This is a genomic window from Nostoc sp. JL34, from assembly GCF_017114945.1.
In the GTDB taxonomy this organism is placed as follows: Bacteria; Cyanobacteriota; Cyanobacteriia; order Cyanobacteriales; family Nostocaceae; genus Nostoc.
The window spans coordinates 57,672-115,342 of record NZ_JABXKQ010000076.1; the positions used below are offsets into that span (position 1 = coordinate 57,672).

The 57,671-nt window shown below is 42.5% G+C and carries 46 protein-coding genes and 1 pseudogene (1 of these 47 only partly in view); 19 read left to right on the forward strand and 28 right to left on the reverse strand.

Annotated features, from left to right (window positions below; all coding sequences use genetic code 11):
- Positions 1 to 582, reverse strand: the beginning of a protein-coding gene (locus HWQ44_RS15325) for a filamentous hemagglutinin N-terminal domain-containing protein (protein WP_292719940.1). The gene continues 1,770 nt to the left of window position 1, outside the view; 582 of the gene's 2,352 nt are visible here — the first part of the coding sequence; the start codon lies at positions 580 to 582; the stop codon falls past the left edge of the window.
- Positions 583 to 694: 112 nt separating this feature from the next.
- Positions 695 to 991 (reverse strand): hypothetical protein, encoded by a 297-nt coding sequence (locus tag HWQ44_RS15330; protein ID WP_292719942.1) that lies wholly within the window; start codon positions 989 to 991, stop codon positions 695 to 697.
- Between the two features lie 425 nt (positions 992 to 1,416).
- Between HWQ44_RS15330 and HWQ44_RS15335 the strand changes: the two genes are divergently transcribed.
- Positions 1,417 to 1,626 (forward strand): hypothetical protein, encoded by a 210-nt coding sequence (locus HWQ44_RS15335; protein WP_292719944.1) that lies wholly within the window; start codon positions 1,417 to 1,419, stop codon positions 1,624 to 1,626.
- Here the strand turns inward: HWQ44_RS15335 and HWQ44_RS15340 are convergent.
- Positions 1,602 to 3,365 carry a hypothetical protein gene (locus tag HWQ44_RS15340; protein ID WP_292719946.1) on the reverse strand — a complete coding sequence of 588 codons (1,764 nt, stop codon included), beginning with the start codon at positions 3,363 to 3,365 and terminating at the stop codon, positions 1,602 to 1,604. The two genes, HWQ44_RS15335 and HWQ44_RS15340, sit on opposite strands and share 25 nt — an antisense overlap.
- A 646-nt stretch (positions 3,366 to 4,011) precedes the next feature.
- Here HWQ44_RS15340 and HWQ44_RS15345 point away from each other — a divergent pair.
- The gene (locus HWQ44_RS15345) at positions 4,012 to 5,238 is read left to right on the forward strand and encodes a succinate--CoA ligase subunit beta (RefSeq protein ID WP_292719948.1); all 1,227 of its coding nucleotides are present in this window, start codon (positions 4,012 to 4,014) and stop codon (positions 5,236 to 5,238) included.
- Between the two features lie 324 nt (positions 5,239 to 5,562).
- A complete protein-coding gene (locus HWQ44_RS15350) occupies positions 5,563 to 6,444 on the forward strand; it encodes a CoA-binding protein (RefSeq protein WP_292719950.1) in 882 nt (293 codons plus the stop codon).
- Between the two features lie 536 nt (positions 6,445 to 6,980).
- Here HWQ44_RS15350 and HWQ44_RS15355 read toward each other — a convergent pair.
- Positions 6,981 to 7,421 (reverse strand): annotated as a pseudogene (locus HWQ44_RS15355) (rhodanese-like domain-containing protein); the annotation flags it as partial.
- A 440-nt stretch (positions 7,422 to 7,861) separates the two neighbouring features.
- Positions 7,862 to 10,222, reverse strand: a complete 2,361-nt coding sequence (locus HWQ44_RS15360; protein ID WP_292719952.1) for an NACHT domain-containing NTPase — start codon at positions 10,220 to 10,222, stop codon at positions 7,862 to 7,864.
- 540 nt (positions 10,223 to 10,762) lie between these two features.
- On the opposite strand from HWQ44_RS15360, the gene HWQ44_RS15365 reads away from it, so the two are divergent.
- Positions 10,763 to 11,482, forward strand: coding sequence for a response regulator transcription factor (locus HWQ44_RS15365; RefSeq protein ID WP_292720029.1), 720 nt, complete (start codon positions 10,763 to 10,765; stop codon positions 11,480 to 11,482).
- Positions 11,483 to 11,854: 372 nt separating this feature from the next.
- Here HWQ44_RS15365 and pdxA read toward each other — a convergent pair whose 3' ends face one another.
- Positions 11,855 to 12,946, reverse strand: coding sequence for a 4-hydroxythreonine-4-phosphate dehydrogenase PdxA (gene pdxA, locus HWQ44_RS15370; RefSeq protein WP_292719954.1), 1,092 nt, complete (start codon positions 12,944 to 12,946; stop codon positions 11,855 to 11,857).
- Between the two features lie 207 nt (positions 12,947 to 13,153).
- Between pdxA and HWQ44_RS15375 the strand changes: the two genes are divergently transcribed.
- The 6 genes from HWQ44_RS15375 to HWQ44_RS15400 all read left to right on the forward strand — a co-directional run bounded on the left by HWQ44_RS15375 (position 13,154) and on the right by HWQ44_RS15400 (position 17,966).
- Entirely contained in the window at positions 13,154 to 13,258 is a 105-nt protein-coding gene (locus tag HWQ44_RS15375; RefSeq protein ID WP_094344256.1) for a PetM family cytochrome b6-f complex subunit 7, read from the forward strand.
- Between the two features lie 267 nt (positions 13,259 to 13,525).
- A complete protein-coding gene (locus tag HWQ44_RS15380) occupies positions 13,526 to 14,524 on the forward strand; it encodes an SDR family oxidoreductase (RefSeq protein WP_292719957.1) in 999 nt (332 codons plus the stop codon).
- Between the two features lie 130 nt (positions 14,525 to 14,654).
- On the forward strand, positions 14,655 to 15,572 hold the full coding sequence (locus tag HWQ44_RS15385; protein WP_292719959.1) for an NAD(+) kinase: 918 nt from the start codon (positions 14,655 to 14,657) through the stop codon (positions 15,570 to 15,572).
- A 298-nt stretch (positions 15,573 to 15,870) separates the two neighbouring features.
- The gene (gene nblR / locus HWQ44_RS15390) at positions 15,871 to 16,557 is read left to right on the forward strand and encodes a response regulator transcription factor NblR (protein WP_099103317.1); all 687 of its coding nucleotides are present in this window, start codon (positions 15,871 to 15,873) and stop codon (positions 16,555 to 16,557) included.
- Positions 16,558 to 16,708: 151 nt separating this feature from the next.
- Positions 16,709 to 17,218 carry a DUF192 domain-containing protein gene (locus HWQ44_RS15395; protein ID WP_292719962.1) on the forward strand — a complete coding sequence of 170 codons (510 nt, stop codon included), beginning with the start codon at positions 16,709 to 16,711 and terminating at the stop codon, positions 17,216 to 17,218.
- Between the two features lie 520 nt (positions 17,219 to 17,738).
- Positions 17,739 to 17,966 carry a DUF2949 domain-containing protein gene (locus HWQ44_RS15400; RefSeq protein WP_292719964.1) on the forward strand — a complete coding sequence of 76 codons (228 nt, stop codon included), beginning with the start codon at positions 17,739 to 17,741 and terminating at the stop codon, positions 17,964 to 17,966.
- A gap of 341 nt (positions 17,967 to 18,307) precedes the next feature.
- Here the strand turns inward: HWQ44_RS15400 and HWQ44_RS15405 are convergent, their stop codons facing one another.
- The 3 genes from HWQ44_RS15405 to leuS all read right to left on the reverse strand — a co-directional run bounded on the left by HWQ44_RS15405 (position 18,308) and on the right by leuS (position 23,745).
- The gene (locus HWQ44_RS15405) at positions 18,308 to 19,462 is read right to left on the reverse strand and encodes an alanine--glyoxylate aminotransferase family protein (protein ID WP_292719966.1); all 1,155 of its coding nucleotides are present in this window, start codon (positions 19,460 to 19,462) and stop codon (positions 18,308 to 18,310) included.
- 1,227 nt (positions 19,463 to 20,689) lie between these two features.
- Positions 20,690 to 20,890: a DUF5615 family PIN-like protein gene (locus tag HWQ44_RS15410; RefSeq protein WP_366931385.1), complete on the reverse strand. Its 201-nt coding sequence runs from the start codon at positions 20,888 to 20,890 to the stop codon at positions 20,690 to 20,692.
- Positions 20,891 to 21,123: 233 nt separating this feature from the next.
- The gene (leuS, locus tag HWQ44_RS15415) at positions 21,124 to 23,745 is read right to left on the reverse strand and encodes a leucine--tRNA ligase (RefSeq protein WP_292719969.1); all 2,622 of its coding nucleotides are present in this window, start codon (positions 23,743 to 23,745) and stop codon (positions 21,124 to 21,126) included.
- A 175-nt stretch (positions 23,746 to 23,920) separates the two neighbouring features.
- Between leuS and HWQ44_RS15420 the strand changes: the two genes are divergently transcribed.
- Positions 23,921 to 24,373 carry a gamma-glutamylcyclotransferase gene (locus tag HWQ44_RS15420; protein WP_292719971.1) on the forward strand — a complete coding sequence of 151 codons (453 nt, stop codon included), beginning with the start codon at positions 23,921 to 23,923 and terminating at the stop codon, positions 24,371 to 24,373.
- Positions 24,374 to 24,389: 16 nt separating this feature from the next.
- Here HWQ44_RS15420 and HWQ44_RS15425 read toward each other — a convergent pair whose 3' ends face one another.
- The 4 genes from HWQ44_RS15425 to HWQ44_RS15440 form a co-directional block, all read right to left on the reverse strand.
- Positions 24,390 to 25,004, reverse strand: a complete 615-nt coding sequence (locus tag HWQ44_RS15425; protein WP_292719973.1) for a transcriptional regulator — start codon at positions 25,002 to 25,004, stop codon at positions 24,390 to 24,392.
- A gap of 157 nt (positions 25,005 to 25,161) precedes the next feature.
- Positions 25,162 to 25,818: a sigma-70 family RNA polymerase sigma factor gene (locus HWQ44_RS15430; protein WP_099101330.1), complete on the reverse strand. Its 657-nt coding sequence runs from the start codon at positions 25,816 to 25,818 to the stop codon at positions 25,162 to 25,164.
- A gap of 366 nt (positions 25,819 to 26,184) precedes the next feature.
- Positions 26,185 to 26,337, reverse strand: a complete 153-nt coding sequence (locus HWQ44_RS15435; RefSeq protein ID WP_292719976.1) for a hypothetical protein — start codon at positions 26,335 to 26,337, stop codon at positions 26,185 to 26,187.
- Between the two features lie 76 nt (positions 26,338 to 26,413).
- Positions 26,414 to 26,569 carry a hypothetical protein gene (locus tag HWQ44_RS15440; RefSeq protein WP_292719978.1) on the reverse strand — a complete coding sequence of 52 codons (156 nt, stop codon included), beginning with the start codon at positions 26,567 to 26,569 and terminating at the stop codon, positions 26,414 to 26,416.
- A gap of 446 nt (positions 26,570 to 27,015) precedes the next feature.
- Between HWQ44_RS15440 and HWQ44_RS15445 the strand changes: the two genes are divergently transcribed.
- Positions 27,016 to 27,648 (forward strand): L,D-transpeptidase, encoded by a 633-nt coding sequence (locus HWQ44_RS15445; RefSeq protein ID WP_292720031.1) that lies wholly within the window; start codon positions 27,016 to 27,018, stop codon positions 27,646 to 27,648.
- A 73-nt stretch (positions 27,649 to 27,721) separates the two neighbouring features.
- Here HWQ44_RS15445 and HWQ44_RS15450 read toward each other — a convergent pair whose 3' ends face one another.
- From HWQ44_RS15450 to HWQ44_RS15470, 5 genes are all read right to left on the reverse strand, one after another.
- Complete coding sequence (locus HWQ44_RS15450) at positions 27,722 to 28,261, reverse strand: late competence development ComFB family protein (protein ID WP_179068053.1); 540 nt, start codon at positions 28,259 to 28,261, stop codon at positions 27,722 to 27,724.
- Between the two features lie 120 nt (positions 28,262 to 28,381).
- Positions 28,382 to 29,317 carry a M23 family metallopeptidase gene (locus HWQ44_RS15455; RefSeq protein WP_292719982.1) on the reverse strand — a complete coding sequence of 312 codons (936 nt, stop codon included), beginning with the start codon at positions 29,315 to 29,317 and terminating at the stop codon, positions 28,382 to 28,384.
- Positions 29,318 to 29,915: 598 nt separating this feature from the next.
- Complete coding sequence (locus HWQ44_RS15460) at positions 29,916 to 30,614, reverse strand: DevA family ABC transporter ATP-binding protein (protein ID WP_292719984.1); 699 nt, start codon at positions 30,612 to 30,614, stop codon at positions 29,916 to 29,918.
- 67 nt (positions 30,615 to 30,681) lie between these two features.
- Positions 30,682 to 31,854, reverse strand: a complete 1,173-nt coding sequence (devC, locus tag HWQ44_RS15465; RefSeq protein ID WP_292720033.1) for an ABC transporter permease DevC — start codon at positions 31,852 to 31,854, stop codon at positions 30,682 to 30,684.
- Positions 31,855 to 31,990: 136 nt separating this feature from the next.
- Entirely contained in the window at positions 31,991 to 33,190 is a 1,200-nt protein-coding gene (locus HWQ44_RS15470; protein WP_292719985.1) for an ABC exporter membrane fusion protein, read from the reverse strand.
- Positions 33,191 to 33,981: 791 nt separating this feature from the next.
- On the opposite strand from HWQ44_RS15470, the gene HWQ44_RS15475 reads away from it, so the two are divergent.
- Positions 33,982 to 34,827, forward strand: a complete 846-nt coding sequence (locus HWQ44_RS15475; RefSeq protein ID WP_292719987.1) for a DNA/RNA non-specific endonuclease — start codon at positions 33,982 to 33,984, stop codon at positions 34,825 to 34,827.
- A gap of 190 nt (positions 34,828 to 35,017) precedes the next feature.
- Here the strand turns inward: HWQ44_RS15475 and HWQ44_RS15480 are convergent, their stop codons facing one another.
- The 4 genes from HWQ44_RS15480 to HWQ44_RS15495 form a co-directional block, all read right to left on the reverse strand.
- Positions 35,018 to 35,416: a nuclease A inhibitor family protein gene (locus HWQ44_RS15480; protein WP_292719989.1), complete on the reverse strand. Its 399-nt coding sequence runs from the start codon at positions 35,414 to 35,416 to the stop codon at positions 35,018 to 35,020.
- A 33-nt stretch (positions 35,417 to 35,449) separates the two neighbouring features.
- On the reverse strand, positions 35,450 to 36,169 hold the full coding sequence (locus tag HWQ44_RS15485) for a DevA family ABC transporter ATP-binding protein (RefSeq protein ID WP_292719991.1): 720 nt from the start codon (positions 36,167 to 36,169) through the stop codon (positions 35,450 to 35,452).
- A 67-nt stretch (positions 36,170 to 36,236) separates the two neighbouring features.
- The gene (gene devC, locus HWQ44_RS15490; protein ID WP_292719993.1) at positions 36,237 to 37,412 is read right to left on the reverse strand and encodes an ABC transporter permease DevC; all 1,176 of its coding nucleotides are present in this window, start codon (positions 37,410 to 37,412) and stop codon (positions 36,237 to 36,239) included.
- Entirely contained in the window at positions 37,409 to 38,716 is a 1,308-nt protein-coding gene (locus HWQ44_RS15495) for an HlyD family efflux transporter periplasmic adaptor subunit (RefSeq protein WP_292719995.1), read from the reverse strand. Before HWQ44_RS15495 ends, devC (HWQ44_RS15490) begins: the two co-directional genes overlap by 4 nt.
- A 406-nt stretch (positions 38,717 to 39,122) precedes the next feature.
- Here HWQ44_RS15495 and HWQ44_RS15500 point away from each other — a divergent pair, with 406 nt between their 5' ends.
- Positions 39,123 to 39,737, forward strand: coding sequence for a TetR/AcrR family transcriptional regulator (locus tag HWQ44_RS15500; RefSeq protein ID WP_292719996.1), 615 nt, complete (start codon positions 39,123 to 39,125; stop codon positions 39,735 to 39,737).
- Between the two features lie 160 nt (positions 39,738 to 39,897).
- Here the strand turns inward: HWQ44_RS15500 and infC are convergent, their stop codons facing one another.
- Entirely contained in the window at positions 39,898 to 40,410 is a 513-nt protein-coding gene (gene infC / locus HWQ44_RS15505) for a translation initiation factor IF-3 (protein ID WP_104907695.1), read from the reverse strand.
- A gap of 215 nt (positions 40,411 to 40,625) precedes the next feature.
- Between infC and HWQ44_RS15510 the strand changes: the two genes are divergently transcribed.
- On the forward strand, positions 40,626 to 41,966 hold the full coding sequence (locus HWQ44_RS15510) for a DEAD/DEAH box helicase (RefSeq protein ID WP_292720001.1): 1,341 nt from the start codon (positions 40,626 to 40,628) through the stop codon (positions 41,964 to 41,966).
- Between the two features lie 219 nt (positions 41,967 to 42,185).
- Here HWQ44_RS15510 and dnaG read toward each other — a convergent pair whose 3' ends face one another.
- The gene (gene dnaG, locus HWQ44_RS15515) at positions 42,186 to 44,129 is read right to left on the reverse strand and encodes a DNA primase (protein WP_292720036.1); all 1,944 of its coding nucleotides are present in this window, start codon (positions 44,127 to 44,129) and stop codon (positions 42,186 to 42,188) included.
- Positions 44,130 to 44,294: 165 nt separating this feature from the next.
- Between dnaG and HWQ44_RS15520 the strand changes: the two genes are divergently transcribed.
- Positions 44,295 to 45,647 (forward strand): N-acetylmuramoyl-L-alanine amidase, encoded by a 1,353-nt coding sequence (locus tag HWQ44_RS15520; RefSeq protein ID WP_292720003.1) that lies wholly within the window; start codon positions 44,295 to 44,297, stop codon positions 45,645 to 45,647.
- A 219-nt stretch (positions 45,648 to 45,866) separates the two neighbouring features.
- On the opposite strand, the gene HWQ44_RS15525 is transcribed toward HWQ44_RS15520, so the two are convergent.
- Complete coding sequence (locus tag HWQ44_RS15525) at positions 45,867 to 46,013, reverse strand: hypothetical protein (RefSeq protein ID WP_292720005.1); 147 nt, start codon at positions 46,011 to 46,013, stop codon at positions 45,867 to 45,869.
- Between the two features lie 77 nt (positions 46,014 to 46,090).
- Between HWQ44_RS15525 and HWQ44_RS15530 the strand changes: the two genes are divergently transcribed.
- On the forward strand, positions 46,091 to 48,583 hold the full coding sequence (locus tag HWQ44_RS15530; RefSeq protein WP_292720007.1) for a BsuBI/PstI family type II restriction endonuclease: 2,493 nt from the start codon (positions 46,091 to 46,093) through the stop codon (positions 48,581 to 48,583).
- Positions 48,584 to 48,669: 86 nt separating this feature from the next.
- Here the strand turns inward: HWQ44_RS15530 and HWQ44_RS15535 are convergent, their stop codons facing one another.
- The 3 genes from HWQ44_RS15535 to HWQ44_RS15545 all read right to left on the reverse strand — a co-directional run bounded on the left by HWQ44_RS15535 (position 48,670) and on the right by HWQ44_RS15545 (position 53,062).
- The gene (locus tag HWQ44_RS15535; protein WP_292720009.1) at positions 48,670 to 49,770 is read right to left on the reverse strand and encodes an LLM class flavin-dependent oxidoreductase; all 1,101 of its coding nucleotides are present in this window, start codon (positions 49,768 to 49,770) and stop codon (positions 48,670 to 48,672) included.
- Positions 49,771 to 49,893: 123 nt separating this feature from the next.
- Positions 49,894 to 50,673: a class II aldolase/adducin family protein gene (locus HWQ44_RS15540; RefSeq protein ID WP_292720011.1), complete on the reverse strand. Its 780-nt coding sequence runs from the start codon at positions 50,671 to 50,673 to the stop codon at positions 49,894 to 49,896.
- A gap of 544 nt (positions 50,674 to 51,217) precedes the next feature.
- Positions 51,218 to 53,062: a tetratricopeptide repeat protein gene (locus HWQ44_RS15545; RefSeq protein ID WP_292720012.1), complete on the reverse strand. Its 1,845-nt coding sequence runs from the start codon at positions 53,060 to 53,062 to the stop codon at positions 51,218 to 51,220.
- A 221-nt stretch (positions 53,063 to 53,283) separates the two neighbouring features.
- On the opposite strand from HWQ44_RS15545, the gene HWQ44_RS15550 reads away from it, so the two are divergent.
- Complete coding sequence (locus HWQ44_RS15550) at positions 53,284 to 53,574, forward strand: Nif11-like leader peptide family natural product precursor (RefSeq protein ID WP_292720013.1); 291 nt, start codon at positions 53,284 to 53,286, stop codon at positions 53,572 to 53,574.
- 285 nt (positions 53,575 to 53,859) lie between these two features.
- A complete protein-coding gene (locus HWQ44_RS15555; protein ID WP_292720014.1) occupies positions 53,860 to 57,168 on the forward strand; it encodes a type 2 lanthipeptide synthetase LanM family protein in 3,309 nt (1,102 codons plus the stop codon).
- The last annotated feature ends 503 nt before the right edge of the window (positions 57,169 to 57,671 follow it).

Here is a 57,671-nt window from a genome sequence, read left to right on the forward strand (position 1 = left end):
AGTTATACCATCTGGATTCTTTGCTTGGGATTGATTATGGATGGGAGCCGCAGTCGCTCCGAATTGTAAACCAATAGGTACACTTACTGTCAGCAAAGGTGTGGTTTGGGGATTTGTGGCACTAAATTTAGTACCATCGGCAAAGTTCAAACTACTCGCGGTACTTGCAACAAATGAACCGCCGATCTGTAAAGAAGCATTGGAGCCAAAAATGATCCCGTTAGGGTTAATTATAAACAGATTGGCTTTATGTTGAGCTTTAATGATGCCTTCAATATTAGAAACAGACTTCCCTGTTACCCGGCTAATAATGTTCTCAACACCTTCAGTATTTCTAAACTCAGCAGTAGTTCCAGGAAGTACAGAAAACTCTTTAAAACTGTGAAACAAATTGCTTCCTACTAAAGTTCCATTTTCAATAGTTGTTATATTGTCCTGTGTTTTAACAAGAGAATTAGTAGATAGAGTACCATCCGGAATTATTGGTATTTGTGCAATAGCACAATTTGGTAATTGTGCTATTGCACTACCTAATAAAAATCCTAGCCCTTGGAACCATCTCAAAAGACTACTTGTATTCACTACATAAGTCCTAGTTTACATTTTTACCAGTGTTTAATTTAAAGCATATTTGTCAACTTCAAAGTTGACAAATATGCTTATTGAGAATTAAGACAAAATTTTATGAAATTACTTAACATGAGGATGAGCAAGGACAAACACCTCTACACGGACACCAGCAACCCGATAGTAAGGTACGTTTACTTGGTGGTGCTATGAGTGAACGTTCCGTACCACTAATTGTAATTTGAGTTAAGTCTAAATTGCATTCCAATTGCAAATTTTTTTCTTCTGATATACCATACTTTTCAAGTATCTTGTCAAAGTTAGCATTCTTCAAAATCTCACACATTTCTTGCTGAATCTCTGCTTCTAACTTCTCTAATGTTTGAGCATCTATGATTGTTGATTGTCCTATTTTAGAATCCATAAATTTTGCTCTCTTTGCAGACTGTGTAGATGTGTGAACTTATTTTGTGATGTACTAAACTAACGTGACTTCGATTAGTACATTTTGGCGACGAAGGAATTAAGGATAAAGAGTCTAGAGTGGCACGAAAGCATTCGGTTTCTAAAGCTCTTGCGAACTCCCATAATTATCAATTCAGCTTGGCTAGTTATAATTACGCATTACGTAACAAAACTTCATATATTTCTGTTGGATTTCCATAAAGCATTCATGAATCTGGCTACTTACCGTTGATCGCTCAAGAGTATTGAGTAATTGATACCTCCTCAACTCTCACACTCTGCTTACATTTGGATAAGTCCAGAGGCTAAAGCCTTACCATTAGGCGTTTCATCTTTCTCATCCTGTCAGAAAATCAAATATGTTCTTTGTTGTGAGTGTTGAGGATGATCGAATCCGTGATACCTTTGGTGGGCTACGCCAATGTACGAACACTCAAATTAATTACAAGGGGCGATCGCTTGCAATTAATTTTGCCTGATTACTTATCAAGGTTATTGCAAAGAAGCGATGTCTACGACGGGCTACGCCAACGCACCACACTTAAGTTCAGTACAAGGAGCGATCGCACTTACCCGCCTAAAGTCCGTGTATAGATTACCTGACCTTGGGAATCATAGAGGAAAAGGGACACATTAGCATTGTCACTAATTACAGCTAAAGCTTCCCGTAAGATTTGCAAGTGATTGGTAACATCAACAGCAGTATCCGAGTTCTCAGAATAAGGATTAGCCAAGTTATTTTGCCTGATTTGGTCATACTCAGCCGTTAGCCGGACAATAATTCCTGCATTGTCCACACTAAAAGTGCAAATCCGAATTCCATTAATGCAGGTTTTATCCAAGTCAGTGCGGGTTTGTTGCAAACTACTAACAACTTGTACTTTTTCTTGTGCTTGTTTGAGGGCTGCTGAATAGGGTTCGATAAGAGACTGAGCCTGAGTGTAGTACAAGCTATCTTCAGAAATCTGTTTAGCAGTTTGCAAAGCCTGATCCCAGTATGTCGCCGCAGCTTGCCATTGGTTTTGTTGCTGATATACTTTGGCTTGCTTGGCAGTGCTAAGGGCTTGTTGGTAGCTTTTAACAGCAAATCGTTCTTTAGTAGCGCGATCGCGTACTACTGATAACTTAGGTTTATAATCTATCAACAGCTTTTGGGCTTCTTGGTATCCAGCGCTAGTTCGGGGAATGGTATTCAAGGTATTAACTACCACCAGCCAAGTAGACTGCACCTTTTGCCAGTCATTCAAGGATTTAGCAGTAGCTTGCCGCTTCTGGGCTGCAACAGCTACAGCTTTTGCCGCTGTTAGTTTTTTCAGCCAATTTTCCTCAGTAAATATCTGTTGATTTACGGCGTGCAAATGGACACGATAATTAAGTAATTTCCCCTGCACCAGTCCATAGAGTTCACTACTGGAACTTATAGCTTCTAGTGGCGCTATAGCCTGTCGCCATAAGTGTTGCCTAGCTTGTAATTCCTCTAGGCTATATGCAGGAGTTTGAACTTTTTGTGTCGCCAAAGATGCTGTCTGCAAAGCCATGACCACCTGGCTGATTTTTTCTGACCGTCCAGACAAACTTGCTTTTAGTTCTTTTGATACCTGGTAACGGGGCGACCAACTAGGAATTATATTCAGGGCTGTACTGGCTGCCGCAAGTTGCTGTTGTATAGCTAATAATTCTTTTTCAGATTTGGCGTGGCGCATCAGTTGCGGGGATTTTGTTTTTACTTCCTCAGCGTTTTGTATTTCTTTACACTCAGACATCACACAAGGGCGAGTCAAGAAGTAAGCACCACCGCCTAAAACTACAATTCCCAGCAACGCTGCACCTAGTAGGATCGGTTTGACTTGGAATCCTGGCTTTAAAGCCGACAAATTCGGCACATCTGCAAACGGGTCAAACAGTTCCTCTTCCTCAGCCTCATCAATTGATGGAGAATATGTCAGAGCTGATGAGGAGGATGAGTAGGATATTGCTTCCCCTGCTTCTTCTACTCCCCATCCCCCCATCCCCCCATCCCCCCATCTCTCCGTCTGCTTCAACGCCAAAAAACATTTGGCATAAGGGAGTTGTTCACCAAAAACTCTGAGGAAACATTGCACCCGCTGCTTTTTGTGGGGTGCTAGAGACTGAAGTACTTCCTCGATGACTGCAAAAATTAGTTGAGCATCAACTATTACATCTGATGCATGTTGCGTTAAAATCATTAGCCCGTCTTTATTGACGGCGCATTTAACCTCGAAGACTTCAGCAGTTGAGACTTCTACAAGTAATTGTTCCTGCAAAGTTTTGGCTAAAAGCTGTAAATCTTCCTGCTGGACTGCTACTTTCATAGAGCTTTCCCGCTGAACTTCTATATTGTTTTGATTATTTTTAAGGGGATGAAACGAACTTTCTCGGTTTTTTGAATGCAAATGCACAGTTTAAGCAACCACAGCCTGAAAATCTGAACGACCAACTTTCTAACACAAATTCTGACTTTTCACCAAAAATTCAAAAAGCAGTTATTGTTCGCGTCGCTACATTTTTATAGTGATAGATGCAAAATTAAATAATCTGTCTTCAGATATAAATTACAAATAAAAAATGGGAATAATAAAATTTTTGAGTGTTTTCACTGCATTATTTCGCGACAATAAAATTCACAGTCGCTACAGCTTGGCAAAATTCTAGTTGCACAGTTGTGGCCAAATTATCTCAAGGTTAAGGAAAAGATGCTATGTCAGAGGGTTTTGACAGAAATGCTAGTTATCTTCTATGCTGGGAAACTTACTGAAGAGATTAATTACGTGTTGTGGCTCTGGCACAAACAGGTTGGCTATCGAAATTAATATGCCTCATTTGCTGAATTCGATAAAATTGATCCGTGAAAAATAAGTTTTTATAGCTGCCAAAAGCTTAATTCTGCAATAAAGGTGCTGCAAAATATTAAGACAGGACTAATCAAAAGCTTGGAAAGTCTCAATACAAGGTGTATCAATGGATTTATTAGAGTACCAAGTTAAAGAATGGTTTGCGAAGATAGGCATTCCGGTATTGCCTTCCCAACGAATTGACCATCCTACAGATTTGAAACGTTTAAAAATTCGCTTTCCAATTGTACTAAAATCTCAAGTACATGGCGCGGAACGGGCAAAAGCAGGTGGAGTTAGGTTTGCCCAAACGACTATTGATGCGATCGCAGCTGCTCAAAATATCTTTAGTTTACCAATATGGGGCGAGTTGCCAGAAGTTGTGTTAGCAGAATCCCAATACGACGCCAACCAGGAATTTTATCTCGCGGTGGTTTTGGATACTGCTGTCTGCCGACCGGTACTTTTAGGTTGCAAAGAAGCAGACATCGATTGGGAATCCGCTGGAGAAAGAATGCACTATGTTGTCGTAGAACAGGAATTCTCACCATTTTATGCCCGACGATTGGCTTTGAAAATGGGTTTGCAGGGGACGCTGATGCAGTCGGTAAGCAGCGTTGTCCAGAAGATGTACCAGTTATTTGTGCAAAAAGACCTGGATTTAGTCGAAATCAATCCCTTGGCAGTCAGCGCTACTGGTCAAGTTATGGCTCTTAATGGTAAAGTCAGGGTCAACGAACGGGCGATCAAGCGTCATCCCGATCTTGCCGAGATGGCGGCAAAAATTATCAGCCGTCATACCAGTACTGAAATCAATGGTATTTTGGGCGACTGGGATGGTGTAGAAATGCACGGAAAAATCGGTATTTTAGGTAATGGTACTGGTTCGGTGATGGCAACTTTGGATTTAGTCGCTAATGCTGGTGGGAACCCAGGTGTTTGTTTGAATCTACGTCATGCTTTCCTCACAGATACTACACCAACGACCTTCTGCGATCGCCTAGAGATAGGTTTGAAAATGCTGGAGGCTGATAAAAGCATTCAAGTAATATTAATTAACTTTCTGGGTAGCATTCCTCAAACTGAGGAAGTGGCTGAAGTGATAGCCAGAGTTGTGCAGCCAGACAACAGCGAACTTCAATCACAGGTTGTACGTTCTAATGGTAGTAAAGTTCGGCGAGAACTGAATTTTCCATCCTTAGTTATCCGTCTTGCTGGTTCTGAATTTAATGCTGCTAGAAAATATTTAGCAACACTAACAACCCACAGTGATGCGCTCGTCGTCGTAGAAAATTTAGATGAGGCAGTGGCGGCAGCAGTTCGTCTTGCTAGGCCAACAACTAATAAGAAGTAGTCAAACAATTTTAGATTTTAGATTCACCCCATACTTAAAGTTAGGGGCTTGTCATTTAATTTTAGATTTTGGATTTTAGATTTATTCCACGTAGCTGGCTGATCGCAAGGCGGGTATAAATTCGGTGCTAACTCTTGGAGACACCGTTTGGTTCAGACCTTTTGAAATTTTGGATTTTAAATCTTCAATCCAAAATTTAAAATCTAAAATCGTGCTGTACTCGTTTTTGTAATTTCAGTAATAATTGAATACGACACTGTAAACTTGTCGTTTTTATGCCCAGTAATCCAAGTCACTGGGTTGCCAAACTTACGGTAATTTTTTATGAACCTAACGCCAGAAAGTAAAGTCTTAATTCAAGGCTTTTGTGAATTTATCTCAGGCACTCATGTTGCTCAAATGAAAGCTTATGGCACGAATTTGATAGCTGGTGTCAATCCTGGATGTGGCGGACAGGAAATGCATGGACTGCCAGTATTTGACTTAGTAGAAGAGGTAATAGAACAATTTGGAGCAATTGACACGACAATTATTTGTGTAGATCCTTATGACGTGCTAGATGCGGCATTAGAAGCGATCGCATCTCATATTTGCCAGATCATAATTATTACTGCTGGCGTGCCGCCTTTGGATATGGTGCAATTACTCCGCAAAGCCGAAGCCTGTGAAACTTTGGTAGTCGGGCCAAATAGTCCGGGGATCATTGTACCGGGAAAAATTCTCTTAGGGACTCAACCCAGCGAATTTTATACCCCTGGGACAGTGGGGATCGTCAGTCGTAGTAGCACCCTCACCTATGAAATCGCCTACGAATTAACAAAAGCAGGTTTGGGGCAATCGATTAGTGTCAGTATTGGTAGTGATGCGATCGTTGGTTCCTCATTTCTGCAATGGCTGCAAATTCTCGATGAGGATGAAACCACACAGGCGATCGTTTTAGTCGGTCAACCTGGTGGTGGTAGTGAAGAAGCAGCAGCGCGATATATTACTGAGGCAATTGATAAACCAGTAATTGCCTACATTGCCGGCCGACAAGCACCACCGGGAAAAAGTTGGCGTCAAACCGGGACTTTAGCAACGGTTATCGGACGCGATCCTAATTTTGGCACAGCCCAAAGTAAATTAGCTGCTTTAAAAGAAGCACAAGTTCCAGTAGCTGAACGCCCTTCTCAGATTCCAGAATTATTGAGAAAGGAGATTAACTAATTACTAATTCGTAATTCGTAGTTAAGAATTCAATTACGAATTACGAATTATTTTGGCGTTACTGAATAAGGGGATGATTGAGGCTGATGCAAAGATATAGAGACACGGTGATTTCTTATGTAAATTCCAAAATCATCCCGTAATTGTGCAACGCCATTATTTTAATCCCCGTTTAAAACGTCCGCCTACCCCTATGGGGAAGCAAGCTACGTGCAGCCTCTAGTATCTGGGGGTTTCCCTGATGAGCTACTGGCGTGCGATTTGCGATCGCTAAGTTATTTTTTGCCTAAGATCCAATATTGGAATTATTCAGTGTCTCTAGGAGTTTTAGATTCACTAACGTTTTCCTTGAGGTTACTGGCTCCCTCTTGAACGTTTTCCTTGAGGTTACTGGCTCCCTCTTGAACGTTTTCCTTGAGATTACTGGCTCCTTCTTGAACGCTTTCCTTAAGGTTACTGGCTCCCTCTTGAACGCTTTCCTTGAGGTTACTTGCTCCCTTTTTAATGGTTTCCGTCGCGCTAGTACCTCCCTTTTGCAGATTTTCTTGGTGATTTTGTAGCCGAGCTACAACATTGTAGTCATCTGCGCCTGGAGGAGTTTTTGATTCAATAATGCCTTCTGTTGGGCCACCGATCGCTTTCCATGCAGCAAGACCACCTTTGAGTTGAGAGACATGCTCAAATCCATTAGAAAGCAGTTGTTGTGCGGCTTGGGCAGTTTCCTCATCATTAGCACCGTAAACGTAAATATCACGGCTCTTATCCAAAGAAGGTACTGCACGCTCTACCAATTCATCTGCGGGCATTGGCATTGATCCCATAATGTGACCTTCGTTGTAGGTCGTGCGATCGCGCACATCCAGGATTGTAAAAGCTGGTTCGCCCCATTCTAAACGAGTCTTCAGAGTATGAGCATCAGATTGTGCTTCTATTGGAGGCTGTGGCGGAATGATGCCGCCTACTAAATTGTTAACCATAATTATTCCTTGGTGACGGTGTTAATAGCAATTTAACTAACTCAACATATTTAATTGCTCTTTCGCTGGTATGAATATCCTCAAACTCTCTCCTCAGATAGACTGAGTAATTTCAATAATTTCTACCAATTAATCAATTGCAAATAATGCCAATTGAGACTATGACAAGACAACATTTGCTTTTAATACAATTTCATTAATTTTTTAAATCCACTGAGGCTGCGTTATGTCTCTGGCTAACGCATCATCTGAAAGTTTTGATGCCGGACTCTCGGCAATAACACACTCTACATATACTTAGATTTTTTCAGGCAATCAAATATGAGTCCTATATTTCAGGTTGATGTTTATCATACTTTAGCAATTCAGGTAATTTTAAATTTGCTAAACTTCTAATATTTTGATGAAGATATTAGTTTAAAATGAAAAATATTCGGTGATTAATAATAAGAATTGCGTACCTTTTCAATATCAGCGATCGCTAGTAATAATGTCTCCTCAATCTCCTGTCGCACTCTTGGAGTTACATAAGCGGCGCTATTAAGACAATCTACTAGCAATTTATTGACATCGTAATATTGCCGAAGCAATTCTTTTTGCTGTTCGCTGAACTGCCAGTAATAGCCAATATTACGATACTTAATCAGTATATTTCTTAATTGTTCACCCCACATTTTGCCCTTGTATTGCCACCAATCCCTAAAATTCTCTAGATTGCTATCTATAGGTGGCAGTTGTTTTTTAAGTTTTTGCAGCACTTGTTTCAATTTAGGATCAACAACAAGGTCAATAGCTTCATCAAAGGCAATAGCAAAGGCATGAGCACGATCAAGGGCATCGTTGAGACTATGCTCAAAAGCAAAATCAAGTTCGTTAATACAGGCAACAGTACTGAACAGAAACTCATCAAGAGCAAGGTGAGGGTCAAAAGCTATGTTACCAACAAGGGCGTACTCAAGGTCATAACCAGAAGTATAGATAAAGGTGCAAGGTCTATCGCAAGAGCTTTGTTCAACGCAAACGAGGTAAAAAGCACGAACGGCTGCTGCTTTGTAATTGGTAGAAACTGAACTAGATTTTTGATGCAGCCAGGTTAAAAAATACTGTAATCTCTCGTCACTAGCCACTAGCAAATCAATTTTTTGCTTCATTTTCTTTAGCATTTCATCAGAATTTGACAACATACTAACAGTTAGTATAAATACTTCTTGCCAGCGCTTTTCAGTCATGTGACTAATCAGATTTTTACCAGATTGGGAGATTTCAACAATTTTTCTAGCTGTGAAATACTTTTGCAGCGTCAAATGAGAAAAAGAGTAAATTCCTTGCGCCCTTTGCACCAATAACCCCTCTTGTACTTCAATTAATTTCAAAACTGCTTCCCAATCTAGCTGCAATTGATTTGCTTCTAAATAAATCCCTTCTAATGTATCCAGAGAATCAGCAATCATTTGCAGAAGGGTTTCTTTTTCAAAAAAGTAATCTTCGCGTTCAAAAGTTATCGCTGCCAGTTGACAAAGGAGCTTTTTTTTATTTAATAGATTCAAATTACAACCAACCCGATCGCGTTTAATACCTCTCATTTCGTCCCATCTGAACAGCAAAATATTCAGTACTTGCTCATATAACTTGGCTGGGCTTAATGAGAATCCATCTTTTACTTGGAACACTAAGCAAATCCAATGCAGCAGTATTGGAGTCACTGCTAATTCTCGGATATGCTGATTTTCTGGCAGATGTAGCTGATTAATAAATAAATTTCCTATGGCTTCCCCATCTTCCCTAGAATTAAGAGCAACTGCAACAAACCAATTTTTGGCAAAAACTTCCACTTGCTCTTGGTCAAAGTCTGCCACCTCAACTTCGGTAAATCCTTGAAATCTGTATTTCTGGGCAGCAATCCGACAGCTAATAACAAACTGATTTTTGTAAAAAGTCTGAGTAAATCTGCGAATTTGGATTGTGAGTTTATCTACCTTTTCTGCTGGTATTTCATCTAATCCATCTAACAAAATTAGCAGTTTGCCCTCAGTTAGCAGAATTTTAGTTGATTCCTTTTCAACACCACAACTAAGGAATTCTTCGCTGATGTAGTTCAATAGATTAAATTGGTTGTCACTTTTAGCATCTTCAGCAAACTCTTTCACCTTAATAAAAGTTGCGATGCGGTTTGGCTGAAACTCGCCTTTGTTACACTCAATCGCGAGATATTGTAAAAATGTGGTTTTACCTGACGCTGGTTTACCCAATAACATTAGTTTTGAGTGTCGCGATACCGCTTCTAAGCCTGGTAATTTTCTCTGACGCTTGTATCCTGTAAGTTGATTAAAGTTTGATTCAGATTTGAAATCTTTCAATAAGTCAGAAATTTCTCGCCATTGCAGGCTAGTTATCTTTTCTAAAACATTAATATCAGTGTAAATTTCCATCAGTTGGACTGTCTGGGCAATGTCCAACATTTGCAGGGTGCTGCACTGATCTTGAATTTTGTCTTGGCGCTTTTGGCGTACTTCCCGCACCAGTGTATCAAGGTCAGCATGTTTAAATTGCACTTTAGGAGTTGCCTCAAATGCCACATCTTCAGGTAAGCCAGCAACCTTTTGCCAAGATAACCCTAGCTGTTGGCAAATTTGTACAAAACAAGAGCGGGAAACCGACTCACCGGCAAAAAATTTGGAAACTGGTTGACGTGTAATTCCTAAAGCTGTTGCTAATTTATGCTGACTCCAGGTTTTATCTGTTAAAGCTGTTTTTGCTGCCCTTATACCTTCTGGTGATGCTCTCAGTCCTTGGCTGGTCATAGTCTCAGGCTGAAACTTGTAGTATAGTATATGCTTAAGAGGGTAGCTACATGTAAATGCACCAGGGTAGATTTTCGTAGACCTTCTTCAAGAAGACATACTCGTTGGCTAAAGTACAGTTGGCTTAAATAGAAATTTAGAATCTAGATTGGCTTATAGCTTTATTTGTGAGCCTTTTATAGATATCTAATTCATCAGAGAGTCCGGTTGCTCTTCCATGTAGCAATTGCTGTGATTTTTAGTGTTTCTCTGGACTATTTGCGGTTATGGAGATGGTCTTCAATTACACTTATCTTCAGTATGAAAGTTTAAAAATATACAATATAAATCCAAAATTATACAAAAATCATACAATACTTATACATTTTATAAGCATTACGATGGCTGAAGTTTTCATAAACTTCATGGAAAATTAATTGTAAACAAGTACTACAGTAGCGATCGTACTCAGCAGAGACGCGCGTGAATCCACTTCCAACAAAAACACGTAAAGCAAAACTGGCGCAACCGCGAATCGCAGAATCCACAATAGGCAGCATTATGGTTATGATTACCGCTACTACTCCCAAAATTCTGATCGTCGATGACGACTTTGGCGTGCGAAATCTTGTCTATCGTTTTTTAAGTCGGAAATATCAAATAGAGTCCGCAGCAGATGGAAAAAGTGCCTTATCATTGTTTGAGCAATTTAACCCAGCTTTAGTGATTCTGGATTGGAATTTGCCCGATGTTACTGGTTATAGCCTCTGCCAAGAAATGCAGAGTCGTACTAATGTTTTAGTGCTGATACTGACTAGTAGGACTGACGAGGCTGATAAAATTAAAATCTTAAGTGCAGGTGCTGATGATTTCATGACTAAACCATTTAGTCTTGCAGAAGTTGAAGTTAGGGTAGAAGCTCTTTTGAGACGGATACGCTACATCAACCCCTCCCCAACACAACGGATTGTCTTCAAGCAGCTAGCAATTAATCCAGAGGGTCGCGAAGTAACACTTAACGATAAACCTCTCGCTTTAACAGCCCTGGAATTTAATATCTTACATTTTTTGGCAAGTCATCCTAATCAAGCTTGGAGTCGCCCACAGCTAATCCAAAAAATCTGGGGTTGCGACTACGTAGGAGATGGACGGGTGGTTGATGTGCATATTGGTCAGTTGCGTAAGAAGATGGAAATCGATACCAGCATACCGGAGTTTATTAAAACTGTGCGAGGCTATGGTTACAAGTTTGAAGCGCCCGATGAAAATACTAATTCCTGAACTTTCTGATTTCAGAAGTACTTCATAAAAAGAATGACTCATCTAAGTCAGCATTAGTTTTATTGTTTACCTAAATACTTTTACTGAGGCTTGACCCTATAACTTGCGTTATTTTGAGACGTTAATACAAATTGATTTGGTGATTTCGTGTCTTCTCAAGCCTCAGACAGTAACTTTATTGCTTTTAATATATCGTCTCAAGATAAGTTCCAACAAAATCAAAATGTACAGAATTTAACTGAAGTTTCACTCATAGGTAAAATTTGGGATAAGCACAAAAAAATACCAGTCGTCCGAATAAACGGATGGCTGGTATTTACAAATTGCCTTCACTTAAAGCTAGGAAATACCCTCTATAATTAAGTTATAAAATTAATTTTTCTTAGCCAATCTTTGACTAACCAACTCTGCCGCTAAATCTATTGCTGCTTTCATACTCGTAGCATCAGCAATTCCCTTACCCGCAATATCAAACGCTGTTCCATGATCGGGTGAAGTCCGAACAAAAGGAAGACCAATAGAAGTATTAACTGCCCGATCAAACGCCATCAGCTTTACAGGAATTAAGCCTTGGTCGTGGTAAAGTGCCAAATATCCATCAGCAGGATTTTGTTGTACTAAAGAATTTCCATACCAAGCTTGACCAGGTTTAACCCACATCGTATCTGGCGGTATCGGCCCATCTAGTTGCAATTGTGGTCGGTTTTGTCGCTCTTGCTGCAACCAGGGAATTAACCAATCTTGTTCTTCATGTCCAAGTTGTCCCTGTTCGCCACTATGGGGATTTAACCCGGCGATCGCAATTCTCCCATTTTCTATCCCAAAATCTTTCTCCAAACACTCCAACAGCAAATCTAGCTTCTGTGTCAACAACTGCGGTGTCAACGTATCGGCAACTTGACGTAGGGGAATATGTGTGGTTGCAAGTAAAGCGCGCAGTGTCCAACCAGTATGGGGCGATCGCGCCACGAATAACATCCCGAAACGCTCAACACCTGACTTCTCTGCCAAAAGTTCTGTTTGCCCTGGATAATTATACCCTGCGGCTTTCCAAGCAGATTTAGCGATCGGCCCTGTGACAATACCATCAAATTTACCAGCCAGTGTTTGAGCGATCGCATTTTCCATATAGGCAAAACTAGCCGCACCACTGGCTGCATTACCTATTCCTGAGATAATTTTCCCTTGAATTTTCCCATCCAACTGCACATCGCTGACTAACAAATCATCTGGATTTGCTAAAGGTGCAAAATTCTCAGTTAAATTCAGTTTGCGATAAGTCTGTGCCAGCAAATCCCCGTTACCCACCACTGTAACGTCATATTTTTGACTAATTTCCTTATCTGCTAAAGCTTTCAAAATCACCTCCGGCCCAATCCCTGCCGGATCTCCCAGCGTCAGTGCCAAACGCGGACGATTCTCTTTGACAGAGTTTATTAAATTAACTTGATTATTTTGAGACATAAAATCTATTCATAATTATTATCATCAAATTTTCCCAATTTCTCCATCTCTGCTTCTTCCAATAGTAGGGATTGCCCCCTAAACCAGTAGGGATTACCTGCTAAACTAGTTTAAAATTATTTACACAGGTCTAATCCTACAGCAACTATCGAAAAGCTTCTGGTAGACCTAGTTTACACACCACTTTGCATAAGGAGAATCACACCAATGGGCGGCGAAATTTTGAATGCAGCTCTATTGTCTTTCGGTTTAATCTTCGTGGGCTGGGGCTTAGGCGCGTTGTTACTGAAAATTCAGGGCACAGAAGAATAATTGAGTGTTGAATGCTGAGTTAGGAGTTATTATTCTCCCTATTCTCCACAGCACACTCCCTTTTTCATCGAAAAGTTCTGAACGCCCCAAGCAAGCGCTCATACTTTTCGCGAACTGAGAAAAAAGCTTGTCCGTTAACTGGACAGGCATTTCTCCATGAGTCTATCCAAATAAATAGATTTCCTGAGAAAAGATGTAAAGTTTTGTTTGCATAGGTTATTCTGATAACATTCTTTTCATAAAACATTAAAATTTATTACAACCCTCATGACATTATTAATCGTCGGTGCCACTGGCACCTTAGGAAGACAAGTGGCTCGTCGTGCTATCGATGAGGGATATAAAGTACGCTGTCTTGTTCGGAGCAGTAAAAAAGCAGCTTTTCTCAAAGAATGGGGTGCAGAACTCGTACCCGGAAATTTGCGTTACCCCGATACCCTAGCGGAAGCGTTAGAAGGTGTAACCCAAGTTATTGATGCGTCAACATCTCGCCCTACAGATTCACTGAGTATTAAGCAAGTGGACTGGGATGGCAAAGTAGCATTGATTCAAGCTGCAAAAGCCGCAGGTGTAGAGCGTTTTATCTTCTTTTCAATTTTAGATGCTGATAAATACCCAGAAGTACCGCTAATGGAAATTAAGCGGTGTACAGAACTCTTCCTGGCTGAGTCGGGCTTAAATTATACTATCTTGCGGCTAGCTGGGTTCATGCAAGGGTTAATCGGCCAGTACGGTATTCCTATTTTAGAAGCACAGCCAGTTTGGGTAACAGGCAATTCTTCTCCCATCGCCTATATGGACACTCAGGACATTGCGAAGTTTGCTATCCGAGCATTGAGTGTACCAGAAACCGAAAACCAAGCTTTTCCTGTAGTCGGGACTCGTGCATGGAGCGCAGAAGAAATCATCAACCTGTGCGAACGCTTATCTGGAAAAGACGCTAGGGTAACGCGGATGCCAATAAACTTGCTGCGTGCTGTGCGGGGCATAATGCGATTCTTTCAGTGGGGATGGAACGTAGCGGACAGGCTAGCGTTTACAGAAGTATTGGCTAGTGGTAAACAGTTAAATGCTTCAATGGATGAAGTATACACAGTCTTTGGTTTAGATCAGCAACAAACCACAACCCTAGAAAGCTATCTACAAGAGTACTTCAGCCGAATAATGAAGAAGCTCAAAGAGTTAGACTACGAGAAAAATAAAAGCAAGAAGCAGAAACCTAAAAAAACTCCTTTTAAACAGTCTTCAAAAGTCAATAGTCAATAGTCATTACGAAACAGACATTAGTCGTTAAACTCTAGACTCTGGATATTTGACTCTAGATTAATGACTACATGACCAAAAATGTGTAAGGATTACATAATACAGAGCATCGCCTAAACTTGGATATTTGAGTGTGCCGAAAGCAGGCATTATCTACAATGACGTTAAACCGATAGCGGGCCGTGTCGCTATCGAGTTGAAAGACAAGCTAACCGCAGCCGGTTGGAATGTATGTATCACATCGAGTATTGGTGGCATACTGGGTTACTCTAACCCGGAGAGTCCTGTGTGCCACACCCCCATTGACGGTCTGACGCCCCCTGGTTTTGACTCAGATATGGAGTTTGCAGTGGTATTAGGGGGAGACGGCACTGTTTTAGCAGCGTCCCGTCAAGTAGCCCCCTGTGGTATTCCACTGTTAACAGTGAATACCGGCCACATGGGCTTTTTGACAGAAACTTTCCTGAATCAATTGCCCCAAGCACTAGAACAGGCGATGGCAGGTGAGTATGAAATTGAAGAACGAGCTATGCTCACCGTCAAAGTTTTTCGGGGAGATTCAGTACTATGGGAAGCCCTCTGCTTGAATGAAATGGTGCTGCATCGCGAACCTTTGACCTCTATGTGCCATTTTGAAATTGCCATAGGGCGTCATGCGCCAGTAGATATTGCGGCGGATGGTGTGATTGTTTCTACGCCTACTGGTTCTACAGCTTACTCATTGAGTGCTGGTGGCCCAGTGGTGACTCCTGGCGTACCTGTTTTACAGCTAGTACCCATTTGTCCCCATTCCCTAGCTTCTAGAGCATTGGTATTTCCAGATACTGAATCGGTCAACATCTACCCAGTCAATATTCCTCGACTGGTGATGGTCGTAGATGGCAATGGTGGGTGCTATATATTTCCAGAAGATAGAGTATATATGGAGCGATCGCAATATTGTGCCCGATTTATTCGCCTGCAACCGCCTGAGTTTTTCCGAATCTTGCGAGAAAAATTAGGTTGGGGTTTGCCGCATATCGCTAAACCAACTTCGGTAGAATTGCCGTAGGGATTGGGCATTGGGCATTGGGCATTGGGACATTGAAAAGAAGCAGAGGGGCGGAGTGCGGGGAGCGGAGGGGAAAACTCTTTTCCCCTCCGCTCCCTTCTTCCCATGCCCCATGTCCTAGTTATTAAGATTGCATCCAAGAATTCGATGGCTGACACCTGAACGTGCTAAAACATTCCTAGCAGCGTGTCAAATCAGATTGCTCCATCACTAAAAACTCGTAATTGCACTTTATAACTGATGTAAAGATTTTCTCTGGAATATCTTTACAATCCCAAATCCAATATCCCAAATTGTTATGACAGTTGCTCAAAGTCCCTGTGTTTTGGTGATTGAAACCGATGAGAGCCTTGCAAATCAACTTTCTTGCGATTTGCAAGAAGCTGGCTATGAATCAATTTTGGCTCACGATGCGACGAGTGGCTTGCAACACTGTCGCGATCGCCAGCCTGCTTTAATTGTCTTAGACCGGATGCTAGCAGGAGAATCAGGACTCTCATTGTGCAAAAATATGAGAAGCACTGGTATGCGATCGCCTGTATTAATTTTAATGGCAAGGGATACAGTTGACGATCGGGTAGCTTGTCTAGAAGCTGGAGCGGATGATTACATCCTCAAACCTTACCGCTCAGAAGACTTTTTGAAGTTGATTCGCCTCTACTTAAAACCCGATGTGGATACCACGGAGCAATTGCGCTTTGGGGATCTAATTTTAGACATAGCAACTCGCCGCGCCATACACAACGGACGACCAATTGACTTGACAATGAAGGAATTTGAATTATTAAAATTCTTAATGGAACATCCCCGTGAGGTGTTAACCCGCGAACAAATTCTGGAAAATGTTTGGGGTTACGACTTTCTAGGTGAGTCTAATGTGATTGAAGTGTACATTCGTTACTTGCGGCTAAAAATCGAAGATGAAGGTCAAAAGCGCCTCATTCAGACAGTACGCGGTGTAGGGTACGTTTTAAGAGAATCCTAGTATACTGTAGCGGGAGTTTGCCTATCTCCTTATCTTGTTCCCAGTTTGAAACTGGGAATGCAAATTTGGGTGCTGCTGCCTCCCACTCAAGGGGTTTTTCTGCCTACAACACTGTAAAATTGAAGTCTAAATAACAAAATCGAAAAGCTATATGACTCGTCGGCTAAGTTTGCTTTCGATAGTGCTGAGTATTTTTCTGATGGGTTGTTCTATGCCAACAACAGCTAAACCTCCCAGCCTCACTCCTGGTTCTCAAACTCCAGCACCAAAGAGTTTAGGTCAAACACTACCAATTTCTGCTCAAGCCATTGTTCCTAATGGCACAACGATTCAATTAGAGGTGGCGCAGACGCCACAACAGCAAGCGATGGGGTTGATGTATCGACCAGCTTTGCCAGATAACCGGGGGATGCTGTTCGGGTTTCCTTCACCACAACCAGTCAGTTTTTGGATGAAGAATGTACCTGTGCCCTTGGATATGGTATTTCTACATAAAGGTGTAGTTAAATATATTCAGGCTGCTGCACCTCCTTGTGCAAGTGAGCCTTGTCCTACCTATGGCCCCAATACACCAATCGATAAGGTAATTGAACTTCGCTCTGGAAGAGCTGCCGAATTGAACTTGAAAGTGGGCGATACTGTCAAAATTGGTCAAAAATGAGTTTTGAGGCTTCGGTACTTTACAGAGATAAAGTATTTAGGTAGTTACTCTGTTGAGAACCTACATAGTTGGGATATATGTTTTTTATGTAAAAAATGTCACTTTATGTGGTAAAACAGTCACTTGTAACGCTACTATTTGAAAACTGTGGTAATAATCTAAAATTCTACTGTCCCCAACCTGAAATTGCGGTCTTGAGGTTTGGTTGCAAAAATATTCCCTTGGGCGTAAGTGTAAATAGTCGCCAATAAGAGAGTATAGCTATGGAATCTTTGTTACTACATGTGTGATTAAATAAAGCACAAAAGTAAATGAGATGGAGCCAATTTAACTAAGTAAAAATACTGCTTGAAAATTAAGCAGATGATTTGTAGGAAAATTTCTATTTCTCAGACCTTTTATGAGAAGCTTCTCTCGAAGGCAAATCAAAAAAAAAACTGTGCTGGGGTGTATAGCCGATAACGGCACAGTGACAGATGAAATACTGGCTACTGTCTACCGAGCAATGGTGAACTGATATATGACAATACATTCTGCACAAGGAGGTGAGATACAAATGTCACCATCAAAATATTCTCGACTGATTAATTTTTTGCAAGAAGATTTGGCAATTTCCACAGCATCACTAGCAGTGGCGCTTCGGCATCGGGAGCAAGACCCAGGCCCTTTGGCAATGATTCTTTGGCAATATGGGTTGATTACTCTAGAGCAATTAGAACAAATTTATGATTGGCTGGAGACGGCATAGGTTATACCAATTTTGGATTGTAGATTTTTAGACTTGGGATTAAAAGTTTCTACCAAATGTCTATTAGCAGAATCTCAAATAATACTATTTATGCCAATTTGGTGTGATACTAAGTTGCCAAAGTTAGTTTTGTTTGGTGTCAAAGATACTGTGCGACTTTTTTCAAAGTAAATAATACTATCTAGGGCAACTTGGTGTCATTTAGGATAATTGAGGTATGTTACATCAACTCTACCTTATGCAAAGGTTGATATATAGCTCTCTTGACTCTGACGGTTTTTACTCTATATACAAATTAAAAGAGCGAGTTAAATTATCAACTCGCTCTTTTGATTTAGTACTCAGGACTGACTAAACACTTTAACTGCTGCTGCGACACCAGAACCAGGGGTGAAGTCTTCGTAGCCAAGTTCTGTTAGAGTAACTTCTAAGGATGCTATGCAGCTGAGGATATCGCGATCGCTCACAAAACCCAAGTGACCAATACGGAAAATTTTATTGCTCAAATGATCTTGACCACCAGCTAGGGCAATATCAAAGCGTTTTTTCATCAATGACCGAATCTTATCCGGTTCAATTCCCTGCCGTGCTACAGCTGTAATTGCCGGACTAGCGGAACTATCTGCTGCAAGCAGCGGTAAATTTAACCCTTTAATGGCGGCGCGGGTAGCATTCTTGAGGCGTTCATGTCGAGCAAATATTGCATCTAAGCCTTCTTCTTTCATAATTCGTAACGTGGTGTGTAACGCTACGATTAAATTCACAGGCGGGGTAAATGGAGTTGTATTTTTGGCTGTGGCTTTGCGATATTTGCCTAAGTCCAAATAATATTTCGGTAGCTTCGCAGTTTTGTAAGCTTCCCAAGCTTTAGGACTAACAGAAACAAAACCCAATCCTGGCGGAATCATATAACCTTTCTGAGAACCGGAGGCGACGATATCCAAACCCCAAGTATCCACCGGTAGATTGAATGCACCCAAGCTAGTGACAGCATCAACGATAATTAAAGCTTCACCGTGTTCTTTAACGTGGCGGTTGATGGTTTCTAAGTCATTCAACACACCCGTCGAGGTTTCGCTGTGAGTGATAATTACAGCTTTGATTTGCTTTTGAGTATCTGCTTGGAGTTTTTCGGCAAATACTGCGGGGTCTAAGGGTTTTCCCCATTCCACCTTAACTTCTTCTACATTCAAACCGTAGGCTTGGCCAACTTCTACCCAGCGTTCACCAAATTTACCATTAGAGCCAACTAAAATGCGATCGCCTGGAGAGAGAAAATTAATTATTCCCGCTTCTACAGCACCTGTACCACTGACATTCAGCATCAGCACGTCACTTTGAGTTTGGTGCAGCCACTTCAGGTTTTCTGTCACCTCTGCCAATATGTTGCTAAATTCACTAGTACGGTGCCCAATCGGATGCTTGGCTAATGCCAGTAAGGCAGCTTCTGGCACCGGTGTAGGGCCTGGAATCATCAGCATCAGCTTATCGTTCATGTGTCTATCCTAAAAGTCAAATAAAAGTCAAAATTGTGGGAAGTTAGTTAAGTCCGATGGCAAATCCTAGATATTTATCTACAAATTCCACTCAGATCGTCACCAGCCTTGTTGTATATTTTCCAAATTTATAGGAAAAGTATCATGTTTAACGATTGGTCAGCTTGACCTTTGCAATTTATACCAGACTCCAACTCAGATAAAACCTTTGTTCCAGGCAATCTTACCACACACCTAGACGCCAGGTTAAGGTGTCTGCTCGTAAGGGAGTGGCTAAAATAGCCAAGGGTGAAACGTCTATCTAGATGAGGCACAGATGATAAATCCTTAAATCTTACCCATAATCTGACTCTATTGTTTTTATAGAAACACGCAAAATCGTTTTCAATATCACGGAAATAGTCGGTGAAAAAGCTATGTTTTGCTTCCACGAACAAAGTAACCGCCTACACTATGCGGAAGATTTGGATGTCACCATTTGCTAAGAGATATAAGATACCCAACCAAACTTTTCAATCTGCTTGGGTCGAAGAATTTTTCTTAGGTTGCCATTCTCTAAAGGATACTTTCATCAATATAGTAAGTGATAATTTATTGGAGTCAAAATCGCTTCGATGTCAATATCCAAGCACCCTCTAGCTTAGTCGATAGCGATTAATTTGTCGCAGAAGTTAAGATACTTGTGCTACTAATTGCTGCACATTTGGATACTGCACTTAGTGGTAAGCGATGCCTACGGCAGGCTACGCCTACGCTAATAGACGATAAGTTTTTATACTATACTTACAAAATCGCTACAATCGTGCTTAGTCTTCTTAGTTACTATTCACGGTGAGTCGTTTTTAACTAGTGTTCAGTTCATAAACTGTCACTCACTAGATCCCCGATATTCTTGTAAAAGAGATATTCTTAGTTAGTGCAAGGAGTGATACCATTTCACCACATGTTTGTCACAAGTTATCCCCGTAATACTCCCTCCTCAGGGAGTGTTGCAGATTTCAAATGTTGCATCAAACGAGTGAGTTGGTATAAGCTTTTACGGAAAAGCGCTTGAGTGAGCAAAACTCTCAAGCGCTTTTTTGTGTATAAATAAAACAGTCCAACTCTCTGGACGCTCAGATAAATGTTTTTAAATACACATACACCACTGAAGTTCACTACTGATAAAAGAGTTATTGCGACATATAATTGACAACTTTATAATTTGTGCATTCCGTCAAAACCTTTTTAAGTGACTGGACGTACCACACGAATTAGTTTTCCTTGCAAAGGTTCTTCTGCTGTTACAGCCTCATCTATCTGTGCTGCAAATTGTTCCCGATTACGATTGTTCGTGCAAACAATAATACCGAAGTGGTTAGAATCACGACGACGCAAACGGATGAAATCAATTCTGTTGATACTTAATATTGAGCGTTCTTGACTGATGGCAAATGCTAGACTTCCTCATCAGATATACCTTAGTCTGCATTTTCTGCTTCTTGAACTGTCAAAACATCATGTCCGGCTAAATTTACAATTTTATCAATTGCTAAGTACAACATTTCATTAATTCATAGCGAATTCTTTGCGGTAAGACGTTCGCGTAGCGTCTCGTAGAGAAGCGCATCTGCATTTAAATTTCAACCCTCAATTCGCCACGATTTTATGCAAAGCTGTACTTAGTTAACTACAAAATTCACCAACTTTCCAGGCACCACAATTACCTTTTTAATCTCTTTGCCTTCAATGTAACGCTGAGCAATTTCTGATTCACGGGCGTATTTCTCCAATCCTGCTTTATCTGCTTGTGCTGGTACTTGAATCGAGCCGCGAGTTTTACCCATAACTTGAATCACTAAAGTGATTTCATCAGCTACCAAAGCAGCCGGGTCAAATGATGGCCAAGTTTGAGTATGAACTGAATCACTTTCACCCAATAAATGCCACAATTCATCAGCAATATGTGGTGCAAAAGGTGCTAGTAAAACCACCAAAGTCCGAATACCTTCTGCGTAAATTGGTGAATTTTTGCCGTCAGCATCAGTTAAGGCATTACTCAACTTCATCAATTCTGAAATAGCGGTGTTGAATTGATATTCGTCTTCCACATCTTCTGTCACCGCTTGAATAGCTGTGTGAATCGCCCGCCGCAATTCCTTTTCTGCCTTAGTTAAATCAGAGAGTTGAGCTTTTTTATGGGATACCCCAGCAGCAATATAATCTGTCACCAAACGCCAAACGCGATTTAAAAAGCGGAATTGTCCTTCCACATCGGCTTCATCCCATTCCAGGTCTTTTTCTGGCGGCGCTTTGAACAAAATGAACATCCGCGCTGTATCTACACCGTATTTGGAAATTACATCTTCTGGCGCTACACCGTTGCCCTTTGATTTAGACATGGTGGCATAGAGACGTTGCAAGGGTTCACCTGTCTGGGGGTCGCGCGGGTCGGCTGAATTTACCAGATTAGAAGGAATCCATTTATCTTTACCACCCTTATTAGGATTTAGATAAGTTAAACCCTGCACCATACCTTGCGTTAACAGGCGTTGGAAGGGTTCGTCAAAATTTAACAAGCCTCTGTCCCGCAGAACCTTAGTAAAGAACCGCGAATACAACAAATGTAAAATCGCGTGTTCAATCCCACCCACATATTGGTCAACTGGCATCCAGTCGTTTATTTTACTAGAATCGAAAACTTGTTGTTCATTCTTAGCGTCAGGGAAGCGCAAGTAATACCACGAGGAATCAATAAAAGTATCCATCGTGTCAGTTTCCCGCTTCGCTGGAGTGCCACAAGTTGGACAAGGTACATTTACCCAACTCTCTAACTGAGTCAAAGGTGAACCGCCACGTCCAGTAAATTCCACCTCTTCTGGTAACTGTACCGGCAAATCTCGATTGGGAACTGGTACTATCCCACAGTTGGGACAATGAATTACAGGTATCGGTGCGCCCCAGTAACGCTGCCGCGAAATCAACCAATCCCGCAAGCGATATTGCACCCGCACTTTCCCAAAACCTTGTTGTTGGGCGTATTCAATTATTGCTTGTTTCGCATCTGTGGAAGTCATACCAGTAAAAGCCCCAGAATTAATTAAAATTCCTGGTTCAGTGTATGCCTGGTTGTATTCAATTTGGATGAGTTGTGTGACTTCATCAACTTCTGATGTGGGAGTCAAGTCAAAACCTGCAACATCATCTGGGGAAACGATGACAAAATCAATTGGCAAATCGTAATTTTTGGCAAACTTAAAATCCCGGACATCATGTGCCGGTACACCCATCACTGCTCCAGTACCATACTCATACAGTACGTAGTCAGCAATCCAAATCGGCACTTCTTCCCCTGTAAATGGGTTAATTGCCTTACCACCTGTGGGGATACCCCGCTTAGGTTTGTCTTCAGCAGTACGTTCCAACTCACTTTGATTAGAAACCTCTTTAATAAAGGCTTCTACCGCTGTTTGTTGTTCTTTTGTGGTGACGCGCTTTGTTAAGGGATGTTCTGGTGCTAACACTAGGTAGCTGACACCATAAACGGTATCTGGGCGTGTGGTGTACACGCCGATTTTTTCATCTATCCCAATGATGGGAAATTCTAAGTAAGCCCCTGTAGATTTGCCAATCCAGTTTGCCTGCATCGACTTGACGCGTTCCGGCCAACCTGTCAATTTATGCAAGTCATTGAGTAATTCTTCGGCGTAGTCGGTAATCTTGAAAAACCACTGGCGTAATAATTTGCGCTCAACTATTGCCCCACTCCGCCAAGAACGTCCTTCGTTATCAACTTGCTCATTTGCCAGTACAGTTTGATCGATAGGGTCCCAGTTTACAGCTGCTTCTTTTTGATAAGCTAACCCTGCTTGCAAAAACTGTAAGAAAATCCATTGCGTCCACTTGTAATAATCTGGTGAACAGGTAGCAAGTTCGCATTCCCAATCAATGGATAAACCAAGACGCTGCAATTGTTGCCGCATCTGAGCCATATTCTGATAAGTCCACTTTGCTGGTGGTACACCACGGTCAATGGCAGCGTTTTCTGCTGGCAAGCCAAAGGCATCCCAACCCATTGGGTGTATTACCCGATACCCTTGCATTCGCTTAAGGCGGGCAATCACGTCAGTAATCGTATAATTACGGACGTGACCCATGTGTAGGCTGCCCGATGGATAAGGGAACATGGAAAGAGCGTAGAATTTTGGCTTGTTAGTAACTGTAGGTGTCTTATCTAAGCCAAGTCCTACCCATGTTTTTTGCCATTTTTCCTCAATTGCTGCTGGGTTATATCGGGAATCCACCAAAAATTCTCCTACTGGGTCTACTTACTATGTCAACATAGCAGGTTAATCTCATATTGTAGGTCAACTACTCACAGATTTGTATATAAGCGATAAGTGCAATTAAGCATGAGCCTGATTATGCCCAAACTGTGAGCCTTTCAGGTATAGCAAGAGTTATTTGATGAAGGTTTAAATGGTTGAATCAAATAAAAAAATTTCTGACTTAGCGCGGGTTTTTGTCTACGGCACGCTCAAACCAGGTGAAGCTAACTATAAAAGATACTGTACTGGCAAAGTAGTTGATGTCAAAAGAGCTTTTGTACAAGGCAAATTATTTGCTCTGCCAATGGGCTACCCAGCCATGACGTTAGGGGATGGACAAGTTTACGGGTATTTACTCTCTTTTTTCAACCCAAAGATTTTAAATGAGCTAGATGTGCTAGAAGATTACCAGCCCAATAGACAAACGCCAGAAAACCTCTATAATCGAGAAATTATCGAGGTTTACGAGCCACAGTCGCTCTCTTATAGTTGGGCTTGGGTTTATTTAATGACTCTACAGCAAGTTGATCAATTAGGAGGCTTCCTCCAACCTGATGGCTGGTGGAGCGGCTGTGGTTTAACCCCAAAATACAGTTATCTGTAAACTGTTAACTTTGCGATTAGTTTATGTCCTGTTTGGAGTCGTGCTGTTGCGGCTGTACCTGATAAATTGAATTTTCTGGAGAGGCTACTGCTGCTTTCGGAATTTCAATTACCGGGTTATTTAGTCCCACCATCAGCGGCGAAGGGGGAACTATAGACGCTGAGGACGTTTGTATCGGTTCTCTTTGTGGTCGTTGTGCTAGTTGTTGCACCATCGAACCACCACCTACTAAGCCTGATATTGCACCGATCGCACAAGCAGCAACGGCCGTAGCTCCCACCATCCAGTTGAAACGGGAGCGGCGGCGCAAACGTGTCAAAACTTGCTGAACCGTTACTTCTGGCGACTGTTGGCTTGCTGGCACTGGGAGCGTCCGCAAGCCTTGGCGCAGCTTTAACAGTCGGGCATACAAGCATTGAACGGAGGCATCATTTGCCAGCCATTCTTCTACTTGCTTACGTTCGGTGGCTGTGACTTCACCATCAAGATAAGCACTCAATAACTCGAAGCGATCGCGCTTCACCATATCTATAAGACCCGTTGATTCATTGGTATGCTTGGCCATTCCATCTGACAAATCTTGAGGAAGTTGCAAAGGAGAACGGTCGTAAAACTGAGAATCAGTAGTCATCTTAACATTATTACCAATTCATACACGGGTAAACTGAGCGGGAATTTCGGGAAAATTAGCCAATTTTCCTCCTAAAGGCAGAAACAATGTACGTCTTTCTAGTAATTCTTAATCTATGCTTAAATTCTGCCCAATGGCAGAGGCAAGATACTGTAAATTAGGAGTCTAGATAATTCTGCAAGTGGGCTTGCAATCTCGATCTAGCTCTGGCTATTCTTGACTTGACAGTTCCTAGAGAAACTCCAGTGATTTCGGCAATTTCTTCATAAGCCATGCCTTCGATTTCTCTGAGGACAATGGTAGTACGGAAGACTTCTGGTAAATCCGCGATCGCTTCCCGCAATTGCTCGTAAAATTCTCTAGTTGTCAGTTCTTCCTCAGGGCCAGGAGTATCACCAGCAATTTCCCAATCCATCTCGCCGTCTTCTAAGGAACGGGGAGCATCGAGTGACAAAGGACTCATAACCCGCTTGCGTTTCCGTAACTCGTCGTAAAACAAGTTGGTGGCAATGCGGCTTAACCAGCCCCGAAATTTAGCAGGCTCTTGTAATCGGTTAATATTCCGATATACTCGAATCCAAACTTCTTGAGCCAAATCGGCTCTGTCAGCCCAATCTGGAGCCAGGTGGTATAGAACTCGATCAACTTGACTTTGATAACGGCGTAATAGTTCTGCAAACGCAGCACGATCTGGTCGCAGTCCGGCTTGACAGCGCAAAATTAAATCGTGGTTAGGGAGTTTGTCAACTTGCACTGATGCTTCTGGATACTTTGCATCAACCGTTGACCAGGATACAGTAATCGACTGACTCATAGATCGTACTGGCTCTAAATCATCCCTATCTATTAGACCTGCTAATAGGACAGAAGTTCCATGCTCAGGTGACGGATTCATGACTGGAACACTGAAGCATACAATTTTAGATACATTTATAGCAATAAGGATAGCCACTTTTTCCTTATACTGCTCCCATAGTTGCCCAAGACCCATTAACGAAGAAAGGGGCAGCAATATGCACATTTGAGTTATTTTAGCAACTGGGTATATACGCTTGATCAAAATAATTAAATCTGGTTATAAGGAGAAGATAAAAATTTTGTAATTCTAACTTCTTGATACCTTTAAAACTCTGGTAATAATTTCTGGAAGTTGAGTTGCTGTGGTTGCTAAGATAGTGATTTAATTTTTTGATTTTGTTACCAGAATAGTGGCTGATTGTTCTGGTTGTGGCCCGTAGGCAGCACTAGAGTTATGTTGCTCTGGTATGCGAACTTGAAAAAATAAATTGAGGGAAAATGTAATTGTGACCGCTAGCAATAGTTTTTCAAACATGGTTTTTCTTCCACCTACACCATTAATGATTGATTGCTACATTTCAAAAGTTCCACCAGAAAGTCTAAGTATTGGCTTACAACCCCCAGAACTTTTGAGGAATGAGGTTGCTCACTTGGAGTTTTGCCACTGGGACAATTCGCATAGTCTTAGTTTGCCCAGAGGTGTTGGCAGATTTATAGCGGAAATGATAAGTATTGATAAATTTTTGATAATCGGATGATGAACTCATCCAAATGGTCGGTTGGATATGTCAAGGATAAACAATAGGCGATGGCAATGGTAAGAAACGAATCTGTAGGGCGTATGGTAATGCTGCTTTGCTTTGGCACAGCATTTTTATCCTTAGCTGTCCATTGGCGCATTACTACGGCGGAACGGCAGTATGAGAAGTCTGCATCTACTTCGATGCGGCGAGATTCTACCCGAAGCAATCTTAAGGGAAGCCGGTCAGAGGGAGCCTACAAGAATCTTTCCCAAGCGAGTTTAGGGGAAATTGCGCTGGGTGCATCTGTGCCACCTGATGAAGTTACCCAAGGCTCAACTGCCCAGAGGGTGTTTACAGCAAAGTCCTCTGCTATTAAGCCTCAAACTAAGTCGAAAATAATTAAGAAGAATGTAGCTAAAGCAACTACTCGAAGGGCTTCTACACTCAAGTATTCTGCTACTAGGTCGAAAATAATTAAGAAGAATGTAGTTAAAGCAACTACTCGGAGAACTTCTACACTCAAGCCTTCTAATATTCAGCCTCAAACCCAGCCCCAAATAATCAAAAAGAATGTAGCTAAAGCAACAGAACTCCCAACTCAGACGCGGCTAGTGGCGCAAGTAGAAAGACAAAATCCAGTTGTGGATAGTTGGCCAAAAGGTCTATGGTCTCAGGCTTCAGCCCAACAAATACCATCTAATAGGTTGGCAAATGCCAAGACGCAAGTGGTGGTTGACTTAAGTGATCGCCGTACTTATGTATATGCAGGAGATGAGGTGATAGCCAGCTACCCCATTGCTGTGGGTAAGAAAGGTTGGGAAACGCCGACAGGTTCTTTCCAGGTAATACATATGCGACACTATCCAGTCTGGCGCCACCCAATTACGGGCAAAGTATTTCAGGCTGGTACGGATAGTCCCTTGGGAGACAGATGGATTGGTTTTTGGTCAGATGGACGGAATGAAATTGGCTTTCATGGCACGCCCGATATTGACCTGGTAGGAACGGCTGTATCCCACGGCTGCTTAAGAATGCGTAATTCTGATGTCCGATTGTTATATGAGCAAGTGAGTTTAGGGACAACAGTGTTAGTGCGTGATTAATTATAGAGTCATTAGTCATTAGTCCTTTGTCTAAAACCAATGACCAATGACCAATGACTAATGACTATTAAAATTATAATTTTTGCTCAAAATTAGGTGCGTATGTTTGGAGTAAAGCACTAACTTGGCGTACAACCTCATTGCCAGTGTTTTTGCCCAAGGCTTGACGTTCTGGGAAGAAATTGGGTCGATCTAGGTAACGGTTAATTGCCTCACTTACTTGCTGAGAAATTAAGTCTTGTAGTTGTGCCTGAGCCGTTTGGCGTTGGAAGTTGGCACCTTCTTCTGTAGTAGCATACAAAGGTGGTAGCCGATTGAGAGCGTAAGCAGCAATATCCCCAACATCTAGAGAACTTTCGCTAGTGGCTTCAATTTCTGCGACTCGTGCGATCGCTTCCGTCAGCACCAATTCTTCCATAACGTTAATGAATTGTTTGCGAGGTACCGCCACTACCTCACCAGTCAATAGCGCACCCATCAGCCGATCCAGCGCCATATACTCTTCAATTGAGAGTTCCGAGGCGTTGTCACAGATTCTACCGACTTCTGCTTCCATTGCTGGTGTCAAATAACCATCCTGGAGAGCTTGTTCTACAATTTTTTCGATACTCATAGCGCTTATCATCATTTATGTTGGCAAAGCTTGGTAGGGACGGTATCAATCCAATTTATTTTGCTTAATTCTCAGCAAAAATACACAAATTATACACAGACGCGATCAATTCCGCCTCTACTAGTTAACAACCTTAGTTCGCCAAGGTGTGGGATCAACAGATTGTCCGTTGACATACAGACCCCAGTGTAAATGTGGCCCCGTGGCTGCACCTGTTGAACCTACTGCACCAATTAGTTGACCAGCTTTCACAAAATCACCTTCTTTAACGTTAATACGACTCAGGTGCATGAAAATACTGGTTACTCCTTGACCGTGGTCAATGCCAACTACGTTACCGTGTATCCGAAACCCTTGGGATACCCTACCTACCAAAGCAACTCGCCCAGCGGCTGGGGCAATTACCGGTGAACCGGCAGCACCAGCGTAGTCAAGACCACGATGATAGTAGTCCTTTGCAAATGTACCATTATAGTAGCGACGTACACCATAGTTTGTACTCATCCGCCCTGCATTTGGCTTGAGGAATACTCCATTCCAATACTTTTCTGGTGTTTGTAGCGCCTTAAAAGCTGCCACACGCTTAAGTTCATACTCTGTGGCATCCACTCCGGCTTTGCCAGGTGGCAAAGTAATGCGTTGTACGGGGAATTGGCGATTAAGCACATTCACTGCCAAGTTTTGTACTTGACCATCTCCTGCAACTCGGAGTGTTCTAATTCCAGCTTTTTCTAATGGGGTTGTGGGAACAAAAGCCCGATATTGATTGGGGGCAATTTCAAATGCCGGGTATGTATTTTTACCACTAGCTACTGTTGGATTTGTACGATTCTCTGGATTATCTAGATTAATCTCCACCGAGAGTGTATCCCCTAATTTAGGATTAGTTGGAATCACCTTTACTTGTAAAGCATCTACAGGCAATGCCAAGGTGATCGGGAGAACAGCAAATATTCCCCTTAACACATTTATTGCACGGCGATTTGCTGTCAAAGTTTTAACATCAAAACCGAGCAACTTTTTATTTGAACTACTAGCACTATTCTCAATAATCATAGAACTACAAAAAATCCCTTGCTTGTGTTGGAAAATAGACTAGCTTATGATCACTAGTGTTTCCTGTTTAAAGCCGATGTTGTTGACAACCATAAATGTCAGGAAATTCTCCAGGTACTTATGAATTGCAAGGGCGAATCATTTTATCTGTAATTTTGCGTGAATTGGTCTTAACTCTAATAACCAAAGTATATGACATTAGCAATGAGCATAAAATTTAACCAGATTGATGACAGAACCCTCTCGTGGCTTGCCATAGGTGTCACTTGTTAAGCAACAAAGAAAACTCGTTGTGGTTACAGTCATTACATAATAATACTTGAAGGAAATCTTGGAATCAACTGGACACTTATTCAACTGGACACTAATATCACACTGTTAGGTTGAAATCGGTATAGGGAAATCACCTAAACCAGGTAAGTAAATCGGCTAGGATCAATAAATATGTATTAAATAATGCAAGTATTTTAAAATCTACTTATAGTAGCGTTTTAGCGCCAAAAAACCATAAATATAAAGCACAAATTTAGTCTTGCCGTGCCAGACTTAAGATTTACTTTATAAATCAGTTCTAAATGATGGAATGCGTTGATCAACTTTAGGCTGATAGTATTACTTTTGACTTGAGTTTGCCATCTTCCATGTGAACGATGCGATCGGCAATGTCTAGGATGCGGTTGTCATGAGTAACCATCAAGATAGTACAGCCTCGCTCTTTCGCCAGTTTTTGCATGAGATTGACTACATCTCGTCCTGATTGACTGTCAAGGGCGGCGGTGGGTTCATCCGCGAGGATTATTTGAGGATGACTGACTAAAGCACGAGCGATCGCTACTCTTTGTTTTTGTCCCCCAGACAGTTTATCAGGATAGTAATGCAAATGATTTCCTAATCCTACCTGCTCTAACATTTGGGCTGACCTAGCTTGCATCTTTTTTAACCCAAGATGTTTGTGCAATTCCAAAGCCATTTTGACGTTTTGGAGTGCCGTCAAACTACCATGCAAGTTATGTGCTTGGAAAATATAACCATTACGGCGTCGCGCCTGCACTAGTTCTTCAGCACTAGCACCACAAAGTTCTCGTCCCAACACCTGCAAACTACCAGATTGGGCAGAACGCAACCCACCCACTAAGGTCAGTAAGGTAGTCTTTCCAGAACCAGAGGGCCCAGTCATGATAATAATTTCACCAGCGTTAATCTCTAAGTTGATATTAGATAGAACTTGCTTGCGGAGTGAACCGTAACCAAAGTGGTGGTCGAGATTCTGGATGGAGATGACGGATTGACTAGTCATAAATAGATCGATTACTCGTGACGATCGTCATTTGTCCTTTGTCCTTTGCAAATGACCAATGACAAATTTAAAACATATCAGCGGGATCGGTGGCTTGGAGTTTGCGGGTGGCGATCGCACCAGAAATTGTACACATAATGATAGTCAGCACTAATACCTGCAATGCCCGAATCGCAGTCATATACATAGGCAAATTTGTGGCACTGCGAGTCAGTTGGTAAAGTGCTAAGGAAACTCCCAATCCGGGGAAGAAGCCCAATGCTGCCAAGATCAACGATTCTTCAAGCACTACACCTAGCAGGTAATAATTGCGATATCCCATTGCTTTAAAGGTGGCGTATTCCCGAACGTGGGCATTAACATCGGTGGAGAGGACTTGATAGACGATAATCACGCCTACCACAAAGCCCATTGATACACCCATGCTGAAAATAAACCCAATTGGGGAATTTGTTCTCCAGAAGTTGTTCTCAAATTCAATAAATTCGGCGTGGGTTAAGACTCTAACATCATCTCTGAGGTAAGCTTTGAGCATTGCGGCTACTTTTTTCGGGTCATAGCCTGGTTTAAGAACAATCAAACCTAGACTGACACTGCTGGACTGTCGCCCAGAAAATAGGCGCAAAAAGTTTTGATCGCTGGTAATCAGGTTGCCATCAGAACCAAAGGAAGCCCCGACTTGAAATAAGCCACTAATGGTAATGGTGCGCCGTTCTATTTCGGTAGTCAGGGTTTTACCTTGGTCAATTTGAGCGATCGCTTTTTGATAATCTCCTCTTGCACCACGATCAAACAAGACGGTATCCGGCATTTTAATCGCTTGCAATTGCTGGTTAACATCGGGTAAGTCAAATGCTGGCTTGTCTGGATTAAAGCCGATAACTAAGACCCCTGTCTCCCGATGTGTTTGGGGATTCTTCCAGATTATATTGTTGAAATACATTGGTTCTGCCGACTTCACCCCTGGTATATCCATTGCTTGGTAAAGTCGCCGACGAGAAAATGTAGACAAGCTTGGCAAGTTACGGGCTTGGGGACTGGTTAAAACAATATCTGCTTGCAAACTGCGATGTAGTCTGGTGTTGCTGTCATACAGCGCAGTTTGAAAGCCTAGCTGCATGAACATCAGGAGATCCGCAAAGGCAATACCTGACAATGCCACGAAAAGACGGCTTTTTTCATGATTCAATTGCAGCCATCCTAGAGGGGTTCGCCGTCGCAGTTGTTTGATCAATCTCATAATTAGGGACTGGGTATTAGGGATTAGGGACTGGGTATTAGGGATTAGGGATTGGGGATTAGGGACTTGTTCATCGACTTCAGAATCTCCCAGTAACCAGTCCCCAGTCCCTAGTACCCAGTCCCCAATCCCCTTTTCACAATTCAATTACTGCCTTAACTTGCATATTGGTTAAGGTGGCAGCTTTTCGACTGGAAGCTTCATCTAGTCGGATATGGACTTCTACTACTCTGTTGTCGATATTGCTGACAGGATCTGTGTTAATGACATTCTGCCGTCGCACTTGCAAGCCTTTGCGATCTACGATTCCCTGCAATTCAATCGGCAGGTAATCACCAAATACTCGCACTTGCTGCCCTGAATGCACTTTGCCGATATCGCTTTCGTAGACTTCGGCTATGACATACATCTGGCTGGTTTGGCCGATATCTGCAATGCCATCATTTGATACTAATTCCCCCGGATGGGTATGGATCTCAAATACCTGTCCATTTTGGGGCGATCGCACCTCAGCTTGATTGAGATTGACTTTTGCCAGATTCATGGCTGCTACGGCACGATTAATTTCCGCTTTAGCAGTTTCTACATCGACTCCGCGCACTTCAGCGATTTCATCAAGTGTTGCTGTGGCTTGTTTAACTTGTTGCTGGCTAGTGGATTGGGTACGATTTAATAGTGCCTGTGCTTCTTGCAAGCTTTTTTGGGCGGTTTCCAAATTTAAACGCTTGCTATCCTGTTGGGAAGCGGAAATTGCGCCCTGTTGATATAGTTGCTGATAGCGTTCGTCTTCTGCTTGGGCGTTACGCACTTCGGCTTGGAATCGCTCAATTGTCGCCGCTTGGGCATTAATATCACCTTGGCGTTCGGCTTCTAGACGAGCGATCGCAGCTTTTTGGGCGGCAATTTCACCGCGTTTAGCGCCTGCTTGGGTGCGGTTTAGGTTTGCTTGGGCTACTTTCACTTCTTCTTGCGCCTCTTTTAAAGATGCTTGGAGGCGATCGCGGCTGTTCAAAATTGCAATCATCTGTCCCGCCTTTACCCTATCCCCCTCCTTCACCAACAACTTTTCTACCCGACTTCCTTCCGCAGACACCGCAGCAGAGAGTTTAATTACCTTTCCCTGTGGTTCGAGCCGCCCTAAAGCTGTTACAGTTTTTAACTGTGGCAATTGTGTTGCTGGCACTTGTGCCTCTGGATTTGCATAATTTTGCCAGCGTTTTACTATATAAAAACTTATTCCGCCAACCAACAAAGATGCAATTATACCTATAGCAACAGATGGACGCAGAATAGACTTAGGGAACGTTCTGTACCCTAGCTTTGAGTTTCGCACCATAGATTACCTCTTAACTAGTGGCGCAGAAAAAAGAACAGATTAGACTTTTCTCCGTACTTATTTGCTAATTTCTACTTCTTTAGGCAGTTATTGTTGATTTATCACTTAAAAGTCCATAACAAAATTATAAATTGTTGACATTTTACTCAAACTAGGTGATTGAGATAGCTAAGAAAACAATAAATCATTTTACTGAATCAGAGGTTGATTTTTCTGGCAAACTACCTTTGGTTGATGAAAGCTCTCAGGTATAGTAAACGGTTTCAAAATTACGGGTTGTAGCAGTGCCAACAATCAGATACAAATTAAGTAATTAGACAGAAATTTTTGTGTCATTCCTAGCTATTTAGATTAATATCAAGCTTTGGTGATATCTAGGACGGGATAACCCTACACGATCATAAGGCAAATAGTAGTTGCACATATCTTACCCTCGCCATAACATAGTTAAATTTAATTATCTTTACCTAATTATTCTCTTTTTTTATTCCTCTTTAAATTATTTTGTTATGGAAATTTAAAATTATATGCATGTTTAAAATATTAAATTTTTCTTTGTGAATATAAATAAACATAATAGGGGCGCACAGATGTGTGCCTCTACCCCTGTACTCAGCACTGATGTGCTTGCTACATGCCCCGCTCCTTGTGGATGGTCTTTGAAATCAGCACTCTTCATCGCTCTCGAATCAGCTCAATAATTTGCAGTATTTATACTTTTTGTATCCCTGAATACTTGATATTTGGGACATAAGCCATAGACACTAATTTTGTATTTAAATACTAAAAACATGAAAAAAACTAGGCTTTTTAAATTTCTGCTGCCTTGTGTAGCTGTAGCACTATCTATAGCTTTGATCGGGTATTTACGCCCAACCACAGCACAATCATCAAGTGTGCATCTAACCTTGGGCAATCCAAGTAATGCAATCACAAGTGTCTCATATCCAAACAACTATTTATTAGTAAAACCGCAGTATGCGCTGAGTTACAGCCGTGATAGAGGGACTCCAAATTGGGTGTCTTGGCAGCTAAATTCCTCGTGGCTGGGTTCGGCACCTAGGCAAGACAACTTCCGCGCTGATACCACCCTCCCTACAGGATGGTATCAGGTAGGTGGCTCTGACTATTCCGGTAGCGGGTTTGATAGAGGACACATGACACCTTCTGCTGATAGAACAAGGACAGTAACAGATAACTCTGCAACCTTCCTGATGACGAATATGGTGCCACAGTCACCGGATAATAATCAGGGGCCATGGGCTTCACTAGAAAACTACTTGAGAAGCTTAGTCACTGGGGGCAAAGAACTATATATTATTTCTGGCATCTACGGTATGGGTGGAACTGGCTCCAATGGCATAAAATATACAATTGCTAATGGCAATGTTCAAGTTCCGAATAGGGTTTGGAAGGTTATTGTAGTAAATGATCCTGGTGCTGGAGCGTCTGGGGTTACAACTAATACGAGGGTTATCAGCGTCAATATGCCCAACACTCAAGGCATAAGAAACAACGATTGGAAAACGTATAGAGTTTCTGTTGACTCAATTGAAGTTCAAACAGGTTTCAATTTATTATCTAATGTGTCCACATCTGTTCAATCTGTGATTGAATCTAGAGTTGACAATTTATAGTTCAATCAAAACCACGCACATTTTACATAATTCGTAATTAATAAATTTGTTATTCTCAATTAATAAATTGAGTTAATCTGTAAATTAATTACGAATTACGTTAGGGCAGTGGTAGGAGTCTGCGGACTTCTGCAAAGAAGCAAGCTAGTAAGAGCATATCGTAGAGAGCGTCATTACGACAAATTAACTACTAGGTTTCCACAACTTTAGTGGAAAGTCCTGCTATATCTCCAGATGAGGTTTTGCCAATGATATAAACATCAATATCTATCGTACCTATGCGATAAACTTTGATTTCATTGAGGTTATCCTTAAGTGTCTGCACAAGTGTTTGAAATTTTTTAACATTCTGTTTTTGTTGTTCGTCGTGCCACTCTTGTTCAGAGGCACAATTCCGAAATAAATAATCTAGAGCCACTTCTTCAACCGACGAGTCTTGGGGATGATCTGTTAGCTGGAGTAGTTTTTGAGTTGTCAGAGTGTTAGCTTGATCAGTCCATAAAAAAACCTCAAACGGATAGTCTGACTCGCTCATCATTAACAAATCAGCAGAAGCCTGTTTTAACTTTTCAGTAATTTCGTTACTCATGAGCCATTAATTTTTGATCACGCTCATACTGTATCATCCCCCGTTTGTTGAAACTGCTGCAACAACAGCACGGTCATTTACTAACTTGCCATCTTCCATGTAGACGATGCGATCGGCAATATCTAGAATACGGTTGTCATGAGTAACTAAGAGAATAGTACAATCCTGTTCTTTAGCTAGTTTTTGCATGAGGTTGACCACATCTCGTCCCGATTTACTGTCAAGGGCGGCGGTGGGTTCATCCGCTAAAACAATTTTAGGACGACCAACCAAAGCACGAGCGATCGCAACTCTTTGTTTTTGTCCCCCAGATAAATCATCAGGATAATAATTCAAGCGTTCTCCCAATCCTACCTCCTCTAATATTTGGGCTGACCGGGTTTTCATTTCTGCCGGTGAAATATTATTATGCACTTCCAAGCCCATTCTGACGTTTTGGAGTGCCGTTAAACTACCATGCAAGTTATGTGCTTGGAAAATATAACCGTTACTGCGTCGCACCTGGGTAAGTTGTCGTTTGCTAGCGCCACACAGTTCTTGTTCCAATATCTGCAAACTGCCGGATTGGGCAGAACGCAAGCCGCCTGCTAAGGTGAGAAGTGTAGTCTTACCAGAACCAGAAGGCCCTGTCATAATAATAATTTCGCCGGCGTTAATATCCAGGTTGATATCAAAGAGAACTTGCTTGCGGAGTTGACCATGACCAAAATAGTGGTCGAGATTTTTAACAGAGATTACAGGTTGACTACTCATAAATAGCTTGATTACTCGTGATGCTCGTCATTTGCAAAGGACAAATGACAAATGACAAATGACAAATTTAAAACATATCTGCGGGGTCAGCAGACTGTAATTTCCGGGTGGCGATCGCACCAGAAATTATGCACATAATCATAGTCAGCGTTAATACCGTTAAGGCGCGTGCTACGGTCATGTAAAGTGGTAAATTGGTGGCATTGCGAGTTAAAGCATAAAGTCCTAAAGGTGCGATCGCTCCTGGGATAAAGCCCAAAATTGCCAGAATTATTGCCTCTTCAAACACCACACCTAATAAGTAGAGATTGTTATACCCCATTGCTTTGAAAGTGGCGTATTCTTTAATATGGGAATTCACATCTGTAGAAAGAACTTGATAGACGATAATCACGCCTACTATAAATCCCATTGCTACACCCAGGCTGAAGATAAACCCGATGGCCGTATTTGTTTTCCAGTAATTTATTTCAAATTCGATAAATTCTGCTCTGGTTAAAACTTTGACATCATCATCTAAATAAGCTTCTAAAGCTGCTTTCATCTGCTTTGGGTCGTAGCCTGGTTGTAGTTGCACCAAACCGAGACTGACACCGCTAGCTTCTCGTCTGGGAAATAGTCGCAGAAAGTTCTGGTCGTTGGTGATTAAAGTACCATCGGCGATGAAGGAAGCCCCGACTGAAAATAAGCCGCTAATCGTAATTGTCCGGCGTTCTATTTCGGTTGTGACCGTTTTACCTTGGTCAATTTTAGCGATCGCATCATTATAATCTCCTCTAGAGGCGCGATCAAACAAAACGGTATCTGGTAGCTTAACAGCATCTATCTGGCGATTGACATCTGCTAAGTTAAACACTTGCCGATCGGGATTGAACCCCATAACTAATATTGTCGTTTTCTGATGTGTTTGGGGATTTTTCCAATCAACAATGTTAATATACATTCCTTCTGCCGACTTTACACCAGGTACATCCATTGCTTGATACAGGCGTCGCCGCGTAAAGCTAGACATATTTGCTAGGTTACGTGCTTGGGGACTGATGACAAACATATCAGCCTGCATACTACGATGCAGGATTGTGTTACTTTCAAACAGGGCAGTCTGAAATCCTAGCTGCATGAACATCAGAACATCGGCAAAAGCAATGCCTGACAATGCCACCAAAAGACGACCTTTTTCATGACTCAGTTGCAGCCATCCTAAAGGCGTTCGCCGCCGCAGTTGCTGGATAAATCCAATCACAGTTCAATTACCGCCTTGACTTGCAAATTAGTTAAGCTAGAAGCATTTTGGCTAGATAGTTTATTCAGTTGCACATGGACTTCCACTACTCTGGCATCAATATTGCTAGAGGGATCGGCGTTAATTAGATTTTGCCGCTTTACCTGCATACCAATCCAATCCACTCTTCCCTCTAATTCATTGCGTAAAGAATCACTGCTTACCAGCACCTCTTGTCCCGGACGCACTTTCTTGATATCACTTTGGTAGACTTCTACTACTGCATACATCTGGTCGGTTTGACCTAGAGCCACAATTCCTTCATCGCCAACAGTTTCTCCGGCTCGTGTATTAATCTCCAAAATTCGACCAGCTTTTGGAGCTACAACGTATGCCTGTGCCAGTTCTGCTCTAATTTTCTCTACGGTTGCTTGAGCGCTGTCTACCTCTGCTTGTGCATTTGCTATATCTGTCGGACGGACTTCAGCAGTTTGATTCAGGTTAGCTTTTGCTTCGTTAATCTGCTGTTGCAAGCTGGCGAGGGTTTGCTCCTGGTTAGCTTTTGCTTCGTTAATCTGCTGTTGTAGGGTTGCGACAGTTCTTGTCTGAGTGGCTTGGCTTTCAATTAACGCTTGAGTGGAAGTTTCGGCACTTAAACGTCTGCTATCAACTTCCTGACTAGAAATTGCTCCTGCTTTATATAAAGTCTCGTAGCGCTGTACCTCAGCTTGGGCATTACGTCTCTCGGCTGCCACGCGAGCAACTGTTGCTTGCAAGCTGCGTTGTTGTCCAAGGAGTTCTGCTTCTAGACGATTAATTGTGGCTTGCTGAGTTTTTATGTTTCCTTGTAGTTCTACTTGCACGCGATTTACCGTAGCTTGGCGCGCTCCAATTTCTCCCTGTTTGGCTCCAGCTTTTACCTGGTTAAGGCGGGATTTGGCAACTTGAACTTGTTTTTGGGCTTCACTCAAAGTAGCTTGTAGCCGATCGCGGTTGTCCATAATTGCAATTACCTGCCCAGCTTTGACGCGATCGCCTTCTTTCACCAATAGTTGTTCTACCCGATTTCCTTCATTAGAAGAAGGCGCTGACAGTTTTATTATTTCTCCCTTTGGTTCCAACCGCCCTAATGCTGTTACTGTTTTTACCACTGGCTGAACTGCTACTGGTGCTGTTTGCTTTTCATTAGCTGTAGCCTGAAGCTTCATCAACGTATAAACACTGATTCCACCTATTGCTAGAGATGTAAGTATTGCAAGTAGAAGTGGCGATCGCAAAAGATTCTGAGAAGACCCTAAACCCTCTGAATTCCTGTTTTCCCTCATCTTATTCCCCCTTACCACCAGTAGCAACCTGTACTAAACTGTCCAGTTCAATTTATGCTAAACTAAACGGACTAGTTTAGTCAATAGAACACAACTAAATTTGTCAATCAATTTGCTTGGCATTAGAGAGACTTGCAAAAAATAAATTATCCCCAATCATTTCTAGATTTGTATGGGCACAGGTATTGTGTCCCTAGACGGGATATTTTTTTAAGTGGAAATCCCTTATGCTGCGGAATGCTATTCCCTATTGGGATTGATTGTCTACTACAAAAAAGTAGAGGAGAGGAAAGCTGATAATAGAGGCTTTGGGGCTTTATCAAAGGGTATATTTATTTTCGCAATTTTGTACTAAAGCATTTTGCAGCATCTATTAATATTGTTGAGAAGAAAGGATAATTAATAAATGGTACGCATCAAAACTGACGAAGTCGATCGAGATAATTCCGTTGATAAAGTAGAGCAAATTCTGCAAGGTGCAATGCAAGAGTTTCTCCAAAATGGCTATGCTGGTACGAGCATGGATCGGGTAGCAGTAGCAGCAGGTGTTTCTAAAGCCACAGTCTACAGCCACTTTCAAGATAAAGAAGGACTATTTAAAGTACTGTTAGAGCAACTGACAAGTAAAAAGAATAGCTCCATTTTTGGCACAGAACCGATTGAGGGAGAACCAGCCACTATAGTGCGCCAGGTAGTAACTAAAGCATTAGATCAGATGCTTAACGACAAAGAACATAGTGCATTTATGCGAGTACTAATCGGGGAATCTGGGCGTTTTCCTGAGTTAGCTCAAATTTGTGTTCGGGTGATGATTAAGCCAGTAGCGGAAACTCTCACTCACTACTTGGCGGCTCCAGAATTAAAGATACCTGACCCAGAGGCGACAGCGAGAATTATCTTAGGAGCATTAGTGCATTTTCATATTACTCAAAATGTGATGCATGGACAGGACATTGTACCAATGGAAAGCGATCGCTTGATTGATGCCTTAACACACCTAATCACTAAATGCGCCGATTGATTGGTTATTATCCCGGCGCGTGGCGCTTGTTTGGTCGGAAAATAAAATTCACCTTGAGTAACAGTTGACTGTTTTTTCCATAGAAGCTACAGTACTGTATCCGGCTTTTTTCGTTCCTTACAAGCTGCCACCAATACATCCTCTAGCGATCGCCAGATAACTAAGCAGGAATAACTTGAACAACTAGGGCGCGTTTATCCAGTGACTGGATTTTACCAACTTGACTGAGATCGTTTGCAATTCGGTCTAGCAGTTCTCCCGCTTTGTCACGATATTGATGTTCTCGGCCTCGTAAACGAATGGCAAACTTGACAGAATCGCCTTTACTCAACCACTCACCGGCTTGTTCGATGCGTAAATTGTAATCAGCCACACCTACGTTTAGACCGAATCGAACTTCCTTAACCGTGGGTCTAGCACTCTGACTCTGACGTTTTTTCTTTTGATACTGAAGCTTGCCATAGTTGAGAATCTTCGCGATTGGAGCGTCTTTACCTTGAGAGACTACAACTAAGTCAAGCTCTAAGCTTTCAGCTAGCTGTAACGCCTCATTGGTGTCGATCAGACCACGATTATTATTCTCATGGTCAATCAAGAAGACGCTAGGTGATTTGATTTGTGAATTAATCAGTTGCTTTTGGATTGCGATAATGAATTTCTCCCATTTGTTCAATACTTTGCTTTACAAGCAGGTAATGCCAATTTAACACAACACTGAATCAGAGCAACTTTAACCACACAATAGACGGCAATCTGATAGAATGAGGGACTGAGGCACTCGCTCTCAGTCTTTGCGCTATTGCCCATCCAGCTTTTCCATGATTTTTATCCGTCCGCCTAAGACTGACGCCATCATTGGCGACAGGCCGATGTTATTTTTGGAGTCTTATGTCTTTTTCCGATCTCGGCTTGTCCAATGAAATTATCCGTGCTGTTACCGAACGAGGGTACACGGAACCCACGCCAATCCAGATGCAGTCCATTCCTGCTGTCTTGTTGGGTAAAGATTTATTAGCTGGGGCACAAACTGGCACTGGCAAGACCGCTAGTTTTACACTGCCGCTCTTACATCGATTGTCGTCTAACAAGAGCAAAGGTACGCCTAATGGATACCCACCAATCCGGGCGCTGATTCTCACCCCGACTCGCGAACTCGCTGCACAAGTGGAAGAAAGCGTGCGTGAGTACGGCAAGTACTTAAATCTCAACTCGATGGTGATGTTTGGCGGAGTCAGTATTAATCTGCAAAAACAGCGTTTGAGGGGTCGAGTGGATATTTTGGTCGCGACTCCAGGGCGACTGCTAGACCACGTACAGCAGGGTACGCTGAATTTATCGCAGATTGAGGTTTTGGTGCTGGATGAAGCCGATCGGATGCTGGATATGGGTTTTATTAATGATATCCGCCGCATCCTCTCACTCCTGCCCAAACAGCGACAAAATTTGCTATTCTTCGCTACTTTCTCGGACAAAATTAAGGCACTGGCCGCCGGACTGCTCAATAACCCAACGATGATTGAGGTAGCACGCCGCAACGTTACCGCCGAAACGATCGCACAGAAGATTTATCAAGTAGACCGTGACAAGAAACGCCAATTACTGGCTCATCTGATTCGGCGAGACAATTGGTATCAAGTGCTAGTGTTCACTCGCACTAAATATGGCGCTGATCGTTTGGTGAAGCAGTTGGGCGAAGACCGCATTCAAGCCTTGGCAATCCACGGTAATAAGAGCCAGCCGGTGCGTACTAACGCTCTGGCAAAGTTCAAAAATGGCAGCTTACAAGTATTGGTGGCGACAGATATTGCTGCTAGGGGTCTTGACATCAGCGAACTGCCCCATGTCGTTAACTTCGATCTGCCCAATGTACCAGAAGATTATGTTCATCGCATTGGTCGCACCGGTCGCGCTGGCGCATCAGGTGAAGCTGTATCACTGGTGTGCGTCGATGAATACCCTCTATTGAAAGAGATCGAAAAACTGATCGAACAGCGCTTGCCAAGGGAAGCGATCGCTGGTTTTGCACCCAACCTCGACATTGAGCCAGAAGCAATCCCAAATGGACGGCAACATAGAGCCAAGCCTGGAGGTGACAAGCGTCCGGCTCGTACTCCTAAACCTTTACCACAGACATCGGCTAAACGTAAAGCAGCGCCACCTGCCACCAATGGCGAGAAACCTGGCGCTCGTTCGTCTGGATCGCGCCGTTCTGCTAAACGCGATCGCTGATCTTTTTTAGCTGTTCAACTGGAAAACCTCTCTCCAAACCTCTCTCTTAAGAGGAGAGAGGCTTTGAAATTTCCCCCCTTCCCTACAAGGAAATGGGGGTTAGAGGGTTAGGTTTGGCGTTGGTTTTTTCATATAACGTGAAAAATCAGGTCTAATCCAATACAGTTCAGTGAAACATTGATTTCTAATCAAGAGTTAAAGTTAGGCTTAGGTGCAAAACTACAATAACTCTGTGATGGAAAATAATCGTTGTCGGTCTATTTGTTGCAGCTTGATTTTTTCAGCGTAGAAAGCCTGATAATACGATTGATAACGCTCTGGTTCCGCTTCGGGATCGGTTTGTTGCCATAATTCCAAAAAGTGACGATAGCGTTTTTCAAGCATTACCAAATCCATGCAAGCGATCGCAGCTTGAACTACTTGCGGAGTCCGCAGTATTTCTTTCTGGTTTTTTTCATCCACATGAAATAAATGGGAAATTAAACCGATCTCGCTATCAAATTCTAGGAACTGGTCTTGGAGGCGGGAAATTAAATTTGGTGGAGACGCAAAATTTTTCGTCTCTCCATCATCGGATAAAATTTCTAAAATCTGTTGCCATAAAAATCGGTGGTGCGAAAGGCTAAATTGCAAATCTCGCTCCTCTAGTTCGTCAATAATTCCTTGACGCTGTTCGGGGCAATGCAAGTAAATTCGTAGCAATAACGCCTCTGCATGTTCTAAAAGACTGCGTTCTGTAGGGAGTGGAGAGGGAGAAACTTTGCCACCTCCCCATGCTTTCTTCGCTGATACGGGCTTAGAGTATGTAGCCGCAGCCGGAGCAATTTGAGTTAGCAGATTTTCGACTCGTAGGGGTATAAGTCTGGTATCTCCCAAACTGAGTATTTCTGCACAATAAGAAACGTAATAATTTCGCGTATCGCTGTTAGCTATATTTTTAAGTAATTTGACTATTTGCTGAGTTACTTGCTGAAAATCAGTAGCCTGTTTTAAATCACGGTCTTGAATAATTTGCTGAATCTGCCAATCTAGCCAAAGTGGCGCATTTTTTAGCAGTTCTCCATAATCTTCGGGAGTATGGCTATGCAAATATTCATCAGCATCTTTACCATCGGGTAAATTGAGAATTTTTAGCTGAACTTCGCCCTTATATGCTAATTCGGCAATTTCACCAATCGCCCGTTCGGTTGCATTGGTTCCAGCTTTATCAGCATCAAAGTTGAGTACTAATTGTTTCGATTCGGTGTAGCGTAATATTAACCGGACTTGTTCTAAGCTTAAGGCTGTACCGAGTGAGGCGACGGCGTTATTAATACCAGCAGCGTGGAGAGCGATCGCATCAAAATATCCCTCTACCACCACCGCTTGATCTAGTTGAGAAATCCCACCTTTAGCTTGATCGAGGGCAAATAAGGTTTTACCTTTACTGAAAAGTTCGGTTTCGGGTGAATTCAGATATTTAGGTTGTTCATCAGTCAGAGTTCTCCCACCAAAGGCAATGATGCGCCCTTGGACATCACGGATCGGAATCATCAGGCGATCGCGAAATACATCATAATAACCGCCCCCTTCCTTGCGTGGCTTAATCAATCCCGCTTTTTCCAGAATTTGCACTGGGTAATGTTTATCATCCACTAAATAACGATAGAGAGTTTCCCAACCTGCGGGGGCAAAACCTAAACCAAATTGCTGTATAGTTTCTTCTTTGAGTTGGCGGTTAGATTGCAAATATTGAAGTGCTTTTTGCCCTTGGGATTGTCTGAGGGCGTGTTGATAAAACTGGGCTGAGGAAGCGAGAACTTCATATAACTGCTCACGCAAAGATAGCTGACGCTGTAATTCTTGGCGTTGTTCGGGTTCGAGAGTTTGCACAGGTACTTGGTAACGCCGTGCTAAATCCAGCACCACGTCAGCAAAAGAGCGCTTTCCCAACTCCATGACAAACTTAATCGCATTTCCCCCAGCTTGACAGCCAAAGCAATAGTACATTTGCTTGGTTTGGCTGACGGTGAAACTGGGAGATTTCTCATCGTGGAAGGGGCACAAACCGACGAAATCTTTCCCGCGTTTGCGTAAAACTACGTATTCAGAGACGACATCTACAATATCAGCCCGTAGTTTAACTTCCTCAATTGTATCTGGGTGCAAGCGGGGGATTTGCATGGCTTTGTTATTAGTCATTGGTCATTGGTCATTGGTCATGAACTTTGGAGAAATACCAAAGGACAAATGACTTTAGACTTCTGATAGCTATTATATTCTTGTTGCCAGACCAAGAATGATGTATACAATTGCTTAGACTTAATTTTATCAGAGGAAATACTGAAAATGGGGCGTATTTTTATATCAGCAGCTCATGGAGGCAAAGAAGCGGGAGGAATAGATCAAGGTGCGATCGCAGGTGGTACAAGTGAAGCGAAAGAAATGATTCTGCTGCGGGATTTGATTGTCACTGAACTGAGGGCGCGGAGTTTGGAAATTTTGGCGGTTCCTGATGACTTGAGCGCCGCCCAAACTATCACCTGGATCAATTCTCGTGGCCGCCGGGGTGATGTCGCTCTAGAAATTGCAGCTAATGCGGCTAACAGCCCTTCTGTGCGTGGGGCTAGCGTTTTCTACATTGCTAATAATAGCGATCGCAAGAGTAATGCTGAACAGTTACTAGTGGGGTTATTGCGCCGCGTACCCCAATTACCGAATCGCGGAGTCAAACCAGATACAGATAGTGGATTGGGTAGTTTAGCATTCTGTCGCCAGACAACGCTGCCAGCTTTGGTGATGCAAGTGGGGTTTCTCAGCAATCCAGAGGATCGGGCTTTGCTGCAAACTCGTCGCCGCGATTTTGCTTTGGGAATTGTCGATGGATTGGTGACTTGGAGTCGTGTAATTGATCCCACTCCTGGAACTCCAGCCGAAGCAAATTATCCGCCTATTAATATTAATATTAATGGACAAAGTTACACAGAACAAGGAATTTTAGTTAATGGTAATGCTTACATCCCCATTGATTTAGTAGACCTTCTACGAATTGACCTTTCAAAAGCAGCTAATGTCAATCGGATTACTTATCACAAAATAGTTTATGTCAAGGCGATCGAACTGCGAGATTTTAATGTTGCAGTCAATTGGGATGCGGCAACGCGTACTGTTAGCTTGCGCTCAAATTTGGTGGTTTGCCCTGGTCAATTTTCGCGGGTGATGTCAAACGGTAATACTTCCGAAGTCCAGTTACAATTATTTCTGAGAAACAATAATGAAAATGCTTTAGCAAAGTTTCCTGACATCCCAAAACTCTATCGGGAAGAAGCAGGTATAGAGGGAGTGAACTATGATATTGCCTTTTGCCAAATGTGTGTAGAAACGGGATTTTTATGGTTTGGTGGTGATATTAAACCTGAGCAAAATAACTTTGCCGGCTTAGGTGCGATCGGTGGCGGTTCGGAGGCTGCATCTTTTCCAAGTGCCAGAATTGGAGTTAGGGCGCACATCCAACATTTGAAAGCTTACGCCAGTTTAGAACCTTTGGTACAGGAAGTAGTAGATCCAAGGTTTCGCTTTGTCACACGTGGGATTGCGCCATTAATCGATCAGCTATCAGGGCGGTGGTCAGCAGATTTAGATTATAGTACAAAGATTTCAGCAATGCTCAAACGATTATATGAATCAGCAGGACTTTTGTGAGTTACACAAGAGTTTTCAAGTTTATCAATCCCTATGTTGTCACTACGCAAGTATATTAAGTTAGCATCGCTTCGGAAGTCTCAAAATTACTAAGTACAACATTTTATTAATTTGTAGCGAATTAAATTTGGTCATACCCTGCAATGCCATGCGTCGGCCGCCTTGTGAATGCATCGGCTTGCATTGTGAATGTATTGGCTGCCTTGTTAATGTGTTCCCCTACATTAACAAGGCTACGCTTTTAGGCAAAACTGTACTAAGATTTTGCACTACGCGATCGCAAACGTGGTCTGCTTCAGCATCAGGATACCCTAAAGTTGTTGTAAACTTGATCGCAATTAATAACACAGACCGTGATCGTCCCATCAAGCAATAGAGCGTTAATAGCAAGTCATAACAGTAGTTTGAATTTTACTAGCCTTGCAAAACTATCAAGTGGAAACTTGCTTGCAGAAGTGGATATTCGTCGGGCTATAACAAGTTTAAAGCTAAAGCAAGACAAAAAAGGGTCAATGGGTCAGTTTTTGACCCCCGCCTCAGTAGCCCAATTAATGGCTGGGATGTTTAATCGGCTAGATTTACCTGAAATATCCTTGCTTGATGCTGGAGCAGGAATCGGTTCATTACTAGCGGCTTTTGTGGAAAAAGTATGCCAGCATCCACAACACACGTCGAGTTTGTGCGTTGTAGCTTATGAAATTGACCCTTTTCTAATTGGATATTTGCATCAGACTCTAGAGCTATGTAAGAGGAAATGTGAAAGTATTGGTATTTGCTTCAATTACGAAATTCGTGAGACTGATTTTATCGAAGATGCAGTCAGGCTGCTTCAGATTGGTTTATTGAATAGTGCAAATGCAACAGAATTTACCCATGCTATCCTCAACCCGCCTTATTTGAAAATCAATGCTAATTCCCAGGTGCGCGAATTGCTGCGTTCCATCGGTTTGGAAACTAGCAATCTTTATACTGGTTTTATGGCTGCTACAGCGCAACTTCTAAAACCCAGTGGGGAGTTTGTAGCAATTACACCGCGCAGTTTTTGTAATGGGCCATATTTCCGTGACTTTCGCAAGATGTTTTTAGAGATGATGGCTTTACAGCAAGTACATCTTTTTGAGTCGCGGCAAGAAGCATTTAGTGACGATCATGTTTTGCAAGAAACTATGATCATCCAAGCTACAAAACAAAAGCAAAAGTCTAGCAGCGTAATTATCAATACTAGTTCTGGTGCTAATGATGACTTGTTCATGTCACACTCTGTACCATATACGGACTTGGTTCATCTCAACGATATAGAGCAGTTTATTCATATTATTCCAGATAAGATTAGCCAGCAAATCGTTCAGCAAATGGCACTTTTAACCTGTACGTTGAAAGATTTAGGGCTAACAGTTTCAACCGGACGGGTAGTAGATTTTCGAGCAAAAGATTATCTAAGGAAAAATTTGGAAAACAATACTGTTCCTTTAATTTATCCGGTGAATTTATCGAATGGATATGTAGAGTACCCAAAAATAACCAAAAAGCCAGAAGCGATAGTGCATATAGAAGAAACAGGAAATCTTCTAATCCCAAATGAGCATTATGTCCTCTGCAAAAGATTCTCATCGAAAGAAGAGAAAAGGCGTATTGTTGCGGTGGTTTATGATGCCGATCAATTTAATTATGCCTATGTCGGCTTTGAAAATCACTTAAATTACTTTCACAAAAAGGGGCGTGGACTTAGCCTTACTTTGGCTCGTGGGCTTGCCGTTTATCTCAACTCAACACTAGTTGATGCTTTTTTTCGGTTGTTCAATGGACATACTCAGGTCAATGCAACAGATTTGCGAAAATTAAAATACCCTAATTTGTCACAGCTATTGTTGTTAGGGACGGGGTTTAAAGAGCAGTTTCCTTCTTTGCAGAAAATTGATCAACTTATCGAAAATCAGCTACTGAGTATGTCGAATCTATCAGAGAATAATCCAATTGCAACTAAATCTCGAATTGATGAAGCGCTGCAAATCTTGACACAATTAGGCTTTCCACGAAAACAGCTTAACGAACGGTCAGCTTTAACTCTTTTAGCGTTGCTTGACTTAAAACCGACTGACTCTTGGCAATTAGCAACTTCCCCTTTGATGGGAGTTACGCCGATGATGGACTTTATGGCTCAACATTATGGCAAAACCTATAAGCCCAATACACGAGAAACAGTTCGCCGCCAGACAGTGCATCAATTTTTGGATGCAGCTTTGATAGTTGCTAATCCAGATGATTTAAACCGCCCTATCAACAGTCCTAAAACTGTGTATCAGATAGAGGAGAGTGCGCTCGAACTATTACGAACCTACGGTACTGACGAATGGGAAAAGAGCATTCATACCTACCTTACTTCAGTTGAAACTCTGAAAAAGCAATATGCTCAAGAGCGCGAAATGTCGCGTATTCCAATAGTAATTAACGGAAAAATTAAAACTTTATCACCAGGTGGTCAGAATATTCTGATTGAAAAAATTATTAATGATTTTGCCCCTCGTTTTACTCCTAGTGGAAAGCTGATCTATGTTGGCGATACAGATGAAAAATTCGCCCACTTTGATGCAGCAGCATTGACAGATTTAGGCGTTAACATCGATTCCCACGGCAAAATGCCAGATGTAATCATTCATTTCACAACAAATAACTGGTTGGTGCTGATTGAAGCTGTAACCTCACACGGTCCAATTAATCCTAAACGGAAGAAGGAACTTGAAGTGTTATTTAAAGGTGTCCAAATACCTCTGGTGATGGTAACAACATTTCTTAGTCGTAAGGCAATGGTGGCATATCTGGCAGAGATTGCTTGGGAAACAGATGTTTGGGTTGCTGAAGATTCAACTCACCTGATTCATTTCAATGGTGAATATCTATTGCAGGCTTACCAAAGAGAAAAGAAGCAAACTTCTTGAATCTACAGCAGAATTTCTATGGTTAGTCAATGGGATCAGCACCGATCGCAAGGTTTTAGTAGACGCAGATGTTTATACCATGATTATTAACTCCCGACTCCAACTGTTTGCCGTTCTCGCCGTGCGACTTCTGCACGTACTAAAGGAATGACATCACGCCCATAAGCGATCGCATCCTCTAGGGGATCAAAGCCCCGAATCAACAAGGTAGTCACACCTGCATCGTAATAATCAACCAAAGCCTCTGCTACTTGTTCTGGTGTACCCACTAGGGCTGTAGTGTTACCTGCCGCACCAGTAGCTGCGGCGATCGGTGTCCATAGACGCTTATCGTAAACCTCATTTTTGGCTGCAAAATCCAGCAGACGTTGCGATCCTACCGCCTGGGGTCTAGCCGGAGCAGCTATTTTCGCCCCTCCTCGCAACTCTTGAATTCGCGCTAAAATGCTATGTGCCTTTTCCCAAGCCTCTTGTTCTGTAGCGCCAAGAATGGGTCGCAGAGAGACGCTGAAACGAATGGAACGACCGGGTGGTAAGGCAGCACGTACCTCTGCAATTCGTTCTTTAACTGCGGCAATTGGCTCACCCCACAAGGCGTAAACGTTACTGTGCTTGGCTCCTACCTGTACCGCTGGCCCAGATGCACCACCAAAGTAAAGCGGGATATGGGGCTTTTGTAACGGCTTGATCGCAGAGAAAGCATCCTTGATGCGGTAAAATTCACCTTCGTAATCAAAAGGAGTGTCGCTTGTCCAGACGCGGCGAACAATTTCTAAATATTCATCAGTGCGACGGTAACGGCTGTCATGATCTAGCCAGTCGCCATCTTTCTGCTGGTCAGCATCACTACCACCAGTAATGATATGGATTGCAATCCGACCGTTGGTAAAATGGTCAAGGGTAGCTGCCTTACGAGCGGCTAGAGTTGGTGCGACAAAACCCGGACGATGAGCAATTAAAAAGCCCAATCGCTCGGTTGCTGAAGCAGCGAAACTAGCAACTGTCAAACCATCAGGGCTACTAGAACTATAACCAATTAATACTTTGTCAAAGCCTCCTGCTTCATGGGCTTTAGCAAATTCACGAACATAAGCTGGATCAATGATGTCATCACCCAGACTGCCTGATGCACTATTTAATTCTGAAGTCGGTTTTGTCCGAATCAATCCAATAAATTCGATTGGCATAATAATTTGTCCTGAAAATGTTGGGGAGCAGAGGAAGCAGGGGGGCAGGGGAGCGGGGGAGCAGGGGAGAAGTTACAGTAGGTTTTTCGCCTCTGCCCCTTCTGCCCAATCCCCAATGCCCAATTAATCAAATAAGTCTGGTTGCTCGTGGCTAATTTCATCCCATAAATACTGGAATCCACCCCAGCCTGCTTGGTGAGTACCACCGCGTTGTTGGATCTTTAAGGCGATGTCATGGTCAATCAAGATGGGTTTTCCTACGGCTTCTGCTAGCAATTGCGCTTTAGCAGTATCCTCTAACCTGATGTACCACCAAGCGGCTTCATCCACACTGTGTCCCACGGTCAATATTCCGTGGTTGCGTAAAATCGCAGCTTTGCGATCGCCTAGTGCCTCAGCAATGCGTTTTCCTTCGCTTGTCTCCAAGACAATGCCTGTAAAATCATCAAAGAGAGCATGATCTTGGTAAAAAGCACAGGAATCTTGGGTAATCGGATCGAGCAACCGACCTAAAGATGACCAAGTTTTGCCATAGAAAGAATGAGCATGAGCCGCTGCAATGACATCGGGGCGGGCTTCGTGGATTTGAGAGTGAATGGCAAATGCTGCTTGACTAACTTTGCCTTCACCTTGGACTACCTGACCTTCACTATTCACTAATATCAGGTCTGATACCCGAATGCGACTGAAATGTATCCCAAAGGGATTTACCCAAAAATGATCGGTAAGTTCGGGATCGCGGGCAGTAATGTGTCCTGCCAATCCTTGAGCAAAACCCAAACGCGCAAATATCCGAAATGCTGCTGCCAAACGTTCTTGACGATGGCGACGCTCTGATTCAATGGAAACGAAGGTCGGTGGTTGAAAGGGATTGCTGGGGCGGACGAGAGAAGTTTGCACCATAATTTTCAACTCCTACGTATGGATTGGGTAGATGGACTGTGCTGGCTCACTGCTGGTGATAACGTCAAGGTTTGTTGATAGACATTGCTTAAACATTAAACTAGCGAAACAATAAAGGATTATGGCTCAGTAAGCGATGTCTACGACGGGGTGCGCCTACGCAGTTTTATATCGCTGCAACTATAAATATGTATTGTTCAATCATGTCCAGTGGACAATGCTACAAATAACTTTTGGCTGATAGCCATGAATACCTTACTATTTACGGTTTTTCAACTACCTAGTGAAAACAAATTTCTTAACTAGAGTAATGATGTTGTCAATCAAACTACGGCAAGTCAATCGACTTATAGTATTTAAGATTACAATGAAGAAACTACCACAGTTCATTTAAATAAGCAAGCTCAATATGGAGTTATGCTAAAAAAATATCCTGGAGGAAAGTTTTATCTCTTTCTTGTATAGAGACTGTTGCGATTTGTAAAGCTGGGGAGCGATCGCTAAAATTTGCGTAGGCGTACGCATCGCCCAGTTTTTTCAGTTGTTACATATCTTGCTTATATTCTTCTAACAATTGCGGAATGTGATCGTACCCATCCACACCAATAACCGCAATAATTTTCGGGCGATGTTGCTGTAAGAACTTTTGGAAAGCTTCTGCCCCGATTTGTCCTTGTAAAATTGTCAGTAACCCTGCTGGTTGTCGCCACTCATTAGAAGCTATTTGTTCTAAAAGATACATTCCCAAGCAGCCTGTGTAAACAGTTTTTTCAGAATTTTGCAGATGATAATAAGCTTCTGCCAAATAAGCTAAGTTCCGCCCTTGAAGATATAAATCACCGGAAACTTGCGCTGTTTTAAAACCATCTTCAAGATATTTAATTGCCGTTTGGTGTTCTCCAATTACTAAATAGGCAATTCCTAAGCTGCTAACACATAAGGCTTTACTTTGAAGATCGCCTAATTTTTCTGATAATTTTAAACCTTGTTCCAAATAATTAATTGCGGCTTCATAAGTTTCTGGTTCTAAGTTTTCCAGTTCTTGAGCTTGCATGACTTCGCTGTAACCTAAATTTACCAGCGCGTTTGCTTCTCCTGTGCGATCGCCTGCTTGCCGACTCAGTATTAATGCTCGTTGACTGTAGTTAATTGCCTCAGCATAATTTTGCTGTTGCACGTAGGTACGGCTGAGGTGGTTGAGATTGGCAATTTCACAGGTGCGATCGCCTGCATTTCTGGCGATCTCTAATGCCTGCTGATGAAAATCAATAGAGCGCTGGTATTGTCCCAAAGCACGTTGAGAATAGCCTAAAAGTGTCAAAATTCTCGCCTTCTCTTGGGTTCCCTCACCTCGTCGCAGTGGTTCATCCAAATAATCTAAGGCATCTCGTAAATAAGTACCAGTAAAAGAGGCAAAAATCCCGCCGTAAAAGGGAAAATACGGACGCTGGGCAAAAGTTCGCAAAATCTGGAGCATGATTTGAGAACAGGCATCACTATATACTGTCCCAATGCTCCTAAAACCACTGGCTAACTGACTCCAAATCACTGCAAAGGTCAAAAAAGTGGAAATGGACAACTTTGGCCCCGCCTTCACATCGTAAGCTTGTTGGTCAAACCAGTTAATTAATCCCCGTTGCAAGAACTGTAAAATCAATGCCATTTCCACCCAATCTCTAAGGGTGATTCCCCGCTGTCGCTCGGCAAACTCTATCGCCGATTCTTCTCTAGCTAAGGTGCGAAGTAACGCTTGGGGTAACTCACTATTGAGTTGTTTGGCCCAACTTGCCCAAGGGCCACGTTCTCCCGGTACGCCGCCAAATCCCAAAGATTCTTTTTGCTCGTACATCCAACTGAGCAAGTTGTCTTGCAATCGCTGCCAAGAAGCTAAACCACGGGTAATCCCTTCGGAAAATTGTTCTAAATCAGCATCCGCCTGAGCAAATTGCTGTAATGCTTTTGACAACTGCTGTAGCTGTTGTAAATTTAGCGGATACTTCTGATTGGGGTCAGTAACCCGGATAAATACCGCCAGACGCTGGTCTGCCGCAGATGTGGTAATTTCTGTAACTGCGGAGGCGATCGCTTCTGTGGCTTTATTTTGCTCTTGCCAGCGTTGCCATTGACTTTGAATTGTCTTAATGGCTCTCAAACTGCGAGTCGCCTTGGCTTTCTTGAGTTCGTCTTTTTCACTATCTACTTGGCTTTGGAAAGAATTCAGGCGATCGCTCAAAGCTAGCTCAAAGACTTCCCCTGTACCGGAAGTAATTCCTTTCAGCAGCATTTGATACACCTGTTCTACAGAGCTAATTTTGCCCTTGAGGGTGGTTTCGACAATTTCATCGATTAAAGCAAGATAGCGATCGCTTAATGGCAGAGAGTCTGGCACTTTGACTATTAGGAGAATGTCACGTCAATTCTAATTCTAGTCTTGGCAGCAAAGATGGGGGAAATAATTGCCAGTAAAAAAATTTTCCGCGATTGCAAGTATCTACCCTAGTTCTCCCCCATTCCTCTCTAAATTCAAATCAGAAAAGCAGAGAACACCGCCCCAAACAAGCGCAGAATCTCTGCCGTTGAATTAAGTCAATAAAAACGGAGGGTACATGTATGCTACACCAAATCAAAGAATTGCTTCAAAACGCACAACTACAACAGCAAGTAAAAGCAGCAGGTAACCAAGCAGAAGCGATCAAAGTGTTAGCGATCGCAAGTGCAGAAAAAGGTTATAACTTCACAGTGGAAGCCATCTCTCAAATGCTGACAGAATTGACCTTTGTGGATTCTAACGAACTGAGTGAAGAAGAATTACTCAGTGTTAGTGGCGGGATGATGTCTGACAGTGCGCCCAAGCTATGTCATACAGATTCCTGTGGTGGTGGACACGGGGGCTGCTGCTAAAAAAGGTAGCTTCCCTTTTTCTTTGGCATTGTAGCCTTCACAGGTCAGGTTGCTTTTCTAAAACAGCTTTTTAGATCCAACTTCTCCAATATTTTAATTTGGACAATTTCTATACCTGGTACTGAGGTTCAATGCAGAAGGAGATACTGCATCACAGATTCCCTCTTTTCTCCTTTTCTCAAGGGTGAGAGGGAATCTCATGAATAATTATTCCCACCAAATTTAATCCTACCTTTTTATCCCATTGATACTTCTGTTTTAACTTCCACTATGAGAAATCCAGCTATGCTTCAACAAGTTGTTTCCTTATCCCAACAGAAAACACCAGACTATTTAAGGGCGATCGCAGCTAATGCTAGTTTTCTCTGGGAACGCCTTGATGAAAGCAGATTTGCAATCAATGTTGATCAAGTCAATGAACAAGAAATTAATCGTCGGCGCGATCGCTGGTGCGAAGTTGCAGCAGAAGGCAAATGGGATACCTTGCACAAACGTTTACAGTGGGACGGACTAGACCTCGATACAGTGAGTTCCAGATTAGGAACTATCGAGTTGCTTGCCGATCAACCTTTGCCTGAGTGGGCAGAAACCTTGCAGCAAATCATCCAAACCGCTACAGGATTCAGTTCTGCAACCGAAGTATTTTTACCAATCGATTCCCAAAATCCTATTACCTTTGAAGACATCCTTTTGTCTGCTATCTTAGTAGCTAGACAGCAATTATTGACTCGCTGCAACAGTCAATTCACCGAAGATTGTCTTCCCTTATCGATTCTTTCCCACAACGCTTACAGTTCTCTAGAACGTAGTTTATTGCAACGACTTGCAGGACTTTGCACGAAGACATTAGATTTTGAATTCTCTCAGGTGCGTCCCTTTGGTCAAAGTTTACTCGGCTTGTTGGGACTGGAAACAGAAAACAATAACACCCACTACACTAAGTTCGTCAATCAACTCCTCGAAGATGGATTGCTGACGTTTTTCCAGAAGTATCCAGTTCTCGGTCGGTTAGTAGCAACAGTAGTCAATTTTTGGGTTGAGTTCACTGCGGAATTTATCGAACGTTTAGTTGCAGATAGGACAGATATTCAACGAACTTTTGATCAAACAATCGTCCCATTTTCTCACAACAAAGTTATCGAAATTCAAACCTCCCTTTCCGACCCGCACAAGCGCGGACGGACGGTGATTTTGCTCACCTTCGAGTCTGGACTTAAACTTGTTTATAAACCCAAAGATTTAGGACTAGAGGTTGTCTTTAACCAATTTTTGAATTGGTGCAATCAACATAGCCATCTCTTAGATTTTAAAGTCATTCAGGTGCTGGAGCGCAACGGTTACGGTTGGGTGGAATATGTTGAACAGTTGCCTTGTGTTGATGAAGCAGCTGCGAAACGATTTTATCAGCGTTCTGGGATGTTGTTGTGTGTGCTTTATGCCCTCAGAGCCACAGATTGCCATTATGAAAACTTAATTGCCAGTGGCGAACATCTGGTGCTGATTGACATGGAAACACTGCTGCACCATGAACCGAATCTCATTGAAGACTCACCCCTTACCCAAGATTTGGAAGCAACCGCCACACGACAATTTTGGGATTCCGTACTTCGCACCGGACTTTTACCGCGTTGGGACTTTAGTGGCGATCGCAGTGTGGCTTATGATATTAGCGGTTTAGGCAGTACAGATCCTCGATTATCTCCCCGCAAAGTGCCGCGCTGGCAGAACATTAATACAGATAATATGCAGCTGTTATCTGAGTCTGTAACCGTGCCCATTGCGAAAAATGTCCCATGCTTGGGTGAAGTTCCCCTGTCTCCAAACGATTATCAACTACAAATCACCACTGGATTTGAGCAGATGTATCGCTTTTTGATGGCGCATAAAGATTTCTTACTTTCACCCCAAAGTTTGCTATCTGCGATGCAAAATCAGCAGGTGCGCTTTATCTTCCGCAATACCCGGATCTATGGCATCATCCTGCAAAAAACTTTGTCACCCGATTACCTCAAACACGGGGTAGATTACAGTATTCAACTCGATGTTCTCAGTCGTGCCTTTCTAGTTGCTCAAGAAAAACCGAATGCCTTTCCTGTTTTGAGTGCGGAACTCCGAGCGATGGAACAATTAGATGTTCCCTTCTTCACTGCTAGCGCTGTGGTTGATGAACTGAGTTTAAACGGTTCTTCTGCCATTCCCAACTACTTCAAGCAACCCAGTTACCAAGACCTTCTCAACCAGTTACAATCTCTGGATGAAACCGACCTAGCTCGACAAGTAGCGATTATTCAAGGCTCCTTCGATGCTAAGATCGCAACCACCCACAGCCGCAAGGGTGGGCAATGGAAGGGCGAATTGTTACCTTTGCTGAGTTCAGAACAATTGATTGCCGAAGCTCAGGAAATCGCTAGCGAACTTGAAACCAGAGCTATTTCCGACCCTGATGGCAGCATTAACTGGATTGGCTTAGATTTTGTGCCTCGTGCCGAACGATATCAACTGCAAGTATTGAATAATTGTCTCTCTGACGGACGCTCTGGAGTTGCCCTGTTTTTAGCTGCACTCAGTCAAGTAACAGGTGATTCTCGTTACCGTGATTTAGCATTTAGGACATTGCAATCTCTGCGTCGCCAAATCCACACCGTTGATCCAGAAACTTGGCAACGGATGGCTCGTTTTATGGGCGTTGGCGGTGCAACAGGTTTGGGGTCAATGATTTATAGCCTGGTGAAAATTAGTCAATTCCTCAACGATGCAACGCTATTACAAGATGCCCAAGTATTAGCCGATTTGATGACACCAGAACTAATTGCTGCCGATGAACACTTGGATATTATGAGTGGAGCAGCAGGGGCAATTTTAGGGCTATTGTCGCTGCATCAAGTTACAGGGGAGGCATCCGTTTTAGAAAAAGCGATCGCTTGTGGGCAACATTTACTCAACCGTCAAGTCAGTCACAATGGTGCGCCTAAAGCTTGGCATACCTTTTGGGACAAGCCTTTGACTGGTTTCTCTCATGGAGCCGCAGGCATTTCTTACGCCTTGCTCAGACTCTACGCCGTCACCTTGGAGAGCAAGTATTTAGAAGCAGGTTTAGCAGGAATTGAGTATGAGCGTAGCGTCTTTTGCGAATCTACTGCCAACTGGCCAGACTTCCGCAGAATGGGACAACCGGGGCAACCTGACTTTGCGAATAAATGGTGTCACGGTGCAGCCGGCATCGGTTTGGGACGCTTGGGCAGTTTGAGAATCGTGGAAACGCCAGAAATTCAACGAGAAATTGAAATTGCTCTCCAAACTACTCAGAATTTTGGCTTACAGGCGATCGATCACTTATGCTGTGGCAACTTTGGTCGGGCGGAAGTACTGTTAGTTGGGGCAAAAATCTGTTCCCGTCCTGATTGGCATCAAATTGCTCACCAGAATGTAACAAATGTTGTAGCTAGAGCCAAGCGAACTGGAGCTTATCAATTATTTCCCAACTTGCCCAATTCTGTATTTAATCCTGGCTTTTTACCCGGTATATCTGGAATTGGTTATCAATTGCTGCGTCTGGCTAACGATAACTTGCCTTCAATATTGTTGTGGGATTGAGCTTGTTGTTTATACCCAAAAACAGCTTTTGAAGGCGTTAGGCGAACTTCTTGACATTAGTTAGTCATAGATTACCTAATTTCCAGAGTATGGATGCAGTCAGCGTTCTAGTTGCCAATCACCTTACTTCCACTTGAGTAGATACTAAAAAGCTGTGGTAATAAAGTGAGCGATCGCTTTTTCTGGATATCCAGAAAATTATTGACCAACAAGGTTTGAAGAAGAACGAACTAGAATCGGCGATCGCCTACAACGGAACAAAGCCGATTGGCTTTATCTAAAGCCGTGCATAACGAGGTTTTGCGCCTTCCAGGTATGAACCAGCGTTAGACCTTTCGTCTGGAGTCAAGTAAGGATTGTGAATCATGCTGCCAGCAAGACTGGCTATTCTAGCGTTAGTTCTGTGATTAACCCTCTTCACTCTTTAAATGGCGTTTTTCAGGAATTGCCATTTTTACTTTTGTAGGTTTATCCATGTTGGAATTAAATACATGAATACCAAA

Bases quoted from the DNA above. Each gene is read 5' to 3' on its own strand.
- HWQ44_RS15420 (WP_292719971.1), top strand. From the start codon at position 23,921: ATGGTTGAATCAAATAAAAAAATTTCTGACTTAGCGCGGGTTTTTGTC.
- HWQ44_RS15485 (WP_292719991.1), bottom strand. From the start codon at position 36,169: ATGAGTAGTCAACCTGTAATCTCTGTTAAAAATCTCGACCACTATTTT.
- pdxA (WP_292719954.1), bottom strand. From the start codon at position 12,946: ATGTCTCAAAATAATCAAGTTAATTTAATAAACTCTGTCAAAGAGAAT.
- HWQ44_RS15400 (WP_292719964.1), top strand. From the start codon at position 17,739: ATGACAATACATTCTGCACAAGGAGGTGAGATACAAATGTCACCATCA.
- HWQ44_RS15375 (WP_094344256.1), top strand. From the start codon at position 13,154: ATGGGCGGCGAAATTTTGAATGCAGCTCTATTGTCTTTCGGTTTAATC.
- HWQ44_RS15425 (WP_292719973.1), bottom strand. From the start codon at position 25,004: ATGACTACTGATTCTCAGTTTTACGACCGTTCTCCTTTGCAACTTCCT.
- HWQ44_RS15500 (WP_292719996.1), top strand. From the start codon at position 39,123: ATGGTACGCATCAAAACTGACGAAGTCGATCGAGATAATTCCGTTGAT.
- HWQ44_RS15540 (WP_292720011.1), bottom strand. From the start codon at position 50,673: ATGGTGCAAACTTCTCTCGTCCGCCCCAGCAATCCCTTTCAACCACCG.
- HWQ44_RS15340 (WP_292719946.1), bottom strand. From the start codon at position 3,365: ATGAAAGTAGCAGTCCAGCAGGAAGATTTACAGCTTTTAGCCAAAACT.
- HWQ44_RS15335 (WP_292719944.1), top strand. From the start codon at position 1,417: ATGATCGAATCCGTGATACCTTTGGTGGGCTACGCCAATGTACGAACA.
- HWQ44_RS15550 (WP_292720013.1), top strand. From the start codon at position 53,284: ATGCTACACCAAATCAAAGAATTGCTTCAAAACGCACAACTACAACAG.
- HWQ44_RS15495 (WP_292719995.1), bottom strand. From the start codon at position 38,716: ATGAGGGAAAACAGGAATTCAGAGGGTTTAGGGTCTTCTCAGAATCTT.
- HWQ44_RS15470 (WP_292719985.1), bottom strand. From the start codon at position 33,190: ATGGTGCGAAACTCAAAGCTAGGGTACAGAACGTTCCCTAAGTCTATT.
- HWQ44_RS15450 (WP_179068053.1), bottom strand. From the start codon at position 28,261: ATGAGTATCGAAAAAATTGTAGAACAAGCTCTCCAGGATGGTTATTTG.
- HWQ44_RS15480 (WP_292719989.1), bottom strand. From the start codon at position 35,416: ATGAGTAACGAAATTACTGAAAAGTTAAAACAGGCTTCTGCTGATTTG.
- nblR (WP_099103317.1), top strand. From the start codon at position 15,871: ATGACAGTTGCTCAAAGTCCCTGTGTTTTGGTGATTGAAACCGATGAG.
- HWQ44_RS15435 (WP_292719976.1), bottom strand. From the start codon at position 26,337: ATGTTTGAAAAACTATTGCTAGCGGTCACAATTACATTTTCCCTCAAT.
- HWQ44_RS15520 (WP_292720003.1), top strand. From the start codon at position 44,295: ATGGGGCGTATTTTTATATCAGCAGCTCATGGAGGCAAAGAAGCGGGA.
- HWQ44_RS15535 (WP_292720009.1), bottom strand. From the start codon at position 49,770: ATGCCAATCGAATTTATTGGATTGATTCGGACAAAACCGACTTCAGAA.
- HWQ44_RS15395 (WP_292719962.1), top strand. From the start codon at position 16,709: ATGACTCGTCGGCTAAGTTTGCTTTCGATAGTGCTGAGTATTTTTCTG.
- dnaG (WP_292720036.1), bottom strand. From the start codon at position 44,129: ATGCAAATCCCCCGCTTGCACCCAGATACAATTGAGGAAGTTAAACTA.
- HWQ44_RS15350 (WP_292719950.1), top strand. From the start codon at position 5,563: ATGAACCTAACGCCAGAAAGTAAAGTCTTAATTCAAGGCTTTTGTGAA.
- HWQ44_RS15525 (WP_292720005.1), bottom strand. From the start codon at position 46,013: ATGGGACGATCACGGTCTGTGTTATTAATTGCGATCAAGTTTACAACA.
- HWQ44_RS15380 (WP_292719957.1), top strand. From the start codon at position 13,526: ATGACATTATTAATCGTCGGTGCCACTGGCACCTTAGGAAGACAAGTG.
- HWQ44_RS15555 (WP_292720014.1), top strand. From the start codon at position 53,860: ATGCTTCAACAAGTTGTTTCCTTATCCCAACAGAAAACACCAGACTAT.
- HWQ44_RS15360 (WP_292719952.1), bottom strand. From the start codon at position 10,222: ATGACCAGCCAAGGACTGAGAGCATCACCAGAAGGTATAAGGGCAGCA.
- HWQ44_RS15330 (WP_292719942.1), bottom strand. From the start codon at position 991: ATGGATTCTAAAATAGGACAATCAACAATCATAGATGCTCAAACATTA.
- HWQ44_RS15440 (WP_292719978.1), bottom strand. From the start codon at position 26,569: ATGAGTTCATCATCCGATTATCAAAAATTTATCAATACTTATCATTTC.
- HWQ44_RS15345 (WP_292719948.1), top strand. From the start codon at position 4,012: ATGGATTTATTAGAGTACCAAGTTAAAGAATGGTTTGCGAAGATAGGC.
- devC (WP_292720033.1), bottom strand. From the start codon at position 31,854: ATGAGATTGATCAAACAACTGCGACGGCGAACCCCTCTAGGATGGCTG.
- HWQ44_RS15475 (WP_292719987.1), top strand. From the start codon at position 33,982: ATGAAAAAAACTAGGCTTTTTAAATTTCTGCTGCCTTGTGTAGCTGTA.
- HWQ44_RS15365 (WP_292720029.1), top strand. From the start codon at position 10,763: ATGGTTATGATTACCGCTACTACTCCCAAAATTCTGATCGTCGATGAC.
- HWQ44_RS15460 (WP_292719984.1), bottom strand. From the start codon at position 30,614: ATGACTAGTCAATCCGTCATCTCCATCCAGAATCTCGACCACCACTTT.
- HWQ44_RS15405 (WP_292719966.1), bottom strand. From the start codon at position 19,462: ATGAACGATAAGCTGATGCTGATGATTCCAGGCCCTACACCGGTGCCA.
- HWQ44_RS15510 (WP_292720001.1), top strand. From the start codon at position 40,626: ATGTCTTTTTCCGATCTCGGCTTGTCCAATGAAATTATCCGTGCTGTT.
- HWQ44_RS15455 (WP_292719982.1), bottom strand. From the start codon at position 29,317: ATGATTATTGAGAATAGTGCTAGTAGTTCAAATAAAAAGTTGCTCGGT.
- HWQ44_RS15430 (WP_099101330.1), bottom strand. From the start codon at position 25,818: ATGAGTCAGTCGATTACTGTATCCTGGTCAACGGTTGATGCAAAGTAT.